This window comes from Rahnella sp. EDr1-12, from assembly GCF_049206505.1.
In the GTDB taxonomy this organism is placed as follows: domain Bacteria; phylum Pseudomonadota; class Gammaproteobacteria; order Enterobacterales; family Enterobacteriaceae; genus Rahnella; species Rahnella rivi.
On sequence record NZ_JBLZNY010000004.1, the window covers coordinates 1 to 57,455 of the forward strand.

Consider the following 57,455-nt stretch of genomic DNA (forward strand, 5'->3'; position numbering starts at 1 on the left):
GAACCGCCGTAGGTTTTAGCCAGAACGGTGGTGATTGCTGCAGTCAGGGTAGTTTTACCGTGGTCGACGTGGCCGATAGTACCAACGTTAACGTGCGGTTTGTTACGTTCAAATTTTTCTTTAGACACGGCTATATTCCTTACTCTTGTGCTCTCCCTTCATAGAGAGAGCACGGGATCATTGTGTTTAAAACTGTGGCTTATTTGCCACGAGCTTCAATAACGGCCAGGGCCACGTTATTCGGCGCATCATCATACTTCAGGAATTCCATGGAGTAAGATGCACGGCCTTTAGTCAGTGAACGCAGCTGAGTTGCATAACCGAACATTTCGGAAAGCGGAACTTCGGCATGAATCACAACGCCAGTAGCGTTAGAATCTTGGCCTTTCAGCATACCACGACGACGGCTAAGGTCACCGATGACGTCACCAGTGTTCTCTTCTGGAGTTTCTACTTCAACCTTCATGATCGGCTCAAGCAGAACTGGTTTCGCTTTCTTAAAGCCATCTTTGAAGGCAATAGAAGCGGCCAGTTTAAACGCCAGCTCAGAGGAGTCAACGTCGTGGTAAGAACCGAAGTGCAGACGCACACCGAGATCTACTACTGGGTAACCCGCCAGAGGACCTGATTTCAGCTGTTCCTGGATGCCTTTGTCAATCGCAGAGATGTATTCGCCAGGAATTACACCACCCTTGATTTCGTTGACAAACTCGTAGCCTTTCGGATTCGAGCCTGGCTCCAACGGATACATATCGATCACAACGTGACCGTACTGACCACGACCACCAGACTGCTTGGCGTGTTTACCTTCAACGTCAGTCACTTTGGAGCGAATCGCTTCACGGTAAGCAACCTGCGGCTTACCTACGTTCGCTTCAACGTTAAACTCACGACGCATACGGTCAACCAGGATATCCAGGTGAAGTTCACCCATACCTGCGATGATAGTCTGACCAGATTCTTCGTCAGTCCATACGCGGAATGATGGGTCTTCTTTCGCCAGACGGCCCAGAGCCAGACCCATTTTTTCCTGGTCAGCTTTGGTTTTTGGTTCTACCGCAACGGAGATTACCGGCTCAGGGAATTCCATGCGCTCCAGAATGATCACGTTATCCGGATCACACAAGGTATCACCAGTAGTCACGTCTTTCAGACCGATCGCTGCAGCGATATCGCCCGCACGAACTTCTTTGATTTCTTCACGCTTGTTAGCGTGCATCTGAACGATACGACCCAGACGTTCACGCTGTGATTTCACTGGGTTAAATACAGTGTCACCAGAGTTGACGAGACCGGAATAAACACGGAAGAACGTCAAGTTACCCACGAATGGGTCAGTAGCAATTTTGAACGCCAGAGCAGAGAACGGCTCAGCATCGTCAGAATGGCGAACTGCCGGAGTATCTTTACCGTCATCCAACATACCGTTGATAGCTTCAACGTCAGTTGGTGCTGGCAGATATTCAACAACAGCATCCAGCATTGCCTGTACGCCTTTGTTTTTAAACGCAGAACCACAGGTAACCAGGATAACTTCGTTGTTCAGAACGCGCTTACGCAGAGAAGCTTTGATCTCTTCTTCAGTCAGCTCTTCGCCACCAAAGAATTTCTCCATCAGCTCATCAGAACCTTCAGCAGCGGACTCAACCAGTTTCTGACGCCATTCTTCAGCCAGTTCTTGCATATCAGCTGGGATCTCTTCGTATTCGAAGGTCACGCCCTGATCCGCTTCGTTCCAGTTGATAGCTTTCATTTTCACCAGGTCAACAACACCGGTGAATTTCTCTTCCGCGCCGATTGCCAGTTGCAGAGGCACCGGAGTTGCGCCCAGACGTTTTTCAATCTGGTCAACAACTTTCAGGAAGTTAGCACCCATACGGTCCATTTTGTTAACGAACGCGATACGTGGAACTTTATATTTGTTTGCCTGACGCCATACGGTCTCAGACTGTGGCTGAACACCACCAACTGCACAGTAAACCATTACCGCGCCATCAAGAACACGCATGGAACGTTCAACTTCGATGGTGAAGTCAACGTGTCCTGGGGTGTCAATGATGTTGATGTGGTGTGGTTCAAACTGCTTAGCCATACCAGACCAGAAACAGGTTGTCGCAGCGGACGTGATGGTAATACCACGTTCCTGCTCCTGCTCCATCCAGTCCATGGTGGCTGCGCCGTCATGAACTTCACCGATTTTGTGGTTTACACCGGTGTAGAACAGAACACGTTCGGTAGTAGTTGTCTTACCGGCGTCGATGTGAGCACTGATACCAATGTTACGGTAGCGCTCAATGGGTGTTTTACGAGCCATTTGATTCCTCTATAACTAGGACGTTCAAGTTCGGTTAAGCCAAGCGGGTTGGCTTCTTGAAGCGCCCGCTTGGTTAGCATAACTACAGCGAAGTGATTACCAGCGGTAGTGGGCGAACGCCTTGTTGGCTTCAGCCATACGGTGAACGTCTTCACGTTTCTTAACTGCAGTACCTTTGTTCTCTGCAGCATCAGAAAGTTCGTTCGCCAGGCGGAGAGCCATGGATTTATCACCGCGTTTACGAGCAGCTTCAACGATCCAACGCATTGCCAGAGCATTACGACGAACCGGACGGACTTCTACTGGAACCTGATAAGTAGAACCACCTACACGGCGGGACTTAACTTCGACAGTCGGACGAACGTTGTCCAGTGCGACTTCGAAAGCTTCCAGGTGGCCTTTACCGCTACGTTGAGCCAGGGTCTCAAGAGCAGTGTAGACGATTGCTTCTGCAGTAGATTTTTTACCATCTACCATCAGAATGTTGACGAATTTTGCCAGCAGTTCGGATCCGAACTTAGGATCTGGCAGGATTTTACGTTGACCAATGACGCGACGACGTGGCATGGAAATACTCCGTTGTTAATTCAGGATTGTCCAAAACTCTAAGAGTTTATTTTGACAGTAATGTGAAAATGTTTGGCCTTACTTAACGGAGAACCATTAAGACTTCGGCTTTTTAACGCCGTATTTAGAACGAGATTGCTTACGATCCTTAACGCCTGAACAGTCCAGCGCGCCGCGGACGGTGTGATAACGCACACCTGGCAAGTCTTTTACACGACCGCCACGGATCAGGATCACGGAGTGTTCCTGAAGGTTATGACCTTCACCGCCGATGTAGGAGGTAACTTCAAAACCGTTAGTCAAACGCACACGGCATACTTTACGCAATGCGGAGTTTGGTTTTTTAGGAGTGGTGGTATATACACGGGTACATACGCCACGTTTCTGCGGGCAAGCTTCCAGCGCTGGAACGTTGCTTTTAGCAACCTTCGTAGAGCGTGGTTTGCGTACCAGCTGATTAATTGTTGCCATTAAAAAGCTCCTGGATTTTGGTTCATAAACTACTTTGTAAACGCGTGATAAATCGCCCCATAAAAAGCATTAGCTAATATGGGGACGCAGAATTTTAGAGCTGACCTTGGAGGGTGTCAAGAAATATACAGCACATCATAGATTCACCAAGCGGTTTGCTGGGCATGTTTCTCCGTCAGCGCGACGAAACCAGTATAGTCGATCAGGGTAATATTGTGTGATATTTGACCAACCAATCCTCTGGCGGCCAAATCCTCGCTTAGCACATAGACACTTTGTACATGCTGAAAAAGCAGCTCGCACGCCTCACTGCCTTCGAGGGAAGCCAGCACACCATCTTGCATCAACAGCAGGGCATCATCCTGAGTCACCAGTTTAACAAGCAGCGGGAAATCACAGTGTTGCGGGGAACGGGCAAGAGTAAAAAGCATCGGAATTCCTGATTCAGAAAGTCAGCACCACATCATATTCAGCCAGTTGGCGACGGATTTCGGCGACAGACAGCGGCGCAACATCCAGCACCCAATCCTGCGTAACAGACAATCCTCTTGCCTTTAAAGATGCCGAACAGACATAGCACTGATCGACGTCGTAAAGCGATAACACGCCAAATGTCGCGATATAATTGCGCGCTAATATTTTTTCGGGCTGCTGGCCTGGGATCAGCTGAAACACCCCATCCGCCATGAAAAAGACGCCAATGTCTTCGGTCAGGGCAGAGGTTGCCAGCAATGCATCAAGACCTTCACGACCGGCAGATGTACCGTGAGGTCCCTGCGTGAAAATAAACGCCACCTTCTTCATCGTTGTTTTCCGCTCAGACACATCAGAATTGCACCATACGATCGCAGGTCAGTGACGCTTCTGCGAGACTGCCCAATCCGGTGAGGTTGAAGCCGGGTTGCAGGTTGGTCTGACCATGCCCCTGATTATGCGCTTCCGTTTCATCGATCACTCCCCGGCGCAATGCCGCAGCAATGCACACATTGAGCGCTACCTGATGATCGGCCGCCATTCTTTGCCATGAACGAACCAAATCGAATTCATCGGAGGCCGGGGCAGAAAGCAAATTGCCGTTCAACACCCCATCCCGATAGAAAAACACGCTGTCGAGTTGATGACCGCTGGCGATCAAAGCCAGCGCAAACTGATAAGCGGCGCTGGCTTGTTGCGTTCCATAAGCCGGGCCGGTCACCAGGAGGCAATAACGCAGTTTCAACGCTCATTCCCCACCAGGTCACCGCTTTTAAACTGGCGGATATACAGGTAGACCGTGTGTTTGGAAATATTCAGCCGGTCAGCGACCTGATTGATAGCATCTTTAATATCAAAAATACCTTTTTCATAAAGATTCAGAACCACCTGACGGTTCTTCGCATTGTTAGACACATTACGGTCAGCGTTCACTTCTTCAATCGTGAATTCGAGCGTTTGTGCGACCAGATCGTCAACAGATGACGCGAAGTTAACCGAAGGTGCCACTTCCTGCGTTTCAGGCGGCATAAAGGTTTGAATGATTTGCGAGAAAGGTACGTCAAGATTCATGTTGATACACAACAGCCCCACCACGCGCTGTTCGCGATTGCGAATGGCGATAGTGACTGACTTCATCAACACACCGCTTTTTGCGCGGGTGAAATAGGCTTTGGAGACATTGCTGTCCGCCCCGGTCATGTCATGCAACATGCGCAGCGCCAGATCCGTAATAGGCGAACCAATCTTACGGCCTGTGTGTTCACCGTTGGCAATTCGCACGGCGGAACATTTCAGATCTTCCAGCGAGTGAAGAACAATTTCGCAATGCTCACCAATAAGCATCGCCAGTCCGTCCACGACGGCCTCGTAGGAAGACAAAATTTCGTGATCGACCTGGCTAAAAGGACGTTGGTCCAGCAAATCCAGTTCGCCGGTTTCGCCAGTTATAAGCGAATTAGACATTGAAGCTACCACCCTCTACATCGCGCCTTCTCATGGGAGCCAGGGCGCATTATTCATCATTCCAGGTTCGTTACTGTACCAAAACTACAGAAAAAACGGTCTGGCGAGTTTACGGATCTGTGACGTTATGCCCGACGGACAGAAGCGTCAAGTAATCATCATAGAGTAACCGCAGTAAAAAGAGGGATTGGTTGCGATAAAAGTTACCCGCGAAAAAAAACCGCCGCATTATGCGACGGTTCGTTGTAGCAACTGTGCTTTCGCTTAGTTTGCTTTTGGCGCTGCTTCAGCTTCAGCTGGTTTTTCAGCTGCTTTAGGATCTGCTTTCGGTGCAGCCTTCACGTCCAGCAGTTCAACGTCGAACACCAGAGTAGAATTCGCTGGGATCCCCGGAACGCCGGTTTTGCCGTAGGCCAGTTCCGGTGGAATGACCAGCTTGATTTTGCCGCCTTTCTTGATGTGTTTCAGGCCTTCGGTCCAGCCTGGGATCACGCCATCAAGACGGAAAGACAGTGGCTCGCCGCGGGTATAAGAGTTATCAAACTCTGTACCGTCGGTCAGGGTACCTTTGTAGTTCACGACAACGGTGTCGCTGTCTTTAGGTGCCGCGCCAGTACCTGGTTTTTCTACCTGATACATCAGGCCAGATTCCGTCTTCTTCACGCCTTTTTCTTTAGCGAAATCAGCACGGAATTTGTCACCTTTGTCGGAATTCGCTTTAGCATCCTGTTCCATCTTAGCTTGTGCAGAAGCTTTCACACGGCCTTCGAAGGTTTGCAGGGTTTTCTCGATTTCCTGATCTGACAATTTGCTCTTGTTCGCAAACGCATCCTGAACACCGGCGATCAACTGGTCTTTATCCAGTTTGATGCCCAGTTTTTCTTGTTCTTTCAGCGAGTTGTCCATGTAGCGACCCAGTGAAGCGCCCAGCGCGTAAGCCGCCTGCTCATCATCACTTTTAAACTTAGAGGCTTCTGCTGCAGGTGCAGCAGCTGGCGCGGTGGCAGCAGGTGTTGCCGCTGCGGCCGGTGCAGTTTCAGCAGCCATAACCTGAGTCGCGTTCAGGGCGATTGCCATGGTCGTTGCCAGCAGGGTGACTTTAAACAGTGATTTCATCCATTTCTCCAGGACCAGAAGTTTATGACCTCTGGTAATCATTACGAAAGTTCGGCGGTTACTATAACTGTCCGTCTCACGACAAAACAATCTCTATACACGCCATTAGCGTCTATTTCAGACCTTTTACGCATCAATTAGTTTCGCGAAACCGTTGAAAAACGAAGGTTGAGCGCCACAGTTGTCAGGTAATTCGCCGTATTTGCAGGTAGAATCGGCCACCTAATTGCAGGATGAGGTTCCGGTCAGTGCTCAATCTGATCAACTTGAGCCACACGATGAGGTAACAATGATGAACTCAAATACCGTTGAACAGCGTCTGGAAATGCTGGAAAACAAACTGGCTTTTCAGGAAGTCACCATCGAAGAGCTGAATATGATCGTGACGCAACACCAGCTGGAGATGAGCCGTTTACATGATCATCTGCGTCTGCTGACGGACAAACTGCGCGCCAGCCAGCCGTCAATGATTGCCGATCAGTCGGAAGAAACTCCGCCGCCACATTATTGATAACGTTCCCTGACCCAGTAAAAAGGCGCCCATCAGGCGCCTTTCTTATTTACCGCGACAGCGGGCGTGCGATCAATGACAACCGCAGCCGCCGTTGCCGCCGCAACCGCCTTTCTTCGCTTCATCATGGCCGTGATCGTGATCATGGCTGTGACCGTGGCCACCGCAGCAACCGTCACCATGTTCGTGATCGTGACCATGGTCGTGGCCGTGTTCGCCATGAACGTGACCATGCGCCAGTTCTTCTTCAGTCGCTTCACGGATAGCAACCACTTCAACGTGGAAGTTCAGATCCTGACCCGCCAGCATGTGGTTACCATCGACAACAACGTGGTCGCCGTCAACTTCAGTGATTTCGACAGGAACCGGGCCCTGATCGGTGTCAGCCAGGAAACGCATACCCACTTCCAGCTCTTCAACACCCATGAACACGTCTTTAGGAACGCGCTGAACCAGATTTTCATCGTAGTTGCCGTAAGCGTCATTCGCGCCAACGTGCACGTCGAATACGTCACCGATGGCATGGCCTTCCAGCGCCGTTTCCAGACCGGAGATCAGGGAGCCATGGCCGTGCAGATAATCCAACGGTGCGCTCACCGGAGATTCATCAACCAACACACCGTCTTCTGTACGTACCTGATATGCCACGCTGATGACCAGGTCTTTAGATACTTTCATGATAACTCCTACCGTTGGAAACTTAATTTGTTGTATGCGGACGTCTTAACAACGTACGCAACGTCAGTTAAGACTAATTCAGTGACGGTTACTTTTCGATGAGATCATCCTGAAAAGCGATACCGGATAAATTTGGCGAAGAGTGTAGCGGAAATCCGCGCCGCTGTACCCTACAGCATAAAAAAACGCGGCTATTAACGCTACTTTGGATCGAAAATACCGATCACCTGCTCTTCCGGACGCAGCTTCTTACTGACCTGCGCATCCGTCTGGCGCTGATGGTGGCCGCACGTCATGCATTCCACCACTTCAACCTGATCTTCCGTCCATAACGCCAGCGTATCCAGCGCCTTACATTTCGGACACACCGCGCCGGCGATAAAACGTTTACGGGTAGTAGCCATTGTTACTTCTCCTGAAATTAACGACATTGCGTCTGGTCAGTTTTCGCTCAAAAGGCGGCATTATTTTTAATCTGCCGGACTATTCATCATCGTCCCAGCCATCAAGCTGCCGGCGTTCGTTATGCATTTCGCTCTGGAAGATATCTTCCAGTTCGCGCCGCGCCTCTTTCACGCGGGAAATTTGCGCCACATCACCGCGGTTTTGTGGCACCAGCTCACGCAGCATACGCATATCGAGACGGCGAAAGTGCTGCTGAGCACGATACGCACTGTGCGGATGCATACCCAGCGTCACCAGCGCCTTCTTGCCCAGTTCCAGCGCACTGGAGAACGTCTCGCGGGAGAAGTTCGCTACGCCCGCCTGCAACAGCTCATGGGCTTCTACACGGCCCCGGGCGCGCGCCAGAATATTCAGATGAGGAAAGTGTTGCTGACACAAATGCACGATGGTCATTGTGTCTTCCGGCTCATCACAGGTAATGACGATCGATTTCGCTTTCTCCGCGCCGGATGCCCTCAGCAACTCAAGTTCGGTCGCATCGCCGTAATAGACTTTATACCCATAGGTGCGCATCAGCCCGACCGCACTGATATCACGCTCCAGTACGGTGATGCGCATCTTATTCGCCATCAGCAAACGCCCGATCACCTGCCCGAAACGTCCGAATCCGACGATAATTACCTGCGGCTCATCGTCCTGCACAAAGTGCTTTTCGTCGCTCTCTTCACCGTCGTTATAGCGACGCACCAGGATCCGGTCCACCCACTGCATCAGCAAAGGTGTAGTCATCATCGATAACGTCACCACCACCAGCAGCAATGAAAGCTGGGAAGAAGAAATGACTTTCTGCGCGCCGGCGGCCGAAAACAGCACGAAAGCAAACTCGCCTCCCTGGCTGAGCACAGCGGAGAATTGCAGCCGGACTGAAGTGCGTAACCCAAACACTCGGGAAAGCCCGTAGAGTACCGCACCTTTGACCGTCACCAGAATAATCACACCGGCCAGCACCAGCAGAATATGGGTGTACAGCACCCCCAGATTCAACGCCATGCCAACAGAAATAAAGAACAGCCCGAGCAGTAAACCCTTAAATGGCTCGATAGCGATTTCCAGTTCGTGCTGATATTCACTTTCTGCCAGTAAAATCCCGGCGATAAATGTCCCGAGCGCCATCGAAAAGCCCAGCGTATCCATAAACAACGCCGAACCCAGCACCACCAGCAACGCGGCGGCGGTAAACACCTCGCGCACGCCGGAGGCAACGATCAGCCGGAAGATGGGCCGCAGCAAATAGCGGCCACCAATCAGCATGCCGCCAAACGCCAGCACTTTAATACCGATCATTTCCCAGTTATTGCTGCCCTCGGACCCTCCCGCCAGAATCGGGATCAGCGCCAGTGCCGGGATTACCGCGATGTCCTGAAACAGCAGCACGGCAAAACCCAGCTGGCCGCCTTCGTTACGGGTCATGCCTTTATCGCGCATCAGCTGCAACGCCATGGCCGTTGATGACATCGCCAGCCCGATACCGCCGATCACCGCCGCCTGCCAGGAGAACTTCGTCAGATATAGCAGGCCGCCGAGCACCAGCGCAGTGAGGATCACCTGCCCAGCACCGACGCCAAATATTTGCCGCCGCAATGCCCACAGCTTTCCAGGGTTCAGCTCCAGCCCGATGATAAACATCAGAAAGACCACGCCGAGTTCAGAGAAGTGCAGAATTTCGTCGACGTCGCGAATAAAGCCCAGCCCCCAAGGGCCGATGGCGATCCCGGCCAGCAAATAGCCGAGCACCGCGCCAATACCTAAACGCTGCGCAACGGGAACGGCCACGACGGCGGCGAACAGAAACAGCAGGATCGCGGCGGGCAGATTTGAACCATCCATCAGGCGATCCCTCCCTGCGGCAGCGGAGATTTAAGCCATTCGCCGTAAGCTTCAGCATGGCTTTGCAGCACATCAGGTTTCTGACGACGCGCCCAGTAAATGATGACGGGCGTCATCCAGTGCATATGACACATCGCCGAGGTCAGCTCAAATGGCCGCATAATGTCGGACATCGGATAGCGGTTATACCCGCCCGCTTTATACGCCCCTTCGGGTTCGCCGGTGGTGACCACCGAACGCCAGTATTTTCCCCGCAGTTCATTGCCCCCTGCTCCGCTGGCAAAGCCTCTCGCCAGTACGCGATCCATCCATTCCTTCAGCAACGCCGGGCAGCTGTAGGTATAAAGAGGATGCTGGAAGACGATCACTTTATGCTCGCGCAGCAGTTGCTGTTCGCGGTGGATATCAATAAAGAAGTCGGGATAGTGGGCGTACAAATCGTGCACGGTGACATGTTCAAGTTGCTGCGCTTGTTGTAATAAAACGCGATTGGCGACCGAATCGGGTGATTCCGGGTGGGCGTACAGCAGCAAAACCTTTGGTGGCTGCGACATCAATACCTCCAAAGCGTCGTCAGGGTGCGGTTTTTCCGTTACCATGCTTCGCAAAGACAAAATGGGACGCGATACGTCTTGTTTAAATCATTTTCATGACAATTTAACATACTCTCAACACGGCGCTTTATGATTGTTTTCTCCTCCTTACAAATCCGACGCGGCACTAATGTGCTGCTGGACAACGCGTCTGCGACCATCAATCCTGGCCAAAAAGTCGGGCTGGTGGGCAAAAATGGCTGCGGTAAATCCACCCTTATTTCACTGCTAAAAGGTGAGATGAGCGCCGATGCAGGCAACCTGACATTTCCGTCCAGCTGGGCGCTGGCCTGGGTAAATCAGGAAACACCCGCTCTGGACGAGCCTGCGATAGAGTATGTTATCGACGGCGATCGCGAATTTCGTCAGTTAGAATCCGAATTACAGCAGGCCAATGAACGTGACGATGGCCATGCCATTGCCACGCTGCACGGCAAGCTGGATGCGATCAACGCCTGGACCATTCCGGCGCGTGCGGCCAGCCTGCTCAGCGGTTTAGGCTTTAGCCAGAATCAGCTTCAGCAGCCGGTCAAATCCTTCTCCGGTGGCTGGCGTATGCGCCTTAACCTGGCGCAGGCGCTGATTTGCCGCTCTGATTTACTGCTGCTCGACGAACCGACCAACCACCTGGATTTAGATGCGGTGATCTGGCTGGAAAAGTGGCTGAAAAGCTACACCGGCACGCTGGTGCTGATTTCCCATGACCGCGATTTCCTGGATCCGATTGTCGATAAAATTCTGCATATCGAGCAGCAAACGCTGAACGAATACACCGGCAACTACTCGTCTTTCGAACGTCAGCGTGCGACCAAACTGTCGCAACAGCAGGCATTGTTTGAAAGTCAGCAGGAAAAAGTGGCGCATCTGCAAAGTTATATCGATCGTTTCCGCGCCCAGGCGACCAAAGCCAAACAGGCGCAGAGCCGTATCAAAATGCTCGAACGCATGGAGCTGATTGCCCCGGCACACGTCGACAATCCTTTTCATTTTAGCTTCCGTTCGCCGGAAAGCTTACCCGATCCGTTGCTGCGGATGGAAAAAGTCAGCGCCGGTTATGGCGACACCACCATTCTGGATTCGATCAAGCTGAATCTGGTGCCGGGGTCGCGCATCGGCCTGCTGGGCCGTAACGGTGCCGGTAAATCCACGCTGATCAAACTGCTGGCGGGCACCATGGCACCGCTTCAGGGTGATATCGGGCTGTCTAAAGGCGTCAAACTCGGTTACTTCGCGCAGCATCAGCTCGAGTTCCTGCGCGCCGATGATTCGCCACTGCAACACCTGGTGCGCCTGGCAGCGAAAGAAACCGAGCAGCAACTGCGGGATTATCTCGGTGGTTTCGGCTTCCACGGCGACAAAGTGACGGATCCGACCGGGCGTTTCTCCGGCGGCGAAAAAGCCCGTCTGGTGCTGGCCCTGATCGTCTGGCAGCGTCCGAACCTGCTGCTGCTCGATGAACCGACCAACCACCTCGATCTGGATATGCGTCAGGCGCTGACCGAAGCGCTGATGGACTTTGAAGGCGCGATGGTGGTGGTGTCGCATGACCGTCACTTACTGCGTTCCACCACGGATGATTTGTATCTGGTTCACGGCGGTAAAGTCGAACAGTTCGACGGCGATCTGGAAGATTATCAGCAGTGGCTGGTGGATATTCAGCGTCAGGAAAATCAGCTGGATGCACCCTCGAAAGACGGTGGCGTAAACAGTGCGCAATCACGCAAAGACCAGAAGCGTCGCGAAGCCGATTTCCGCAACCAGACCCAGCCGCTGCGTAAGCAAATCACCAAACTCGAAACGCAGATGGAAAAACTGAGCACTGAACTGGCGGCGATTGAAGAACGTCTGGCCGATTCCGCGATGTACGACATCAGCCGTAAAGCCGATCTTACCGAATGTCTGCAACAACAGACCAAAGTGAAAGGCGCGCTGGAAGAAACCGAAATGACCTGGCTCGATGCCCAGGAACAGCTGGAAGAGTTATCAAAAGCCTTTGATGTAGAAGGCTGAGCTGACGGTTAAAAGCGGTCACACCGATAAAACGTGATTGTGCAGGAGCGACCAACGTGATGCAGCGATGCCGTCACCGCCCTGCACAACCTCGTATCACGCTTTGTAAAAAGGTTTATCGCCCAATATGGTCGCGCGATGCATGATCCGCCGCTGCGGCAAATAATCGGCATTCGCATAGTGCTGCGTCACGCGGTTATCCCATATCGCGATATCATTTTCCTGCCAGCGCCAGCGCACCTGAAATTCCGGTTTAGTGATATGGCTGAACAGGAACGTCAACACAGCCGCGCTCTCTTTTTCACTCAAGCCGATAATCCGCGTCGTAAAACCTTCATTGACGAACAACGCCTTTTTGCCGCTGACCGGGTGTGAACGGATCACCGGATGCAACAACGGCGGATTTTTCTCCTTGGCTTTCAGCCATTGCGCGTGTTCTTCCGCGGTTTTCCGGTACTTAAATTCCTGGAATGATTTGGTAAAGTCGTGCTCAGCCTGTAAACCACTCAGCAACTGCCGGAATGGCTCAGACAGCGCCTCATAGGCCGCAATACCACTGGCCCACAGCGTATCTCCGCCTGAAGAAGGCAACCTTTTCGCGGCTAAAATCGCCCCGGCTGGCGGTGTGTCGATGAAGGTCACGTCGGTATGCCAGTTGTCGTTGTCCGGCGGATTATCATCATGCGTATCCAGCACGATGATCTCTTCCACGTCCGGCGCGTGCGGATACACCGGGTGAATATGCAAATCACCGAAACGGGCGGCCAGCGCACGTTGCTCCAGCGGGGTAACCGGCTGATTACGCAAGAACAGCACCTGATGCTTTAACAGCGCGTGATAAAGCTGCTCGAACTGGGCGTCTGACAGCGGTTTACTCAGCACGACATTCTCAACCTGCGCGCCGATATACGGACCTAAAGGCGTGATCACCAAACGTTCGTTCATTGTTGTTCTCCATGCCACGGGGTCAGCCTGCGTTGCAAAGCGCGCAACCCGAGTTCAAGACTAAAAGCGATCAGTGCGATGACACTGATACCGGCAATCACCACATCGGTCGCCAGAAACTCACCGGCCGACTGCACCATAAATCCGAGGCCACGCGTGGCGGCAATCAGTTCTGCCGCGACCAGCGTTGACCAGCCGACGCCCAGTCCGATGCGGATACCCGTCAGGATTTCCGGCAGCGCACTCGGCAATATCACGTAACGCAAAACCTGAATTTTGCTGGCACCGAGTGCCTGAGCGGCGCGAACCCGCACCTGCGACACACTGCGCACACCGGCCAGTGCAGAGAGCGCCACCGGCGCAAAAATGGCCAGATAGATCAGCAGAATTTTCGAGGTTTCACCGATCCCAAACCAGATAACCATCAGCGGCAAATAGGCCAGCGGCGGCACCGGGCGATACAGTTCGATCAGCGGATCAAGAATGCCGCGTACGGTGTCATTGAGCCCCATGGCGATGCCGACCGGCACACCAATGATCACCGCAGCCAGCAGGGCGATAACGATGCGCGTCAGGCTCGCAGCCAGATGCTGCCACAGCGTGGCATCCATAAATCCCTGAGGACTGCCGATCACGTACAGCTGATGCAAAACCTGCTGCGGCGCGGGTAAAAACAGCGGGCTGATGAGGTGCAACGCCGTCACCGCCCACCAGACCAGCAGCAACACCAGCAGCGTGGCAATGCTCAGGCGCACATTGCGCGGCAGGCGAAATCGCCGCCGCGAAACGGCCACCGGTGAATCGGTTTTCAACGCGGAATCCAGGCTCATATCAGCACCTCGCGCTGCTGAAAGACTTTACTCAGCACGTATTCACGCTGAGCAATAAATGCAGGATCAGATTTGATTGCGCGGCAGTTTTCACCCCCGGCATAGCGCTGGCCGAAGTTGAGTTTCAGGCGTTCAACCACCTGCCCCGGCCCCGGCGACAACAGCAACAACTCGCTGGCCAGGAAAACGGCTTCTTCGATGTCGTGGGTGATCAGCAGGATCTGTTTGCCCGTATCGCGCCAGATGGTCAGCAGTAATTCCTGCATCTGTTCGCGGGTAAAAGCATCCAGCGCGCCGAAAGGTTCATCAAGCAAAAGCAGTTGTGGATCCGCCGCCAGCGCACGGGCGATACCCACCCGCTGGCGCATCCCGCCGGAAAGCTGCCAGATAAAATGCTTTTCGTAACCGCCCAGCCCCACTTTGCTTAACATGCGCTGCGCGATGTCCCGACGCTGAGTTTTCTTCACGCCAGCCAGTTCCAGACCAAATTCGACATTACTTTGAACGTCCCGCCACGGCAGCAAACCTTCGTGCTGAAATACCACGCCGCGGTCGGCACCCGGCCCGTTCACCGGCTTGCCGTCCAGCGTGATGCTCCCTGAAGAGGCAGACTGGAAACCGGCGATCAGATTGAGCAGCGTGGTTTTTCCGCAACCGGACGGCCCGAGCACCACCACCAGTTCGCCACTGGCGATCTGCAGTGAAATGTCTTTGAGTGCCGGTTTTCCCTGATATTCAGCCGATAAATGCGAGACATTTAACATAGGTTGCTCCTCAGGATTTCGGGCCGGACTGCACCGCTTTCACAAACTCGCTGGTCACGTAGTCGCTGTAATCATCGTCAGTCTGCTGAATTTTGCCCTGCTCCTTGAGGAAGGCCGCCGTATCTTTAATCGCTTTGTTCACCGGCTCACCGAGCTGGGTAATTTGCTCGCTGACCGGCAGATAGCGGTTGCCTTTCACCAGACCCGGGATCTGCTCATCCGGCACGCCGCTCAGACGCGATAAGGTGTCGAGATTCTTTTTATCCTGTAACCACTTTTCAGGTTGCTGCAAATAGTCGCCCTGCGCTTTCAGTGCGCTGCGGGCAAAGGCGGTCACGACGTCAGGATGTGCTTTGGCGAAATCTTTACGCACGACCCACACGTCCAGCGTGGGGGCGCCCCATTGACCCACTTGTGCCGAATCAGTCAGCACTTTGCCGGTTTTCTCAAGCTCGTTCACCGCCGGCGCCCAGACATAAGCCCCGTCAATGTCGCCACGCGCCCACGCCGCTGCGATAGCCGGTGGCTGTAAATTCACAATAGTGACCTGCTTCGGATCGATACCCCAATGCTTCAGCGCGGCCAGCAGGCTGTAGTGAGTGGTGGAAATAAACGGCACGGCGATGCGTTTACCGATCAGATCTTTCGGACCGTTAATGCTTTTCTTCACCACCAGCGCCTCGGAACTGCCGAGTTCAGACGCCAGCAAAAACACTTCGATCGGCAACTTCTGGCTCGCGGCAACGGCCAGCGGGCTGGATCCAATATTGCCGATCTGCACGTCACCGGAGGCCAGCGCGCGCAGCACGCTCGATCCGCTGTCGAATTTGCGCCAGTCCACCTTGGCACCGGATTCTTTGGCAAACGTATTTTCTGCCTGAGCGACCTTAGCCGGTTCCGCTGACGTCTGATAAGCCACGGTGACATCCGTCGCCTGCGCGCAGAACGCCGCCATACTCAGAGCGAGGGCCAGGCCACTTTTTTTCAATGCAGAGAGGGGAAACGTATTGAGATCGGTCATGGGGGTCAGCTCCGCGCAGGGCGTCATTGTGTGTGTTTGTCAGTTGTAGCGGAGGTGTAAAAATAGATAAAGTAATTAGAAATTATCTTTAATGCTTTTATGGAATATATAACACCAACAAAAAGGCCTCGTTGCGGAGGCCCTGGAAAACGCAGGAAAAAAAATCAGTGCCAGATTAACAGCACGCAGGCAGCGGTCAGGATACCCATCGCAATATTAAAGGTGTACCAGGCGCGACGACTGCGCAGCAGGCGACCAATCACCGTACCGAAACCCAGCCAGATCACCCCTGAAACCAGATTCACCAAAAACATTCCTAGGCTGATACCGGCAATCGAGTGATTGTAAGCCGCGCCCGCCAGACTGAAACTCGCTACCGCTCCCAGCCCCATCAGCCACGCTTTAGGGTTGAGGAATTGCAACAACCAGCCCTGATATAAGCGGATCGGCTTTGGCGGCGGTGCGCCGGTTTCCAGTTTTTCATACGCGGAAGTGGCAATCTTCCACGCCAGCCACAGCAAATACAGGCTACCGGCGATCTTCAGGAACAGATGTAACGCGGGATATACCGTGATCAATCCGCCGACGCCAAATGCCACCAGCAGCAAAATACTTTGCATACCGAGCATAATGCCGACCATCAGCCAGAGTGAGCGGAAGAACCCGAAGTTAGCGCCAGAGGTGGTTAACAACATATTATTCGGCCCCGGCGTGATGGCCGCGACCCATAAAAAACCGAGCATGGATAAAAATAAACTAAGTTCCATTTAATGGGTGCTCCTCACCCGGTGTCGTGCGATTCAGTTGTGCGATAAGATTGAAGCTATCAGTGTGATATTGATCGCACAAGAGCCTGTTGAGAGAAAATTATTCATCTTATGTATGAATCCTTTCGCCCTTTGCGCGGGGCCAGTAATCCGCATATCCAGACGCTGTTACCGCGGCTGGTCAGGCGGCACGCAAAACTTAAACCCTGCTGGCAAAGACTGGACACGCCCGACGGCGATTTTCTGGATCTGGCCTGGAGTGAAGATCCGCAACTGGCGCGCCACAAACCGCGTATGGTGCTGTTTCACGGGCTGGAAGGCAGCTTCTACAGCCCGTATGCGCACGGCTTATTACAGGCGTGGAAAGACCGGGGCTGGCTGGGTGTGGTGATGCATTTTCGCGGATGCAGCGGCGAGCCGAATAAACTTCAGCGAATTTATCATTCGGGTGAAACCGAAGACGCGCGCTTTTTCATTCACTGGCTAAATGAAACTTACGGTGAAATGCCCACCGGCGCCGTCGGCGTTTCTCTTGGCGGCAATATGCTGGCCTGTTATCTCGGTCAGGAAGGCGAAAACTGCACCCTCAGCGCCGCCGTGGTGGTGTCGGCGCCGCTGATGCTTGAGCCTTGCGCGTACCGGCTGGAGCGCGGTTCATCGCGGATTTATCAGCGCTATTTGCTCGGTCAGCTTAAAGGGAATGCGTCACGCAAACTGGCAAAATACCCCGGAACGCTGCCGGTCACCCTGACACAGCTGAAATCGATGCGACGCCTGCGCGAATTCGATGACGCGATCACGTCGAAAGCCCACGGTTTTGCCGACGCGCTGGATTATTACCGCCGGTGCAGCGGCCTGCCGTTACTGTTACAGGTACGAACGCCGCTGCTGATCATCCATGCCAAGGACGATCCGTTCATGACGCCGGAGGTGATCCCTAAAGCAGAGGATTTACCGGCCTGCGTGGAGTATCAGCTGACCGAACACGGCGGGCATGTCGGGTTTGTTTCCGGCAGTCTGCGCAATCCGCAGATGTGGCTGGAGCAGCGCATTCCCGCGTGGATCGCCCCCTATTTAGAGAAAGAAGAACCAACAAAGGATGTAACGTTGTGATTATTCCCTGGCAAGAACTGGACGCAGAAATCCTCACCAGCGTGGTGGAATCTTTTGTCTTGCGCGAAGGTACCGACTACGGCGAACAGGAACGCTCTCTCGAGCAAAAAGTGGATGACGTGAAACGTCAGCTGAAAAGCGGCGAAATAGTGCTGGTATGGTCCGAACTGCACGAAACGCTCAACATCATGCCGCGCGGCCAGTTTCGCGCCGGGCAGGAAGAAACACCGCAGGACTGGTGAGTAAAAAAACGTTCGCGTCATGGTTATTGTTAACCCCGGCCACTGACCGGGGTTAACCGTTAAATCAACGCCCCTCTACAATTTCACCGGCTTAATGTTCCAGATCTCATCTGCGTACTCCTGAATGGTACGGTCTGACGAGAAATAGCCCATATTGGCGATGTTGTGCAGCGTGCGGCGCGTCCACTCTTCCGGCAGTTTATACAGCTCATCGACTTTATCCTGCATATCGACATAACTGCGGTAATCCGCCAGTACCTGATAATGGTCGCCGAGATTCACCAGCGTATCGAACAGGTTGGTGTAGCGCTTTGGCTCGCCAGGACTGAACACGCCGGTGGCGATTTGCGTCAACACCTGATGCAGCTCCGCGTCCTGCTCAAAATACGTGTGCGGGTTATAACCCTGACGGCGTAACGTCTCGACCTGCTCGGTGGTGTTGCCGAAGATAAAGATATTCTCCTCGCCGACGTGTTCGAGCATTTCGACGTTTGCGCCGTCCAGCGTGCCGATGGTCAGCGCGCCGTTGAGAGCAAATTTCATATTACTGGTACCGGAAGCTTCGGTGCCTGCCAGCGAGATCTGCTCGGAGAGATCGGCTGCCGGAATGATCATCTGCGCCAGACTGACGCTGTAGTTAGGGATAAAGACGATCTTCAGCTTGTTCCCGATACGCGGATCGTTATTGATCACCGCCGCAACGTCGTTGATCAGCCGGATGATCTGTTTCGCCGCATAATAGGCCGAGGCCGCTTTACCGGCAAAAATCACCGTACGCGGCACCCATTCGGCGTCCGGCTCTTCCAGAATGCGGTTATAACGGGTGATGACGTGCAGCACGTTCATCAGCTGGCGTTTGTACTCATGAATACGTTTGATCTGCACATCGAACAGACTTTTTGGATCCACCACGATATTCAGTTTTTGCGCGATATACAGCGCGAGCCGTTTTTTGTTATCCAGCTTGGCCTTACGGATGGCCTGCAAGAAACTCAGGTAATCCAGATTCTGTTTCAGCTCAGAAAGCTGACTCAGGTCGGAACGCCAGGTGTGGCCTATCGCATCATCAATCACCGCCGAGAGCGGTTTATTGGCCAGCGCCAGCCAGCGACGCGGCGTCACCCCGTTGGTTTTATTACAGAAACGATCAGGATAGATATGCGCGAAATCCGCGAACAGCGACTGCACCATCAGATCGGAGTGCAGCGCCGAGACGCCGTTGACTTTATGACTCGCGATCACCGCCAGCCACGCCATGCGCACCTTGCGGCCATTACCTTCATCAATAATAGAAACGCGTGACAGCAGGCCGTCGTCGCCCGGTATTTGTGCCGCGACTTCTTTAAGGAAGTGATCGTTAATCTGGAAAATGATTTCCAGATGGCGCGGCAGGATCTTACCGATCATATCCACCGACCAGGTTTCCAGCGCTTCGGTCATCAGCGTGTGGTTGGTGTAGGAGAACACGCGGGAAACGGTGTCCCACGCTACCAGCCATTCAAATTTATGTTCGTCGATCAGTAACCGCATCAGCTCAGGGATAGACAGCACCGGGTGCGTGTCGTTGAGGTGAATGGCAATTTTATCGGCCAGATTATCGTAGGTATGGTGGGTGGTGTAGTGGCGGTTGAGGATATCCTGCACCGTCGCCGACACCAGGAAATACTCCTGACGCAAACGCAGTTCGCGGCCCGAATAGGTGGAATCATCCGGATAAAGCACGCGCGATACGTTCTCGGAATGGTTTTTATCTTCCACCGCCGCGAAATAGTCGCCCTGATTAAATTTACCCAGATTGATCTCGTTACTGGCCTGCGCGCCCCACAGCCGCAGCGTGTTGGTGGCGTCAGTGTCGTAACCGGGAATGACCTGATCGTAGGCGCAGGCGATGACCTCTTCGGTTTCCAGCCAGCGGGTTTTCACCCCTTCATGCTGAACGCGGCCACCGAAACGTACTTTATAACGGGTGTTGTAACGCTGAAACTCCCACGGATTCCCGTACTCCAGCCAGTAATCCGGTGACTCTTTTTGCTCGCCGTTAACGATGTTCTGCGCAAACATGCCGTATTCGTAACGAATGCCATATCCGCGCCCCGGCAGCGCCAGCGTCGCCAGCGAATCCAGGAAACAGGCGGCCAGACGCCCCAGGCCGCCGTTGCCTAATCCGGGGTCATTCTCTTCGCCGATCAGTTCTTCAAGATCAAAGCCCATTTCATCAAGCGCGCTTTTAAGATCGTCGTAAATACCCATCGCCAGCAGCGCATTGGAGAGCGTCCGTCCAATCAAAAACTCCATCGACAGGTAATACACCTGCCGGACATCCTGTGAGGTTTGCGCCCGGTTAGAGCGCAACCAGCGTTCAACCATACGGTCACGCACCGCAAATAAGGTGGCGTTCAGCCAGTCATGCTGCGTCGCGATAGACGGGTCTTTGCCAATAATAAACATCAGCTTATAGGCGATAGAATGCTTTAGCGCTTCGACACTGACTGTCGGTGAGTTGTAATTAAACGGTGAAGTCATAACGTTACATTCCCGATCAAGTTAGCTACGTTCAGGGGGTCAGGACAGAAGACGGTGATACAGCGTGAGATATTCCTGCGCTGCGACCTTCCAGCCAAAATCAATACCCATGGCGTGTTGTTGTACGTGTCGCCAATGTTTAGGACGGCTCCACAAAACAAATGCCCGGCGGATCGCACTTGCCAGCGATTTCCCCGTGGCTTCTTCGAACACAAAACCGCTGGCCGTTCCGTCAGCCAGATTTTCCAATGCACAATCCACCACGGTATCCGCTAACCCGCCGGTACGACGCACCAGCGGCAGGGTGCCGTATTTCAAACCATATAATTGCGTCAGACCGCAAGGCTCAAAGCGACTCGGCACCATAATGACATCCGCCCCGCCGATAATGCGGTGGGAAAAGGCTTCGTGGTAACCGAGCTGCACACCGACCTGCCCCGGATTGTCAGCGGCGGCGGCCAGAAATGCCTGTTGCAGCACCGCATCACCCGCTCCCAGCAGCGCCAGCTGACCGCCACGCTCGAGTAAATCCGGCAACGCTTCCAGCACCAGATCCAGCCCTTTCTGGCTGGTCAGGCGGCTGACGACTGCAAACACCAGCCGCGAGTCGTCAACGTCCAGCCCCATCGCCCGTTGCAAATAGGCTTTGTTAATGGCTTTGGAACGTAAATCATCGGCGTCATAACGCGCAGACAGCAGCACGTCATCACGTGGCTGCCAGATCGCTTCATCGACACCGTTAAGAATACCGGTCAGCCGCCCTTCCATTTCCCTCAGCTGCAACAAAGATTCCATGCCGTAGCCGAATTCCGGACGGGTGATTTCTTTGGCGTAGGTCGGGCTGACGGTGGTCACGTGATCGGAGAAATACAAACCGGCTTTCAGATAGGAAATCTGACCGTAGAACTCCAGTCCGTGCATCTGGAAAAATTCACGCGGGATGTATAACTCATCCACGTGGTGCGCGCCAAACAGCCCCTGGAACGCCAGATTATGCACGGTAAAGACCGTTTTCACCGGCGCATGGCGGGCGCGGATATACGCCGATGCCAGACCGGCGTGCCAGTCATGGGAATGCACAATATTTGGCTGCCAGTGGTGATCAAATCCCAACGCCAGTTCGCACGCCATCCAGCTTAACAATGCAAAGCGCAGATGATTATCGGCGTAAGCAAAGGAAGACTGATCGTGATACGGGCTGCCGGGACGATCGTACAAACCTGGCACATCAATCAGATAAATACCGACGCCGTCAAAATAACCCAGCGAAAGGGTGACGTACCCGGCAAAAGTATCCAGCGTACCGATTACCCGTGTTTCTCCGAGGCCTTTTTTGACATCGGGGAACGCCGGAATGAGCACGCGGACATCCGCTCCCTCAGCAATCTGCGCGGCAGGCAGTGCACCGGCGACGTCTGCAAGGCCACCCGTTTTTAACAGGGGGAACAGCTCGGAACAAACATGTAAAACCTGCATTCGCGCTCCTGATTATCCCGGTCATCCCGGCGATAACCGGGATGACGAAAAGTCATGCTTTCTAAGGTCTGTTTATAGTTTCGCCAACATTGCGCGCGTCACCAGCACAACGCCGCCTTCGGAACGGTAAAAGCGGCGGCTGTCTTCGTCGGCGTTTTCACCAATGACCATGCCTTCGGGGATCTGACAGGCGCGGTCAATCACACATTTGCGCAGACGGCATGAACGACCCACATTCACATCCGGCAAAATAATCGTTGAATCAATATTGCAGAAAGAATTGATCCTCACACGCGGGAACAGCACTGAATGCACCACCACCGAGCCCGACACAATGCATCCCCCGGCCACCAGCGAGTTCATGGTCATGCCGTGACTGCCCGAGCGGTCCTGCACAAATTTTGCCGGCGGCAGCGGTTCCATATGGGTGCGGATCGGCCAGTCGCGATCGTACATATCCAGTTCCGGCGTCACCGACGCCAGATCCAGATTAGCGCGCCAGTAAGCGTCGAGCGTGCCGACATCGCGCCAGTACGGAGGCAACTCTTCGTTCTGCGTAACGCACGACAGGCTGAACGGGTGCGCACGCGCCACCCCCTGAGCCGTCAGTTTCGGGATCAGATCTTTGCCGAAGTCATGGGTGGAACTTTCATCCGCCATATCTTCTTCGAGGATCCGAAACAGATAGTCCGCATTAAAAATGTAGATGCCCATGCTCGCCAGCGCCATATCAGGGTGCCCCGGCATCGGCGGTGGATTTTGCGGTTTCTCGACAAAGCTTTTGATCTGATAGTCTTCGCTGACGTCCATCACACCGAATTCACTGCCCTCGGCAATCGGCACCGCAAGGCAGGCGACGGTACATTCACCGCCCTTCTGCACGTGGTCGATCAGCATGCGCGAGTAGTCCATCTTGTAGATATGATCGCCCGCCAGGATCACCACAAACTCGGCGTTGTAGCGGCGAATAATATCCAGGTTCTGATAGACGGCATCGGCGGTGCCCTTGTACCAGTGTTCCGTGCTGTGACGCTGTTGCGCCGGAAGCAAATCCACAAACTCATTCATTTCTTCGTTAAGAAATGACCAGCCGCGCTGAATGTGCTGCACCAGCGTATGCGACTGATATTGCGTGATCACGCCGATACGCCGGATGCCCGAGTTGAGACAATTCGACAGAGCGAAATCGATGATGCGAAATTTACCGCCGAAGTGAACGGCGGGCTTTGCCCTGGTGGCCGTCAAATCTTTCAGTCGTGAACCACGTCCCCCGGCAAGAATCAACGCCACGGATTTCAGCGGCAGTTGTCGCGCCAGCATGACCGGGTCCCGGTTATCTAATGTCGCCATATCTGACTCCTTCGTTTTTATTGTGACCGGCTCTGTGGAGTGAAATCTTGTAGGACACAGAGGGTTTTCGCTGCTGCCCGCCATTGCGAGCCTTCCATGACGCGTCGGGGTTCCTCATCAAAAAGCATGCTGTTGAACGGTGCCACCGGCTGCCAGTTTCCCGGCGGCAGTTGCAGATCCACGTCGTGCAGGGAAGCATTCACGATTAACAGCCAGCGGCGGGAAAGAAGGATTTGCAGCCATTGCTGCGGCCCCTGCTCCCAGTCGCCGGGGGTCATCGGCTGCCCCTGTTGATTCAGCCATTGCACGTCGTCGCCGCCCTCCTGCCACCGGCGGTTTTGCGTCAGTGCCGGGATTTTCCGGCGCAGCGCAATCAGCGCGCAGACGTAGGCGGTCAGGCTTTCATCGGCATTTTCCCAGTCGAGCCAGGTCAGCGCGTTGTCCTGACAGTAGGCGTTGTTGTTGCCCGACTGGCTGTTGCCGTGCTCGTCACCGGCCAGCAACATCGGCGTGCCTTGTGACAAAAACAGCGACGCAAGCAGCGCACGCTGGCTGAGACGACGCTGCCGTAAGACTTCAGCAGACGCCTCCAGCCCTTCCTCGCCGTGGTTTTGGCTGAAGTTCTCGTTATGGCCGTCACGGTTTTCTTCACCGTTGGCCTGGTTGTGTTTCTGGTTAAAACTGACGACATCGCGCAACGTGAAACCGTCGTGCGCCGTCAGCATGTTGATGCTGGCGTAGGGTTCACGCTGCGCCGGGTCAAACTTGTCTGCTGACGCCGCCACGCGACCGGCAAACTGACCGATCGAGACATCGCCGTGCAGCCAGAACTGACGCATTTCATCGCGCCAGACGTCATTCCATTCCGCAAAGGGTGCCGGGAACTGTCCGAGCTGATAACCGCCGGTACCGATGTCCCAGGGTTCGGCGATAAGCTTGACCTGCGAAAGTACCGCATCCTGTTTAATGGCGTTGAACAGCGGCGAATGCGCGGTGAACGCCGGCATACGTCCGAGCAGCGTCGCCAGGTCAAACCGGAAACCATCAACGTGACATTCGCGCACCCAGTAGTGCAGGCAGTCGAGCGTCCAGGCGATCACTTCGTCGTCCACCAGCCGCAGCGCGTTGCCGCAGCCGGTCATGTTGTTGTCAGTGCCGTCTTCGTTCAGCCAGTACCAGCTGGCGTTGTCGATGCCGCGAAACGAGATAAACGGCCCGTCAATATCCAGCTCAGCACTGTGGTTGAACACCACATCGAGGATCACTTCGATCCCCGCCTTATGCAGTGCTTTCACCGCCGACTTAAACTCACTCAGCGCCGAGACACCGCCCAGACCGCTGGCATAACGCGGGTCTACGGCGCACGGCGCGAGCACGTTGTAACCCCAGTAATTGGTCAGCCCAAGACGTTGCAGGCGGGGTTCATCGGCGTGATGCTGTACCGGTAAAAGCTCAATGGCCGTTACCCCGAGATGTTGCAGATACTCGAGCATGACCGGATGCGCCAGCCCGGCATAGGTGCCGCGCAGTGCCGCCGGAATGCGCGGGTGCTGACGCGTCAGGCCGCGCACATGGGCTTCGTAAATCACCGTATCGCCCCACGGCGTGGCGGGCGGTTTATCCTCTTCCCAGTCAAAGTTTCCGGCAACGACAACGGATTTTGGCGCCACAACGGCGCTGTCGCGGTCGTCCGGCGCATCAATTCCGCCGGTGAACCGCGCGTTGTCGAGCAGCACGCCGTCAATGGCCCGTGCGCTGGGGTCGATCAGCACTTTTTTCGGGTTAAAACGATGGCCGTGTAGCGGATCAAAGGGCCCGTAAATCCGGTAACCGTAGCGCTGCCCGGCTTTGGCACCCGGCAAAAAGCCGTGCCAGAGATTGCCGGTGCGCGAAGTCAGCGGCAGATGCTGCTCGCTGCCCGTCTCATCAAACAGACATAACTCCACTTTTTCCGCATGCGCGGAGAACAGGCAAAAATTGACGCCGTTATCTCTGAGATGCGCACCAAAGGGCGCGGGCTGACCGGGCTCGAGCTGCTTCATTACGGCTCCCTTCGCAAATAAATCGTCGCCAGCGGCGGGATGGTGACGCTCAAAGAATGTTCGCGCTGATGCTGACTGATGTTTTCACTGTGAACATCGCCGGCATTGCCGACGTTGCTGCCGTGGTAGAAATGCGAATCGGTGTTCAGTATTTCGCGGTACACGCCCGGACGGCTGATGCCAATGCGGTAGTCATAGCGCGGCACCGGCGTGAAGTTGCTGATGACAATCACTTCACCGGCATTTTCATCGCGACGGGCAAACGCAAAGATCGAGTTCTCATGATCGTCAACCACCAGCCATTCAAAACCGCGAGGATTGAAATCCAGCTCATACAGCGGCGCATTGGCCTTGTAAGTCAGGTTCAGATCCCGCACCAGATGCTGTACGCCGCGGTGCCAGCCGTCAGGATTGTCCAGCAGATGCCAGTCGAGACTGGCGTTAAAGTTCCATTCGCGCCCCTGGGCAAATTCGCAGCCCATAAACAGCAGCTTTTTGCCGGGATGCGCCCACATAAAGCCGTAATAGGCGCGCAGGTTGGCAAATTTCTGCCACGCGTCGCCGGGCATTTTGTCGATCAGGGATTTTTTACCGTGAACAACTTCATCGTGCGACAGCGGCAGAATGAAATTCTCGCTGTAGGCGTAAAGCACGCCGAACGTCATGAGATTGTGGTGATATTTGCGGTGAACCGGATCGAGCTGCATGTACTTCAGCGAGTCGTTCATCCAGCCCATGTTCCATTTGTAATGGAACCCCAGCCCGTTGGCGTCCGGCGGCATAGTGACACCCGGATAATCCGTGGATTCTTCTGCCAGCGTCACGGCTCCGCCCAGTTCGCGGCCAATGGTCTGGTTGGTGTATTTCAGGAAGGCAATGGCTTCAAGATTCTCGCGCCCGCCGTAATGATTGGGGATCCATTCACCGGCTTTGCGGCTGTAATCGCGGTAGATCATGGAGGCCACGGCATCGACGCGCAGACCATCAATACCAAAACGCTCGATCCAGTAAAAACCATTTCCCGCCAGGTAGTTACGCACTTCATGGCGGCCATAGTTATAAATCAGCGTATTCCAGTCCTGATGATAGCCTTCACGCGGATCGGCGTATTCATACAGCGCGGTGCCGTCAAATTCCGCCAGACCATGGGAATCACTCGGGAAATGCCCCGGCACCCAGTCAAGAATGACGTTCAGCCCGGCGTTGTGGGCCGCCTCGACCAGCGCTTTGAAATCCATCGGCGTGCCGAAACGGCGGGTGGGCGCATACATGCCGAGCGGCTGATAGCCCCAGCTGCCATCGAACGGATGTTCGTTAACCGGCATCAGTTCGATATGCGTAAAACCCATCCATTTGGCGTAGGACACCAGTTGTTCCGCCAGCTCGCCGTAGCTCAGCCAGAAGTTATCGTCAGTGTGACGACGCCAGGATCCCAGATGCACTTCGTACACTGAGACTGGCTGATTCAGCGCATTGGCTTTCTTTCTGCTTTCCGAAAACGGCACGACATCCGGCAGTTTACGCACGCAGGAAGCGGTGTCCGGGCGCATCTGCGCCTCAAAAGCATAAGGGTCAGCGCGCAGGGTGACGTGCCCGCGACAGTCGATAATTTCGAATTTATACAGCTGGCCTTCGTGGACGGCCGGGATAAACAATTCCCAGATGCCGTTTTCGCGGCGCTGACGCATCGGATGACGGCGGCCATCCCAGAAATTGAATTCACCCACCACCGAAATACGCTGGGCGTTGGGTGCCCAGACGGCAAAACTGACGCCCGCAACGTTATCGAGCGTTTGCGGATGTGCGCCGAGCTTTTCGTAAGGACGCAGGTGCTTGCCTTCGGACAACAGCCAGATATCCAGCTCCTGCAACAGCGTGCCAAACCGGTAAGGGTCGTCAATCACCTGGGTGTTTTCGCCCCAGCGTACTTCCAGCTGATAGCGGAAAGCATTTTTACGGCGTGGCATCAGCCCGACAAAAAAACCGCGATCGTCGGTACGGCGCAGTTCAACAACTTTTTTACCTTTATCTGCATCAATCACCCAAACCTGATCGGCATCCGGAAGCAGCGCACGCACTTCCAGTCCGGCGGCCACGGTGTGCATTCCCAGCAGAGAAAAAGGATCAGCGTAGTGACCCGATATAATTTGATTAATGACGTGCTGATCGGGAAGTACAGACATGAATTTCGTCCTATGATTAATTAAATCAATAAATCCAATAAAATCATTCAGGTGCCAAATACGAAACGTAACCCCAGTTTGCTCCCCTTTTTATCGTGGCTTTGTGATCTCATCTGGTTTCAGTTTTGCCAAATAGTGCGCGATGACGCGTTTGCTCACACTTTCTAAATAAGTGTCTGTTTCAGCTTCTCAAAGAGGCAGAGCTCTTCTACTAAGCATAGACAAAGGTTGAATAAATCAGTGGGAAGAAACCGAGGAATTTTGCTCAAAATGAAATACAGAGAGATGCGCTGGCAAAATGCGGATAAACGGTGAAGTGGTTGATGACTGGAATAAAAACGGGACACCGTGCTGGCATCCCGTGGGTAAATCATAAAGATGAAAACAAGACAGTTTTCAACATACAGGCCTGTTAGAGCAAAATACGCAGCATACGGCGTAAAGGCTCTGCCGCGCCCCACAACAACTGGTCGCCGACGGTAAACGCAGACAGGTATTGCGGGCCCATATTCAGTTTACGCAGACGTCCAACCGGGGTGTTCATGGTGCCCGTGACCGCCGCAGGCGTCAGTTCACGCATCGACAGTTCACGGTCATTCGGGATCACGCGAACCCAGTCGTTGTGCGTCGCCAGCATTTGCTCAATCTCAGGGATCGAGACGTCTTTTTTCAGCTTCAGCGTGAATGCCTGGCTGTGGCAGCGCAACGCGCCGATACGGACACACAAGCCGTCCACCGGAATGATGCTTGAGGTGCCGAGAATTTTGTTGGTTTCTGCCTGACCTTTCCACTCTTCTTTGGTCTGGCCGTTATCCAGCTGTTTGTCGATCCACGGGATCAGACCGCCCGCCAGCGGAACACCGAAGTTATCGGTTGGCAGCGTGCCACTGCGGGTCAGCGCGGTGACTTTACGTTCGATATCCAGAATGGCAGAGGCCGGATTTTCCAGCTCTTTCGCCACGCTGTTGTGCAGCATGCCCATTTGGGTCAGCAGTTCACGCATGTGGCGCGCACCGCCGCCGGATGCCGCCTGATAAGTGGCAACCGAAGCCCACTCGATCAGGTCATTGGCAAACAGGCCGCCGAGAGACATCAGCATCAGGCTGACGGTACAGTTACCGCCCACAAAGGTTTTGATGCCTTTGTCGATGCCCTGGTGGATCACTGCGCTGTTCACCGGGTCGAGGATGATTATCGCGTCATCCTTCATTCTCAGAGAGGATGCTGCGTCGATCCAGTAGCCGGACCAACCGATTTCACGCAGCTTAGGATAGATTTCATTGGTATAATCGCCGCCCTGACAGGTGATAATAATGTCCAGCGCGCTCAGTGCATCCAGATCATAGGCATCCTGTAAGGTGCCACTCTGGCCCGTAAAGTCTGGAGCGGCCTGGCCATGCTGAGAGGTCGAAAAGAATACCGGACGGATAGCGTCGAAATCGCGTTCTTCAATCATGCGTTGCATGAGTACAGAACCGACCATCCCGCGCCAGCCAACGAAACCTACATTTTTCATAATATCTGTCCTGCCCTGAGGGTGATAACTGCTTAAAACGGCTTGAACGCGCGTTTGCACTAAGACAGTGCCTGTTTTCATGTACTCTGCCCCGTTAACGCGCGGGTCTACCACCTTACAAAATGCACCAGAAGTGGCAAGTGAATTTAATCAATAGTGCAGCGTTTAATAGCAGCACAACTTATAACAGGCGTTTTCAAAAGCCGAACTTTCATCTGAGGTAGTCATGACCGAAATGATTTCAGCAACAATTTTGCTGTTTCTGATTATGGATCCATTGGGCAATTTACCGATTTTCATGTCGGTGTTAAAACATCTCGACCCGAAACGCCGCCGCGTCGTACTGATCCGCGAAATGCTGATCGCCCTGCTGCTGATGCTGATTTTCCTGTTCGCCGGGGAAAAAATCCTGTCGTTCCTGAATTTGCGTACTGAAACCGTGTCGATTTCCGGCGGTATCATCCTGTTCCTGATCGCCATCAAAATGATTTTCCCTTCTGAAGAAAAAAGCAGCACGGGCCTGTCAGCCGGTGAAGAACCTTTCCTCGTCCCGATGGCTATCCCGCTGGTTGCCGGTCCGTCGATCCTTGCCACGCTGATGCTGCTTTCACACCAGTATCCGAACCAGATGAGCCACCTGACACTGGCCCTGTTTATTGCCTGGGGACTGTCAATGGCCATCCTCCTGCTGTCGAATTTGTTCCTGCGCCTGCTGGGTGATAAAGGCGTCAGCGCCCTCGAACGCCTGATGGGCCTGATTCTGGTCATGCTCTCCACGCAGATGTTCCTCGATGGCATCAGGGCGTATTTGAAGATTTAACGGACAGAAGAAACGAAAAGGCGAGCCAACTGGCTCGCCTTTTTTATGACGGTTTTTACCGTTACACCACCATCGAGAGCAGCAAACATCCGCCCAGGCCACACAGGGAAATGATGGTTTCCAGCACGGACCAGGATTTGAAGGTTTCGACGATGCTCAGGTTGAAATACTCCTTGAACAGCCAGAAACCCGGATCGTTAACGTGCGAGAAAATCACGCTGCCGGAACCGACGGCGATAACCATCAGTTCAGGGCTGACGCCGGTGGTAGCGATGAGCGGTGCGGCGATACCGCCAGCCGTGATTGCTGCCACCGTGGCAGACCCGAGCGCAATACGCAGAACCGCTGCAATTGACCAGGCCAGCAGGATAGGTGACAGCGTGCTGCCATCCATCATCGCAGCGATATATTTCTCAATACCACTGTCGACCAGCACCTGTTTGAACGCACCGCCACCGCCGATAATCAACAGCATCATCGCAATGATTTTGATGGAATCGCTGACGGTTTCCATCACATCTTCCATCTTGCGGCCACGATTCAGGCCGAAGGTGAAGATTGCGATCAGCACAGCAATCAGCGTCGCCATCACCGGGTCACCGAAGAACTCTGCGTAAGCCAGCACCGGATGCCCTTTCGGCAAAATCATTTCGCAAACTGCGCGAAACGCCATCAAAATCACCGGCACCAGAGAAGTCGCGACGCTGACGCCGAAGCTCGGCATTTCTTCTTCAGTAAACGTTTTCGGGTTGAAGAGGCCTTCCGGCACAGGTTTGTCGATGCCTTTCAGGAAGCGGGCGTACACCGGTCCGGCCAGAATCACCGTCGGCACGGCCAGCAGTGAACCGTACAACAGCGTTTTCCCCATATCGGCGTGGAAGATAGTCGCGATAGCCGTCGGCCCCGGGTGCGGAGGCAGGAAACCGTGGGTCACTGACAACGCTGCCGCCATCGGCACACCGACGTACAGCAGTGGCAGACGCGCCGCTGCCGCCACGGTGAAGACCAGTGGCAACATCAGAACGAAGCCCACTTCATAGAACAACGCAAAACCGACGATAAAACCGGTCAGTACGATCGCCCACTGAATGTGTTCACGGCCAAATTTTTCGATAAGCGTGGTGGCAATCCGTTGTGCGCCCCCGCAGTCGGCCAGCATTTTACCGAGCATGGCACCAAAGCCCATGATCAGCGCCAGACTGCCGAGCGTGCCGCCCACCCCGTTTTTAATGGAGGTGATGACTTTATCGACCGGCATGCCTTGCATGATACCCACAGCCAGCGCGACCAGAATCAGTGCGATGAAGCCGTTGAGCTTAAAGCGGATCATCAGTAACAACAGCAGTGCGACGCCCACCGCTACAATAACTAGTGGCATATTCTTCCCCTCATGCTGTCGCTCTGGCGCAGAAACCCAACGAGCGACGCATTGATTTTAATTTTCAACATGTTGTAGGAATTAACAGTGCAACGGGTACAGACCGCGACCGCTAAAACAGCAGTGCATTCCTTTGTGATATTAGTCACATCTCCATTTGTTACCGGTATCATGATACCGGTAACATGCTAATATTAGGACTCACTACGCAGTCAAAATTTTCATTTTGGGATAGAGATCATACTTATGGCAGGACAAAGCATCATTCTGATGGGCGTGTCAGGCAGCGGTAAATCCACCGTCGGCGCGGCACTGGCCCGTGAAATCAACGCGAAATTCATCGACGGTGATGATCTTCATCCCCGCGCCAACATTCAAAAAATGGCCAGCGGCACGCCACTGAACGACGACGATCGTGCGCCGTGGTTATTACGCTTAAATGACGCCGCCTACAGCCTGCGCCATAAAAACGAAACGGGCGTGATTGTCTGTTCCGCCCTGAAACGCCGCTATCGCGACGCGCTGCGTAAAGACAACGAAGGGATGGTATTCATCTACATGAAAGGCAGTTTCGACGTGATCGCCGACCGCCTGAAAGCCCGCGCCGGACACTTCATGCCGACTGATTTACTGAGAAGCCAGTTCGACGCGCTCGAAGAGCCGGGCGAAGACGAACCGGATGTCTTACGCGTCAATATTGATCATAAATTTGACGGCGTGGTCGACCGCTGCGTAGCAGCGTTGAAGACGGTAAAAAAGTAGTTTTCCGCATCCCGCTTGTTCAGAAATCCCCGGCCTGCACCGGGGTTTTCTTATTCCTTTCCCTGCTTTCTTCCTGAACTGCCCTCTTTTTCACAACGATCATACAGACCGGATTTTCACTGCTGAGGACATACCTCAGGCTTCGCCGTCAGGGCTGCCAGCGACTGTTCTAAATATGCCAACGGCGCGCGAACCGTATCGTAAAAATGATGATGTTGCCGCCGTTATCGGGCATTTGATGGATAAAGACGACCTGAGAAATCAGGGAAAAAATGCCGGTTGCAGGCGGCTGAAATAACCGGTCGTCGCCTGTCACTTCCCGAATAAATATGGTAACAATAGGCGTAATTATGCGCAGCGATGACGCCAGGTCTTCGATCACAGAAAGGGCCGCGTCGCGCCTGCCAGCATCACCTTTACGGAGAACAGCGCAATATGTCAGCCAAACACCCTGTTATTGCAGTCACCGGTTCGAGCGGTGCGGGCACCACCACCACCAGCGTGGCATTTCGTAAGATTTTCCAACAACTTGGCCTGCGCGCGGCTGAGCTCGAAGGCGACAGTTTCCATCATTTCACCCGCCCTGAAATGGACGCCGCCATCCGCAAGGCGCGCGATCTCGGGCGTCATATCAGCTATTTCGGGCCGGAAGCCAATGACTTCGGCTTACTGGAAAAAAGCTTCATTGAATACGGTAATACAGGCACCGGGCGTTCTCGTAAGTATCTGCATACTTATGACGAAGCCGTTCCCTTCAATCAGGTGCCGGGCACCTTTACGCCCTGGCAGGCGCTGCCGGAACCGACGGACATTTTATTTTATGAAGGTCTGCACGGCGGTGTGGTGGCGGACAAAATTGACGTCGCCGCGCAGGTTGATTTGCTGGTCGGCGTGGTGCCTATCGTCAACCTTGAGTGGATCCAGAAACTGGTGCGCGATACCGGCGAGCGCGGGCATTCCCGTGAGGCGGTGATGGATTCGGTCGTGCGCTCGATGGATGACTACATCAACTACATCACCCCGCAGTTTTCCCGCACCCACATTAACTTTCAGCGCGTGCCGACCATCGACACCTCCAACCCGTTTGCCGCAAAAGCCATCCCTTCACTGGATGAAAGTTTTGTGGTGATCCACTTCCAGGGGCTGGATGACATCGATTTCCCTTACCTGCTGGCGATGATCCAGGGCTCGTTTATCTCTCAGATTAAAACGCTGGTGGTGCCGGGTGGCAAAATGGGGCTGGCAATGGAGCTGATTATGGCGCCGCTGGTGCAGCGCCTGATGGAAGGTAAGAAAATCGAGTAAGCGGGCTCAGGCGTCGTTCATCAGTAAATGCTGAGGGGATAAATCAGATCTAGCCGTTATTGACCTTTAACTCGATTGTTTAGATTTTATTAAAATAACTTTTAGTCAAAATTTTATACAACAAAGGCCGGATTATTCCGGCCTTTGTTTATTTAAATCAATAACCCCCACCCCGTTACAGAGTTTTCAGACTGTACAAAAATTGACGCCAATTTGACATAGGGATAGTTTAATTCCACTGCGAGAGCAGCAGGTTAGCCAGCATATTTCGGGCTGGCTCTCTCTTTAAAATGGAGTTTAAAACAATGGCTATTCCAGCTTATCTATGGCTCAAAGACGACGGCGGCGCGGATATTCGCGGCTCTGTCGACGTTGCGGGCCGTGAAGGCAGTATCGAGATCCTCGGCCTGAATCACGGCGTCAGTATTCAAACCGATAACGCAACGGGAAAGGCTACAGCGACCCGCGAACACGCCCCTTATCTTTTCAGCAAAGAGATCGACGCTTCCAGCCCCTATCTATACAAGGCCGTGACCACAGGCCAGAAGTTGAAATCTGCTGAGGTTAAATTTTATCGCATTAATGACGCTGGTCAGGAAGTGGAATACTTCAGCGCAATGATGGAGGACGTAATGGTCGTAACGGTCGGGCCGATGATGTATGACGTCAAATCCCAGTACGGAGAAGCTAGAAATCATCTTGAAATGATTGAGCTTGTTTACGAAAAAATCACCTGGCGTTATGTGGATGGCAATATCATCCACTCAGACAGCTGGAACGACCGCGCAACGGCATAAGGGATTATTACCTATGACATGGAAATACGAGCAAAGCACAGGCAGGCTGTACTATGGCAGCGAACTGGTCGAGGCCGGATACTCCGGTAGCCTGACTAATAAAAACAACCCTGATCGCCAGCAGGTTAAAGGGATGGGGCCGCTCCCCCGTGGGACTTATCGCATCGCGGGCCATTCTCGTTCAAAAGGCCCCGCCACCATTATTCTGGAGCAGACTTCTGGGGATTCCTTTGGCCGCTCCGCCTTCCGTATTCATGGCGAACGCGTGAATAAGCCTGCGGGATACGCCTCGGAAGGTTGCATCATAATGTCCCCTGCGACACGCTGGCGGATAATTAGCGTAGGCGGGACGCTGGAGGTCGTCAGATGAGGCGGTTAATCCTGCTGATTTTGCTGTCAGTTATGGCGGCTAGCCCAATGGCTGCCACCATCAACTGGCCCGACGCTGTGGCGGGAATTGCTGCCGGAGAACAACCCTGGCTCGATAAAGCCCCTGAACTCGCCAAAGTTGCGAACGTGCAGCAGTCGCAAGCGCTCGAAGACGCGTTATCGTCTGCACTATCGAGTAACACTGAAGGCGCGCTGAAGGCTCTGGTCGTGCTGGATTCTCAGGACTGGCCTCATCTCGTTGGAACAGACCTTGTTTGCATGGGACCCATTAACAAACAATCGGCTGAGATAGAGACCTTTTATCAACGAACCCGGCTGGCCCTGCTGGAAACAGACAAAGGAGCAACCTGTCTGTGGATCCTTGAAGCGACATACGAAGAATGGAAAGCAGATAACGCCCGCAAGGTTAAGTAATATTACTTCCTGAAGTACAAAGCCCGGTCGGCTGTACGGGCTTTCCTCACGTTCTACCCCCCATTGATTTCCCGTGTTAATTATCCTTAGTCGCTGCCCCCCCTCAGCCGCTTTCGCACGTCTTCAGCTCGCACAACACCCCTACTTGTTAACGTGGCTTTCGCCACCCGACAAGGCCGAACGATGGTTTTTAAGTCGTTTATCAGTGGCGGGGTTTTAATGGCGCTACCCTCAATTCTGGCCAGTCCAGAGGATTTCGCCGCGCTACAGCGCGAAGGCAGGCTGGATTTTTGCCGCGCGGCGATTTTTAGATTTACTTCGTCATCATTGCCAGACGTATGACTGGTCGTGACTTATTCGACGTTAACCACTTCGAAACTGTGGGTGATCGAGGCGGCTTTGCCCAGCATCAGAGAAACGGAACAATATTTCTCAGCTGACAGGCTGACGGCGCGCTCCACAACCTTGTCAGTCAGGTCTTTACCGGTGACGATGAAGTGCAGATTGATGTGTGTGAACAAACGCGGTACTTCTTCGCGACGTTCTGACGTCAGTTTCACTTCACAGTCACGGACATCGCTGCGGCCTTTTTGCAAAATCGACACCACGTCGATCGCGCTACAGCCACCCGCGGACATCAGCAACATTTCCATCGGGCTCGGTGCTTTATCACCGGCATTCCCGTCCATTAAAACCTGATGACCCGACGCGGATTCACCTAAAAACGTCAGACCTTCCACCCATTTTACGCGTGCGTGCATTTGCTTATCTCCTGGCGTTCTTATTCATCAAATTTTCACCCCAGAGTACCCTTTCACCTAAAAACTGGCAACGTAACCCGATCGCCATCATGCTGAAGCGAGACAACACAAGACAGCATTGCAAACCTGTGTTACAAACAAAGCCGAAACATACTTTCCAGTAAATTGCGGTGACGGTTTTCGCGGTTTAAGAACAGAACCCAAGGTGATAACAGCAATTAACAGGCTGTTTCACTCCGACATCCGCTTGCAGCATTTCTGGTGAGTTACATGCTGATAGGGCGCATTAATATTCAGACGCCGTACAGGGAACTCTGAGCCCTGTGATTTTGGGCAGCGATAATAACAGAGGATAATAGCAAATGGTTCTCGGCAAGCCACAAACAGACCCGACACTTGAATGGTTCCTGTCTCACTGTCATATACATAAGTATCCTTCTAAAAGTACGCTGATTCACCAGGGTGAAAAAGCCGAAACGCTGTACTACATCGTGAAAGGGTCGGTTGCCGTCCTGATTAAAGATGAAGAAGGCAAAGAGATGATACTTTCCTACCTTAACCAAGGTGACTTCATCGGCGAGCTGGGACTCTTCGAAGAAGGTCAGGAACGCAGTGCCTGGGTACGTGCTAAAACTGCCTGCGAAGTGGCTGAAATTTCTTATAAAAAATTCCGCCAGCTGATTCAGGTTAACCCGGACATTTTGATGCGCCTCTCCGCGCAGATGGCAAACCGTCTGCAAATGACGTCAGAGAAAGTCGGTAACCTTGCTTTCCTCGACGTAACGGGCCGTATCGCTCAGACCTTATTGAATCTGGCCAAACAGCCAGATGCCATGACCCACCCGGACGGGATGCAGATTAAAATTACCCGCCAGGAAATCGGTCAGATCGTCGGTTGCTCCCGTGAAACCGTCGGCCGCATTCTCAAGATGCTGGAAGATCAGAGCCTGATCTCCGCACACGGTAAAACGATTGTCGTTTACGGCACACGTTAATCCCTCAAAAAAAGGCGCGACAGCTTACTGTCGCGCCTTTTTTATGGGCTAAGCTTCATCCATGACGCTATGGCGAAGGCTGTTTTATCATCCCGAAGTGAACTATGCACTGCGTCAGACGCTGGTGTTATGTCTGCCGGTCGGCCTCTGCTGGCTGTTTGGGAATCTGCAAATGGGCCTGTTGTTTTCCCTCTGCCCTGCCTGCTGTAACGTCGCCGGTCTTGATACTCCCCACAAACGCTTTTTCAAACGTCTCATTATTGGTGGCGCTCTGTTTGCGCTGGGCAGCATTCTGCTGCAAGTGATGCTGACCGGGTGGCACCTCCCGCTGCCGCTGATCATGCTGTCGCTGGCATTATTACTTGGCGTCACCGGCGAAATCAGCCCGCTCCATGCGCGTCTGTTGCCCGGTGCTTTAGTGGCGACCATCTTTACCCTGAGCATGGTGGGCGTCAGGCCGATGTGGCAGGCACCCGCGCTGTTTGCCGCAGGCACCGCCTGGTACGGCCTGTTTAACTGGGCGTGGTTTCGCATATCAAAAGAACAACCGATGCGCGAAACCCTCAGTCAGCTGTATTTGCAACTGGCGGATTATTTCGAAGCTAAATACAGCCTGCTGACGCAGCATACCGACCCTGAAACCGCGTTGCCGCCGCTGCTCAAGCGCCAGCAACAGGTCATCGATCTTATCGCCCTGCTTTATCAGCAGCTGCACATGCTGCCGCAGCACGGACATCATCATCACTACAAGCGGCTGTTTCAGCGTTTTCAGGTGGCGCTGGATTTGCAGGAGCACATTACCGTCAGCCTGCATCAGCCGGAAGAAGTGCAAAAGTTGGTGGAAGAGAGCCATGCGGAAGCGGTGATCCGCCGTAATGCTCAGGTGATTTCAGCCCGTCTGCGGGTGATTGCTGACGACATTCTTTACCACCGTCTTTCCGGGCGTTTTACCATGGCGAACGAACTGGCGGCGCTGGAGAAAATTGCCGCACGCAATCCGGATAATCCGGTCGGCCAGTTCTGTTATTACCATTTCAGCCGCATCGCACGCCTGCTGCGTACACAGAGGCCACTGTACCGGCGCGATCTGATGAATACTCAGCCGCGCCTGCCTTTCTGGCCCGCACTGAAAAGTTATTTGTCCTTTAAATCCATTGCCCTGCGCAATGCCGCACGTCTCGGCATTATTCTGGCGTTAGGCAGCAGCCTAGGGTTGTTCTTCAATCTGCCGAAACCTTACTGGATTTTGCTGACCATCATGCTGGTCAGTCAGAACGGTTATAACGCCACACGCGTGCGCATTCAGCACCGTGCGCTCGGCACGCTGGCGGGATTGCTGATCGCCGCTGCCCTGCTGAAACTGGAGCTGCCCGAGGGCGTCACGCTGCTGTGTATGCTGGTGATTACGCTGATATCGTACACGGTGTTGCGGAAAAACTACGGGCTGGCGATGGTCGGTATGACGGTGACGGCGGTGTATACGCTCCAGCTTCTGGCGATGAATGGCGTGCATTTTCTGGTGCCCCGGCTTATCGATACCCTGATCGGCTGCGCCCTCGCCTTCGGCGGTACGATCTGGCTGTGGCCTCAGTGGCAAAGCGGATTGCTGCGACAAAATGCCCATCAGGCGCTGGAAGCCGATCAGGAGGCGATCCGGTTGTTACTGCAGGATAATCCGGATACCGCCAAACTGGCTTACGCCCGAATGCAGGTCAATCAGGCCCACAACAAGCTGTTTACCTCGCTGAATCAGGCGATGCAGGAACCGGGGTTTAACTCGCATTATCTGACGGATATGCGTTTGTGGGTAACGCACAGCCAATTTGTGGTCGAGCATATTAACGCGATGACCATTCTCGCCCGCGAGCATTACATGCTGCCGGAGAAACTGGCGACGGAGTATTTACAGACCTGCGAAATCGCGCTGCAAAGCTGTCAGCAACGCTTGCTCTACGACGGGCCGGGCAGCGAGAACAATCTGTTCAATGCGCCTGAACTGCACCCGGATATGCCGCTGACCGAGATGGAACGCCACCTGCGACGCGTAATTTCCCATCTCAGCGTGATGCATACGATTTCGTCACTGGCGTGGAAGCAGAGGCCGCATCATGGGATCTGGCTGACGCGCAAGGCGTGAAGGGGAATGCCCTTTCAAACTCCCGTTTTTACTGGCTTGCAGCCTGCCTGTCTTTTAAAACAGACTGGCGCTATTTCGGTTTCTCGGTGTGGAGGCGCGCACTCGCCGCTGGTTAAAACCGACTGAGTACATTTCGGTGTTAACCAGCGATTTAGCAGGGCTCACCCCCCGCAAACTTTCCCCACCGCTTTCTCAAACCGCTGCATCCCTTCTTCAATATCCGCGAAGTCGATAACCAGCGATGGTGCAAACCGCATTACATTCGGTCCCGCGACCAGCATCATCAGGCCGAATTCAGCGGCGGCGGCGTGGAACTCGCCCGCGCGGTTTTTGAAGGCATCCGACAACTCGGCTCCAATCAGTAATCCCTGACCGCGGAATTCTTTGAAGATGTGATATTTCTGGTTGATGGCCTCCAGCGCGATGATGAATTTCTCGCGACGCTCGTCGATACCCGCCAGCACTTCCGGGGTGTTGATGATATCCAGTGCCGCTTCAGCCACGGCGCAGGCCAGCGGGTTACCGCCGTAAGTGGTGCCGTGTTTGCCCGGTTCCATCACGGAGGCCACGTCTTCGGTTGCCAGCATCGCTGAAACCGGGAAGCCGCCGCCCAGCGCTTTGGCGGTGGTCAGAATGTCCGGCGTCACACCGTAATGCATGTAGCTGAAGAGTTTGCCGCTGCGGCCCATGCCGCTTTGTACTTCGTCCAGCACCAGCAGCGCCTGATGTTTGTCGCACAACTCGCGCAGACCTTGCAGGAATTCCTGGGTGGCAGGCGTCACTCCGCCCTCGCCTTGTACCGGCTCAACCACAATGGCGCAGGTGTGATCGTCGATGACCGCTTTGACGGCGTCCAGATCGTTAAACGGCACGTGGACGATATCAGCCGGTTTCGGGCCAAAGCCGTCGGAGTATTTTGGCTGACCGCCCACAGACACGGTGAACAGCGTGCGGCCATGGAAGGCGTTATGGAAAGCGATGATCTTACTTTTGTACGGGCTGTGACGGTGCGAGGCGTAGTAGCGCGCCAGTTTAAAGGCCGCTTCGTTGGCTTCCGCGCCTGAGTTGGCGAAAAATACGCGGTCAGCAAAGGTGGCGTCGATCAGCTTCTGAGCCAGTCGCAACGCGGGTTCGTTGGTGAACACATTGCTCACGTGCCACAGCGTTTCGCCCTGCTCGTGTAATGCTTTCACCAGTGCAGGATGGCAATGCCCGAGCGCCGTCACGGCAATCCCCCCGGCGAAATCAACATACTCTTTGCCCTGCTGATCCCACACGCGGCTGCCTTTACCTTTCACCGGAATAAATTTAGCAGGTGAATAAATCGGCAAAATCACTTTGTCGAACGTGCTCCGGTCTACCGCTGATTTTTCTGCCATAACCCTTTCCCTCACTGCCGTTAACATGAAAATATAATCACAAAATATGCATAAAAAATCACAAACAGGCAAACGGTAATCGCACCTGATGGGTAAGTAATTTTTTCGGCAGAATTAACTGATTAGATTTTAAGGAAATTATTCAGAAGCTGGTGCCCCTGTTCGCTCAGAATGCTTTCCGGATGGAACTGAACGCCATGCAGCGGAAGGGTTTTGTGCATGATGCCCATGATTTCGTCGCGGGCGCCTTCACGTTCTGTCCACGCGGTGACATCAAAACAGTCTGGCAGCGTGTCGGGGGCAATCACCAGAGAGTGATAACGCGTGACGGTCAGCGGGTTATTCAGCCCGCTAAACACGCTGTTGCCGGTGTGGCGGATGGGTGACGTTTTGCCGTGAATCGCCTGACGGGCGCGCACGATGTTCGCACCGAATGCCTGTGCCATCGCCTGATGCCCAAGGCATACGCCCAGCACCGGCAAGCGCGTCGAGAAATGCGTAATGGCTTTCAGGGAAATCCCGGCCTGATCGGGCGTGCAGGGGCCGGGGGAAATCACCAGATGCGACGGCGAGAGCTGCTCAATATCGGCGAGGGTCAGCTGATCGTTACGCATCACTTTCACCTCTGCGCCCAGCTCGCAAAAATACTGATAGAGGTTGTAAGTAAAGGAGTCGTAGTTGTCGATCAGCAGCAGCATAGTGTTCCCGGTAAAGTCGAAAATTTACCGGGCAATTCTACGCATTTTTCCGTACAGGCTTCAGCACTTTCTGGGAATGTTTTACCGGCAGAAAGTCAGTGGTCATCGGCAATTTCGCTGATCACGGTGCTGAAAATCGCCACCAGATCAGATTCATCGCCAAACACGGCAGTTTTGTTGGCCTCTATCCACCGCTCCCTTCCAACATTCGCCCACTGAATGTCATAACCGGCATGGATAACCAGCTGCTCGGTGAAAATCCTCAGTGCGCGCCCGTTGCCGTCGCGGAAAGGATGCAGCAAGTTCAGTCCGGTGTAGTAATGCGCCAGCCGTTCGGCAAACTGATCAAGCGGCAGGCCGACGAGAAACTCTTCGTCTTCCAGTTCCTGCATCAGGGCATTGCCTTCCTTTTCGATGTAGCCAAAATGGCAAAACTGGGTGTCGTCTTTATAGATATCGATTTCGCGGAACTCGCCCGCCCACGGATAGATATCCTGAAACAGGGACAGATGGATGGCGCACAGGTGCGGCAGCCCCATTACCGAGGGGCCGAGGGGCATCACTGCCGCCCGCAACGCCGTGAAGGCCAGCTCAGCTTCCCGCAGGCGGTGCGCCTCGCGGATTTCCAGCCTGTTTTTCAATACGTTAATGCCGCGATAGTAGTAAGGGTCGGCACCGGCCACCAGTTTATCGTTCATAGTGCCCCCTCAGCTCGGCCAGACGCTGTGCAATCTGGTCGTTATCTAACGTGACGACCTCAACCTGCAGGCCATCCAGCGCGCTGCTGGCCTGAAAGTTTTGCCGCTGCCGTTCCCGAAAGAGTTTTTCCTGCTGTCTGAGCGTGGTTTTCTTCGCCATCGTTTCCTCCCTGGCACAGCCATTAGGGCGCATACCTTGTGGAGTTAAGTATAGACAGAGAAAAAAGGGCGCCACGTGCGGCGCCCTAAACTCAGATTATTCAACGGCGATCGGTTGATCGCTGACCTCCGTTTTCTGTTCGCCCTGCAACGTTTTCACCCGTTGCTCAAGCTGCTGAACGGCTTTGGCATCCGGCAGCAGTGAGTATTTCAGCTCAAACACCGTGCTCTGGCCCGGCTGCAACTGTTTAACGCGGCCTTGCTTACGTTCGATGGTCACCGGATAGGCGTAATTGGTGCCCGGTTCGATGCCGGTGACGTAACCTTGTTTCAGCGTGTCGGTGTTTTTCCACAGCGTCAGCAGTGGCAACTGATGGGTGTCGAACTCAATCGATGCGCCTTTATCACCCGCTTTGTTGACCACCCCGGCCACGGTTTTGCCCTGTGCATCCGCCAGCGGCACCATGTTAAACACCATTTCGTCGAAGCCTTTGGTCGGCCCGGCGTAGGTTTGCCAGTCGGTCAGCCCTTTTTTGGCGTAGTCATTGAACGGTGAAATGGACTTCAGCGGCGCGATAAAGCGGGCACCCTGTTCAAGGATCGGCTGACCAAAGTTGCTGTGATAGATGATCTGATAATCGTGCGGATAGTCAGAGGCGTTGGTCAGCGTGTCATGGATAGTCCAGGACTGACTGCCCGGCACGTAACGCAACTCTGTCCAGGTTTCGAGCCTGGCTTTCTTAAAGGTGTTCTCTTTCAGCAGGCCGCGTACGGTGATTTCAAACGGCGCTTTGTCGGCAATCTCAATTTCTACCTTCGACGCGGGCGTATTGCCTGCGCGGCCATGCAAGGTGTAAATCATACCGTCGGCAGTCACCGGATGGCCGGTCCATTCAAAGCCGCAGCGCACCATCATTTCGTTGAAACCTTCCAGCCAGCCCACACCGTTACGGCTTTCCAGATTGATATACGCCGGGTTCACCACTTCCTGAACCGGCGAATCCCAGCCTAAACGAATGTTATCGCCGGTGACGTGCAGTAAATCCATCCCGCGCGTCGGGCTGAGGGCGATTGTCAGCCCTTTACTGGCGATAGTGATGACTTTGGAGCCTTCCTGCTTGCCGCCATGCAGTACTTTTTGTTCGATGCTGAAATCCGCGCCGGCAAGATTCAGCTTTTTGCTGTCAGTCTTCCAGTTTCCCAGTTCCGTACCGGCTTCAGCATCCGTCAGCACAATAGTTTGTGCAGCAGCCTGCCACGAAAAAAGCCCCATCACGATCCCGGTTACGAGTAATTTTTTCACATTCACTCCTTTTTGCTGAATTGATTTAGCCCAAAAGCAATTCAGCCTACAAAGCCCGTCAGGTGAAAAACGTGACAGCCTTCACTTCGCCGGGTTTTTCATCAAAAACGGCCACAGTAACGTGCTTTGAACGACACATTAAGATGTCACAAAGGGAATGTTGCACTCAAAAATGCGAGGTCAGGCGGGAATTGAACAGGAGAAGCTGACGCGGTTCAGCTACTCCTGTTAAGTGAAGAGCGTTATTTTTTACGGCCACCCATAATGGAGCCGAGCACTCCGCGTAAAATCTGACGCCCCAGGTCGCGCGCAATACTTTTCGCCGCCACCTGCACCACGCCGTCGCGTTTGCCACCGCGCGGGCCGGTGCTGCCGAACAGCAGATCGTTCAGGCCGCCCATCAGCCCGCCGCCGGAAGCACCTTCCGCCGCAGTTTTGGTGGAGGCGGTTGATTGGGGCGTGGCGACGGTGCCAAAACCCTGTGCGGTGATTTTTTCGTAAGCGGATTCCCGGTCAATGCTGTCTTCGTAGCGGCCATACAGCGGCGACTGATTGATGGCTTTATTGCGTTCGTCATCGCCCAGCATGCCCATTTTAGATTCAGGCGCGATCACCATCGCCCGCTGCACCACCTCAGGACGCCCTTTTTCATCCAGGAATGACACCAGCGCTTCGCCCACGCCCAGTTCGGTAATTGCCGTTTCAGCATCAAACGCCGGATTGGCGCGCAGCGTTTGTGCCGCCGCCTTCACCGCTTTCTGGTCACGCGGCGTAAAGGCGCGCAGGGCATGCTGCACACGGTTGCCGAGCTGCCCGAGCACGCTGTCTGGAATATCCAGCGGATTCTGCGTGACGAAGTAAATCCCGACGCCTTTCGAGCGGATCAGACGCACCACCTGCTCGATTTTGGTCAGCAATGCCTGCGGCGCGTCATTGAACAGCAGATGCGCTTCATCAAAGAAAAACACCAGCTTCGGCTGTTCCGGATCGCCCACTTCAGGCAGATGTTCGAACAGCTCGGCCAGCAGCCACAACAGAAAAACCGAGTAGAGTTTCGGCTGATTAATCAGCTTCTCCGCCGCCAGCAGATTGATCACACCGTGGCCGTTTTTATCGGTTTTCATCAGGTCATTGATCTCCAGCATCGGCTCGCCGAAGAACTGGTTGGCGCCCTGACCTTCCAGCGTCAGCAGCCCGCGCTGGATAGCCCCGATGGACGCTGTGGAAATATTGCCGTACTGCGTCTGGAACTGTTTCGCGTTCTCGCCGGCAAACTGCACCATGGCACGCAAATCTTTCATGTCGAGCAGCAACAGGCCGTTGTCGTCGGCAATCTTAAACACCAGCTGCAATACGCCGCTCTGCACCTCATTAAGGTCCAACAAACGCGCCAGCAACAGCGGGCCGAGATCTGAAACCGTGGCGCGGATCGGATGGCCTTTTTCGCCAAAAATATCCCATGGAATAATGCTGCACGCCTGCGGCTGCCAGTCGGTCACGCCGATGTTATTCAGGCGCGCGGTGAGTTTTTCTGAAGGCACACCTGCGGCGCCAATCCCTGATAAATCCCCTTTCACATCGGCCAGAAAAACCGGAATGCCGATGCGCGAAAACTGCTCGGCCATGCGTTGCAGCGTGACGGTTTTACCGGTGCCGGTCGCGCCGGTAATCAGACCATGCCGGTTCGCCAGCGCAGGCAGGATCACCAGATCCTGTAACGGTTGACCTTCACTCATGGCTTTCGCAATCAGACGGGCTTCACTCATTTCATTATCCTTGACGTGGGCGCGGGGCGTTTATTAAAACCTATTCGTCAGCGGGATGGGCGTCAAGAAATGGACATGAAAAAGCCCCCGGATCCGGAGGCTTTATAGAAAGGAACAAAAGGGTCGGAAATAAAGCTTATGGCAGCACTTTCGCAGACAAGATCACGATAGGCGTTGTCGGGACGTTCTGGTAAGGGCCGACGTTGTCGGTTTTGACCTGAGACATCTTGTCTACAATATCCATCCCTTTGACGACTTTACCGAAAACGGCGTAACCGAAATCACGCTGGCCGTGATCGAGGAAGGCGTTGTCTGCCACGTTGATGAAGAACTGGCTGGTGGCGCTGTCTTTATCGGCGGTACGCGCCATCGCGACGGTGCCGCGCAGGTTACGCAGGCCGTTATCCGCTTCGTTCTTGATAGGTGCTTTGGCGGCTTTCTGCTGCATGTCCGCGGAGAAGCCGCCGCCCTGCACCATAAAACCTGGGATTACGCGATGGAATACGGTGTTGTTATAGAAACCGCTCTGGGCGTAATCAACAAAATTCTTCACAGAAACCGGTGCTTTCGCACTGTCGAGTTCCAGTTCGATATTCCCTGCTGAAGTCGTCAGCATTACGTGAGTTTCACCGGCAGCAAAAACTGGCGACACAGCAGTCAGGGATAGCAGCGCAGTTAAGGCCACTAAAGTACGTTTAAACATGACGGTTCCTTTCTCGTGAATACAAACAGCAGATCTTACTGATTCTAAAGAGCCTTTACGCTCAGCGCCAGACCTTTACCTTTATTTACGCTCAAGGCTAATTATTCAGTTATTTCAAAATATTACATAAGATTTTTCGCGCGTTTAACTGTTGAAATCTACGGGATAATCTTGCTCAAGATGAATGAGGGTTTGTGCAGGCTGAGTTTGCGCAATCACCACGCCCTGACGAACAGAGAACCGCACCGGCGTCTGGCGGCGCACGGCATCGAAACCACTCTCCGCCGCTAAAATCACCAGGCTGGCCGCATTGCCTGCCTTCAGGTCATAGCCTTGCAAATTCATGGTACGCGCGCTGTAGATGGTGATGAGCTTCAGGCCGTCGTCAATTTGCTGATAGCCCATCAGCTGGCAAACGTGCAGCCCCATATGCAGTACCTGCAACATATTGGCGGTGCCCAGCGGGTACCACGGGTCAAACACATCATCGTGGCCGAAACAGACGTTAATCCCCGCCTCCAGCATCTCTTTCACCCGCGTGATACCGCGCCGTTTAGGGTAAGTATCGAACCGGCCCTGCAGGTGGATATTCACCAGCGGATTGGCGACAAAGTTGATACCTGACATTTTCAGCAAACGGAACAGACGCGAGGTGTATGCGCCGTTGTAAGAGTGCATCGCGGTGGTGTGGCTGGCGGTCACGCGTTCGCCCATGTTTTCACGTAACGCCAGCGCGGCGACGGTTTCCACAAAGCGCGATTGTTCGTCGTCAATCTCATCGCAATGCACGTCGATAAGCTTGTTGTATTTTTTCGCCAGCGCGAAGGTTTTGTGCAGCGATTCCACGCCGTATTCGCGGGTGAATTCAAAGTGCGGAATAGCCCCGACGACGTCGGCCCCCAGCTTCAGCGCCTCTTCCAGCAGAGCTTCACCGTTCGGGTAGGACATAATGCCTTCCTGCGGAAAGGCCACGATTTGCAGCGTCACCCACGGCGCGACTTCGGCTTTCACCTCCAGCATGGCTTTGAGCGCGGTGAGCGTTGGATCGGACACGTCCACGTGCGTGCGCACATGCTGGATGCCGTTAGCGATCTGCCACTTCAGCGTCTGCCAGGCGCGTTGTTTGACGTCCTCATGCGAAAGCAGCGCCTTACGCTCTGCCCAGCGTTCAATCCCTTCAAACAGCGTACCAGACTGATTCCACGCGGGCTGACCGGCGGTTTGTGTGGTGTCGAGATGGATATGCGGCTCGATAAACGGCGGGATTGCCAGCCCCCCCTGCGCGTCCAGGATGTGGTCACCCTGTGCGTCACTGTCAGGCTGGGAAATAATCTGGCGAACAACGCCGTCTTCGATATCGATCTGCCACAGACCTTCGCGGTCAGGCATCCGGACATTTTTAATGGTACGCAAAGGGGTTTTCGTCACGCTCTACCTCGTGGTTTCAGAAAGTGTTTGAGGAAATGCAATAACAGAACAATAGCCCGAAACTGTTTATAAATCGAAAGGTTACATAAAAACCTAACAAAATCAGACAAATACTACCTAAGGAGTATATTGGGAGCGGCTTGATTTGCATCAATACCCCCTGTTACGCGCGCGTTATGTTTAGCCTTAGAAAATCAAAATTGAGGCAATTATGAGCAAAGTCAGACTCGCGATTATTGGTAACGGCATGGTCGGCCATCGCTTTATCGAAGACTTACTGGATAAAGCAGAGCCGGGCCAGTTCGAGATCACGGTATTTTGTGAAGAACCGCGCGTGGCCTATGACCGCGTCCATCTCTCCTCCTATTTCTCCCACCATACCGCCGAAGAGTTGTCACTGGTACGTGAAGGGTTCTACGAGAAGCATAACGTCAATGTGCTGATTGGCGAACGCGCCATCACGCTGAACCGCAAAGAGAAAGTGATCCACTCCAGCAGCGGCCGCACGGTGGTTTACGACAAACTGATTATCGCGACGGGCTCCTACCCGTGGGTGCCTCCGATCCTTGGTTCCGATGGCCAGGATTGCTTCGTTTACCGCACCATTGAAGATTTACACGCTATCGAATCCTGCGCCCGTCGCAGTAAACGCGGCGCCGTGGTCGGCGGCGGTTTGCTCGGCCTCGAAGCCGCCGGCGCCTTGAAAAACCTCGGCGTGGAAACCCACGTGGTCGAATTCGCCCCCGGCCTGATGGCTGAACAGCTCGATGTGATGGGCGGCAGTCAGCTGCGCCAGAAAATCGAAAGCATGGGCGTACGCGTCCACACCGCAAAAAATACCAAACAGATTGTTCAGGGTGGCACCGCCGCCCGTAAGACGATGGAGTTTGCCGACGGCACCTTCCTCGAAGTCGATTTTATCGTGTTCTCCACCGGTATCCGCCCGCAGGACAAACTGGCGCGCCAGTGCGATTTAGAGATCGCCCAGCGCGGTGGCATTGTGATTAACGACCAGTGCCAGACCAGCGATCCGGACGTGTACGCCATCGGCGAATGTGCGTCGTGGAATCAGCGGACTTTCGGCCTGGTGGCGCCGGGCTACAAAATGGCGCAAGTCACCGCCGACCATTTACTGGGTCGCGAAAACGCGTTCACCGGAGCAGACATGAGCGCCAAACTGAAACTGTTAGGCGTCGATGTGGCCGGTATTGGCGACGCTCACGCCCGCACGCCGGGGGCACGCAGTTATGTATACCTCGACGAGAACAAGGCGCTGTATAAGCGTCTGGTGGTCAGCGAAGACAATAAAACGCTGCTCGGCGCTGTGCTGGTGGGCGATACCAGCGATTATGGCAATCTGCTGCAACTGGTGCTGAACAACATTCCGCTGCCGGAAAACCCGGATGCGCTGATCCTGCCCGCCCACGCAGGCAGCGGCGGTGCGGTGATCGGCACCGATGCCCTGCCGGAAAGCGCGCAAATCTGCTCCTGCTTCGACGTCACGAAAGGCGACATCATCAAAGCGGTTCAGGGCGGCTGCCATACCGTAGCAGCACTGAAATCGGCCACCAAAGCCGGTACCGGCTGCGGCGGCTGTATTCCGCTGGTCACTCAGGTGCTGAATGCTGAACTGAGTAAGCAAGGCATCGAAGTGAATCATCACCTGTGCGAACACTTCGCGTATTCACGTCAGGAGCTGTATCACCTGATCCGCGTCGAAGGCATCCGTTCGTTCGATGATTTACTGAATAAATACGGCAAAGGCTACGGCTGCGAAGTCTGTAAACCGACCGTCGGCTCGCTGCTGGCTTCCTGCTGGAATGATTACGTGCTTAAAGCACAGCACACGCCGCTGCAGGACACCAACGACGTGTTCCTCGCCAACATGCAGAAAGACGGCACTTATTCCGTCATTCCTCGTTCGCCGGGCGGTGAAATCACACCACAAGGTTTGCAGGCAATTGGCGAAATCGCGGCGGAATACAATCTTTACACCAAAATCACCGGCTCGCAGCGCATCGGGATGTTCGGCGCGCAAAAAGACGATTTGCCAGCCATCTGGCAGAAACTGATTAACGCCGGGTTCGAAACCGGTCAGGCTTACGCCAAAGCATTGCGCATGGCGAAAACCTGCGTCGGCAGCACCTGGTGCCGTTACGGCGTCGGCGACAGCCTCGGTTTCGGCATCAGCCTGGAACACCGTTACAAAGGCATCCGTACGCCGCACAAGATGAAATTCGGCGTTTCCGGCTGTACCCGTGAATGTTCTGAAGCACAGGGCAAAGACGTCGGGATTATTGCGACGGAAAACGGCTGGAACCTGTATGTCTGCGGCAACGGCGGCATGAAACCGCGCCACGGTGATTTGCTGGCAGCCGATCTGGATAACGAGACTCTGCTGCGTTATCTCGACCGCTTCATGATGTTCTACATCCGCACCGCCGATAAACTGCAACGCACCTCGGTCTGGATGGACAACCTTGAAGGCGGAATTGTTTACCTGCGCAAAGTTATCATCGACAACAAACTGGGCCTGAACGATCAGCTGGAAGCCGAGCTGACACGCCTGCGTGATTCAGCCGTATGTGAATGGCAGGAAACGCTGAACGACCCGGCGGCGCAAACCCGCTTTAGCCACTTTATCAACAGCAGCCAGCGTGACCCGAACGTGCAGTTCGTCGGTGAACGTCAGCAACATCGTCCGGCGCGGCCTGACGAACGTATCCCGGTGAAACAACTCGCCGACGGGGAGGAAGTATTATGAGCCAGTGGTTAACGCTTTGTTCTGTTGAGCAGATCTTACCGGGTTGTGGCGTCTGCGCGCTCGCGGGCGATCAACAGGTTGCCCTGTTCCGCCCTTACGCTGACGAGCAGATCTTTGCCCTGTCGAACCTCGACCCGTTTGCGCAGGCCAGTGTGCTCTCACGCGGAATTATCGCGGAGCATCAGGGCGAGCTGTGGGTGGCAAGCCCGCTGAAAAAACAGCATTTTCGCCTGAGCGATGGCTTGTGCATGGAAGACGATCAGTATTCGATCCCGGCCTATGACGTGCGCGTGCGCGACGGGAATGTGGAAATCAATACCGCCCGTCTTCAGGCTGAGCGCTGTTAAACTCCGCACCGTCCACGCCGCCTCCGGGCGGCGTTTTTATCTGTTTCGCCACATCCGTTTGATAGAGAAGCGCCCATGGATTACCTGCCCCTCTTTTGTCAGTTAAAAAACAGAGCCTGTTTGCTGGTTGGTGCCGGTGACGTGGCAGAACGTAAAGCCCGCCTGCTGCTGGAAGCCGGTGCAAAACTGACGGTAAACGCCCTCACCTTTACACAGCAATTTCAGATCTGGGCTGATGAAGGCAAAGTCCGCCTGTTGCGCGGCGAATTCTCCCCGCTGCTGGTGGACGAAAAATGGCTGGTCGTGGCCGCTACCGATTCCGATTTGGTGAATCAGGAAGTCAGTGACGCCGCCGAACACCGTCGCGTGTTCTGTAACGTGGTGGATGCCCCGGAACGTGCCAGCGTGATCATGCCGTCGATTATCGACCGTTCGCCGCTGATGATTGCCGTCTCCTCCGGCGGTAATGCACCGGTGCTGGCGCGCCTGCTGCGTGAGCGTCTGGAGGCTATACTGCCGCTGCATCTGGGCAAACTGGCGCAGGTAGCGGGCGGATTACGCGCACGGGTCAAAAACCAGTTCAGCGAGATGTCCGAACGCCGCCGCTGGTGGGAAAAGTTGTTTAATCATCATCGTCTGGCGCAGTCTCTGGCTAACAACGATGAAGCACAAAGCGCGCAATTTATCGAAGAGCTGTTCAGCGAACCGGTAGATAAACACGGCGAAGTGGTTCTGGTGGGCGCCGGGCCAGGCGACGCCGGATTACTGACGCTCAAAGGCTTGCAGCAAATGCAGCTGGCCGACGTGGTGGTTTACGACCGGCTGGTTTCCGATGGCGTGCTGAATCTGGTGCGCCGTGACGCCGAGCGGATTTTCGTCGGCAAGCGTGCCGGACACCACTGCGTACCGCAGGAGCGTATCAATGAAATCCTGCTGGAACAGGCGCAGATGGGCAAACGCGTTGTCCGGCTAAAAGGTGGCGATCCGTTCATCTTTGGCCGTGGCGGCGAGGAACTGGAAGCACTGAAAGCCGCGGGAATCGCGTTTTCCGTGGTGCCGGGTATCACGGCGGCTTCCGGTTGTTCAGCCTACAGCGGCATTCCGCTGACTCACCGTGACCACGCGCAAAGCGTGCGGCTGATCACCGGCCATGCAAAGCAGGACGGCATTCTGGACTGGGCCTGCATGGCGCAAAGCCAGCAAACGCTGGTGTTTTATATGGGGCTGACGCAGGCCGGTGAAATACAGCGCCGTTTACTGGAAAATGGTCTGGCCGCAGAAACGCCCGTCGCGCTGGTGGAAAACGGCACCAGCCAGCAGCAGCGGGTCGTGACCGGCGTGCTGACTGAACTGGGCAATCTGGCAAAACAGGTGCAAAGCCCGAGCCTGATTATCGTCGGCAGCGTGGTAAGCCTGCGGGAAAAACTGAACTGGTTTGCCAGTAAAACGCAGAACTGACATGCCAGCGCAACGTTGCCTGTATCTTTCACCGATGTTGTAAGGTGTTGAAAGCAAAAAACCACGTCAGGAAGACGTGGTTTTTGTGTTCACAGCGAAGTCAGGGATTATGGCAGCGTAACAAAACCAATCGCTTCATAAGCTTTCTTCAGCGTCACGCTGGCGCGGGCGCGGGCTTTCTCAGCACCTTCTTTCATCACCTCTTGCAGGTAAGCTTCGTCGCTGCGGAAGCGGTTAAAACGCTCTTGCACGTCGGTCAGCATACCTGAAACAGCTTCGGCCACCGCACCTTTCAGATGACCATACATCTGACCTTCAAATTCAGCTTCCAGCTCTGGAATCGCTTTGCCGGTGACACCGGAAAGGATATCCAGCAGGTTTGAAACGCCCGGCTTATTTTTAATGTCGTAACGGATGACCGGTGGCTCTTCGGAATCCGTCATCGCGCTTTTGATTTTCTTGGTGACCGCTTTCGGATCTTCCAGCAGGCCAATCACGTTTTTACGGTTGTCATCCGACTTGGACATCTTCTTGGTCGGTTCCTGCAATGACATCACGCGCGCACCGGATTTCGGAATGAACGGCTCAGGCACGGTAAACACGTCACCGTAAATCGCGTTGAAACGGCTGGCGATATCGCGGCTCAGTTCCAGATGCTGTTTCTGGTCTTCACCGACCGGCACCTGATTGGTCTGGTACAGCAGAATATCGGCCGCCATCAGCACCGGATAATCGAACAGACCGGCGGTGATACTTTCGCTGTTGGACGTCTCGTAACGCGCTGATTTGTCTTTAAACTGCGTCATGCGACCCAGCTCACCGAAATAGGTGTAGCAGTTCAGCGCCCAGCTCAGTTGCGTATGTTCAGGAACATGAGACTGCACGAAGATCGTGCTTTTCTTCGGATCAATACCGACGGCCAGATACAGTGCCAGCGTGTCGAGCGTTGCTTTACGCAGCTTTTCCGCATCCTGGCGCACGGTGATCGCATGCAAATCGACGATGCAGTAAATGCATTCGTAATCGTCCTGCATTTTGACCCACTGACGCAGCGCACCCATGTAGTTGCCAATGGTCAATTCGCCGGAGGGCTGTGCGCCACTAAATACGATGGGTTTACTCATTTTATGCTTCCTGATCTTTTAAAGATGACAGCCCCAAGGTGGGCAGAAGGTCGGCGAAATTCTCCAGTACGCGATCGGGTTTGGTCAGCGCGATAGTTTCACCGTAGTTATAACCGTATGTCATGCCGACGCACGGACAGCCAGCGGCCTGTGCAGCATGAATATCATTGCGTGAATCACCGACAAACACCATTTCACTGGCACGCAGTCCGAGCAACGCCAGGGTCATATAGACCGGCGCCGGATGCGGTTTTTTTGCCACGACGTCATCGCCGCCAATCACGACGGTGAAATAACTGTCGATACCCAGCGATTGCAGCAAAGGCGCGATGAAAGGCGTCGGTTTATTGGTCACCAGCCCCATTGGCAGCCCCGCCGCGGCCAGTGCGGCCAGCGTCTCTTTGACCTGAGGGTATAAACGGCTGCCGCCTGCGGCGGTACCGGCATAATAGTGATCAAATTTATTACGCACATTCTGCAGAAATTCTGGCGACATATCGCCTTCGGCCCAGCGGACGGCGCGTTCAACCATGACGTCGGCACCGTTGCCAATCCAGGTGCTGAGGCGCGCAACGCCAGCGGCCGGTAAACCGACATCACGCAAAGCCAGATCCACGGCCTCGGCCAGACCCGGCGCGCTGTCGACCAGCGTGCCGTCTAAATCAAATGCCAGACCACGCGCAGCCAGAGTGTCAGTCATGGGAAACCTTCGCCAGCTCGCTGCGCATGTGGTCAATGACGGTGCCGTAATCTGGCTGATTGAAGATGGCTGAACCGGCGACAAACATGTCGGCGCCCGCAGCAGCAATCTCACGGATATTTTCCGCTTTCACGCCGCCATCCACTTCCAGTCGAATGTCGTAACCGCTCGCATCAATAATCTTGCGCACCTGACGCAGTTTATCCAGCGTGCCCGGAATAAAGGACTGACCGCCAAAGCCGGGGTTGACCGACATCAGCAGGATCACATCCAGTTTATCCATCACATAGTCGAGATAGCTCAGCGAGGTGGCCGGATTAAAGACCAGACCGGCTTTACAGCCGTGGCTTTTGATCAGTTGCAAAGTGCGGTCAACGTGCTCAGAGGCTTCCGGATGGAAAGTAATGTACGTCGCGCCCGCTTCAGCAAAATCAGGCACCAGACGATCCACCGGTTTTACCATCAGATGAACATCGATCGGTGCTGTGATGCCGTAATCGCGCAGTGCTTTGAGGATCGCAGGCCCCATCGTTAAATTCGGTACGTAGTGGTTATCCATTACATCGAAATGTACGACGTCTCCACCCGCAGCCAGTGCCTTTGCCGTGTCTTCACCCAGACGGGCAAAGTCGGCAGACAGAATCGACGGTGCAATCAAAAACTGTTTCATCCGCTTCTCCAAACGATAAGGTTACCTGTTGACTGCGGCGCAAACCGGCAATCAGCGATACAACGCTAAAAGTTCGTTCACTTTGCTGCGTTGAGCAACATTGCTGCTGATAGTACGACGCGCAGAGACGCGATGCAGTTCCGCTTCTGCGTACCATTCCAGCGTAAGTGGTGTTTCGTGGTTGGAGATCAGCACCGGTACCGCATTCTCATTCGAGAGCTGCTGCGCCAGGCGCGCCAGATTGCGCTGATCGTCCATGCTAAAGCTGTTGGTGTGATACGCCGTAAAATTCGCAGTAGCAGAAAGTGGCGCATAAGGTGGATCGCAATAAACCACCGAGCCAGACTCCGCTTTCAGCAACGTGTCCTGATAATGCTCGCACACGAAAACCGCATTTTTGGCTTTTTCAGCAAACCAGTGGAGTTCTTCTTCCGGAAAATACGGTTTTTTATAACGGCCAAAAGGCACATTAAACGCTCCGCTGAGGTTATAGCGACACAGGCCGTTGTAACAATGGCGGTTCAAATAGAGGAAAAGTACCGAACGACGATAAGGGTCGCTGCTGGCATTGAACTCAGCCCTCAGGACGTAAAAACGATCTGAATCATTATACTCAGGCGTGAAAAGCACACGGGCATCACGCACAAATTCGTCTGTGCGGAGTTTCACAATGTTATAGAGGTTGATCAGGTCGCTGTTGATATCCGCCAGAATGTAGGCGTCATACTCAGTATTCAAAAATACCGAGCCCGCGCCAACAAAAGGCTCAATCAGACAATCTCCCGCCGGAAGATGACGTTTAATGTCATCAATCAGCGGGTATTTGCCGCCAGCCCACTTCAAAAACGCGCGGTTCTTCTTCATGCCGTCAGTTAGCTACTTATACAATTCACAGCCGCGGATTGTACCCTGTTTTTAGACAGCAAATCGCGTTGAGATCAGATTCATTTTTTCAGGTCTTGCTGTACCTGATGTACAGGTTTAACCCACGGTTTTTTCGCCTGAACTTCCGCAGGCAGACTGGCAATAGCACGCTTGGCTTCTGCAGAAGACGCATAGTTACCACTGACCAATACATACCACGGCTTCCCGTCACGGGCAGTCTGATAGACCAGATAGTTTTTCAAACCTGATTGTTTGGCAAAAGCGTTCAGCGAAGTAGCCTGAGAGGCACCGCTTAACTGCAGCGTGAAGTGTGAACCAGGTGCAGACTTAATGGCTGATGCGCTGCCTGAAGCCACTGCTGGCGCAGACGCGGCAGGCGTTGACGCTGTCTGGGATTTGGCCGGGTGCGATGCCGTCGCCGCAGGTTTACGCTCAATCGGTTTCGCGGTATGGGTGGTCTGCGGGGTACGGACAGTTTGCGCCGGACGGGTATGCGTAGCTGAAGGTTGTGAAACGGCCGGCGTCTGAGTACGCGCCGAACCATTGACTGTCGCCGCGGCGGTCGGCAGAGAGGTCAGAGATTGTGCAGCACCATTGGTTGCTGAACCCTGAACCATACTGCCCTGCGCAACACCATCTACCTGATTCTGCTGGGAAGACAATGCATCGCCCATATCACCCGGCAGATCCACACGTTCTTTCTGACCATTATCAGGCAGAGGCTGTGCTTCAGTTGGGGTGGAGGACACTGGCGGTAAACCAATATTCTGCGGCTGCTGGCCATTTGCGGCCTGAGCGGTGTTGTTTTGCGCCTGCGCGGAGGGCTGAGCCGGGGCTGCAGCGTCGTTGCCCGCAAGATTAATGTCTTTCGGACCGTTGTTCTGCTGGGTAGCCTGGTTCGATGTCGGTGACTTCATGGCAGAGCCGATACCTACGATCAGCAACACCAGCACCACAATACCGATGCCAATCATGACGTACTGACGGGAAACAGCGACCTTTGGTATGGAAGGAGACGGTTTGCGCGCGCGCGGTGGGCGGCGATCGCTGGTGTCTGGCTTGAGATCGTCTTCCGGTGTTAAATCATCCATCTAAAACCTCCAACCCGGCTAAAAGCCTGAAACAGGCCTCACGCGGAGCAACTATCCTGACTAATAAATATAACGCTTGCTGGGCATTGGTAAAATCGGTCGTTATCTGGCCAAAAAAGTGGCCACAGGTTTAACGGCAATCTTCAATCGAAGCCAGCACCATTTCATGCGATACGCCGGAGCGTACTTCAGACTGTCCAATTGCTTTCGGTAAAACCAGACGCAGTTCGCCAGCCAGTACTTTCTTATCACGCATCATGTGCGGCAAATAGGCGTCGGCTTTCATGACCTGTGGCCCGGTGACCGGTAAACCGGCGCGGGTCAGCAAGGTTTTCACCCGGGCGATATCACCCAGACCGAATTGACCGAGGCGATGGGCGGTATAACACGCCATCATCATGCCTGCGGACACGGCTTCACCGTGCAGCCAGTTGCCATAACCCATTTCAGCTTCAATAGCATGGCCATAAGTATGGCCCAGATTCAGCAAGGCGCGCAGTCCGTTTTCACGTTCATCGGCAGCGACAACCTCCGCTTTCAGCTCGCAGCAACGTCGGATGCAGTAAGCCAGCGCGTTCATATCCAGCGCCAGCAGAGCGTCCATGTTGTCTTCAAGCCAGACAAAGAAGTCGGCATCCAAAATAATGCCGTATTTGATCACTTCCGCCAGCCCCGATGACATTTCACGGGCAGGTAAAGTGCGCAGACAGTCGAGATCAACCACCACCGACGCAGGCTGATAAAACGCGCCGATCATGTTTTTTCCGAGGGGATGGTTTACCGCCGTTTTACCGCCAACGGAGGAATCGACCTGAGAAAGCAACGTGGTAGGCACCTGAACAAAGCGTACACCGCGTTGATAACTGGCTGCAGCGAAGCCGGTTAAATCACCGACTACGCCGCCGCCAAGGGCGACAAGTGTGGTATCACGTCCGTGCGGCTTTTGGAGCAGCGCGGAGAACACGTCATTGAGAACAGTCAGGGATTTGTATTGTTCACCATCAGGCAAAATCACCTGATCAACACGAACGCCTGCCTGCTCCAGCACTGAACGAATGCCGTCCAGATAGAGAGGAGCGAGGGTTTCATTGGTCACTATCATGACCTGATCGCCTGCCTTTACCGGCATAAAAGAAGCCGGATCGTGGAACAATCCGGCAGCAATCGTAATGGGGTAGCTACGCTCCCCTAACGTTACGGTAATCCTCTCCATGTCGCGCTCTGTAACCTTCTTTAACTGACACCCTCAGGCAATGATAGA

General features: G+C 54.2%; 56 protein-coding genes. 15 read left to right on the forward strand and 41 right to left on the reverse strand.

The window, feature by feature from the left end; translation table 11 throughout:
* The 9 genes from ACO0U8_RS16715 to fkpA form a co-directional block, all read right to left on the reverse strand.
* Positions 1–128 (reverse strand): GTP-binding protein (locus ACO0U8_RS16715; protein WP_421671396.1); only part of this gene is annotated, 128 nt, incomplete at its 3' end.
* A 71-nt stretch (positions 129–199) separates the two neighbouring features.
* The gene (gene fusA / locus ACO0U8_RS16720; RefSeq protein ID WP_056775179.1) at positions 200–2,314 is read right to left on the reverse strand and encodes an elongation factor G; all 2,115 of its coding nucleotides are present in this window, start codon (positions 2,312–2,314) and stop codon (positions 200–202) included.
* 96 nt (positions 2,315–2,410) lie between these two features.
* Positions 2,411–2,881: a 30S ribosomal protein S7 gene (rpsG, locus tag ACO0U8_RS16725; RefSeq protein WP_005969574.1), complete on the reverse strand. Its 471-nt coding sequence runs from the start codon at positions 2,879–2,881 to the stop codon at positions 2,411–2,413.
* A gap of 96 nt (positions 2,882–2,977) precedes the next feature.
* Complete coding sequence (gene rpsL / locus ACO0U8_RS16730; protein ID WP_013573668.1) at positions 2,978–3,352, reverse strand: 30S ribosomal protein S12; 375 nt, start codon at positions 3,350–3,352, stop codon at positions 2,978–2,980.
* Between the two features lie 143 nt (positions 3,353–3,495).
* Positions 3,496–3,783 (reverse strand): sulfurtransferase complex subunit TusB, encoded by a 288-nt coding sequence (gene tusB, locus ACO0U8_RS16735; protein WP_056775182.1) that lies wholly within the window; start codon positions 3,781–3,783, stop codon positions 3,496–3,498.
* Between the two features lie 13 nt (positions 3,784–3,796).
* Positions 3,797–4,156: a sulfurtransferase complex subunit TusC gene (gene tusC / locus ACO0U8_RS16740; RefSeq protein WP_056775186.1), complete on the reverse strand. Its 360-nt coding sequence runs from the start codon at positions 4,154–4,156 to the stop codon at positions 3,797–3,799.
* A gap of 22 nt (positions 4,157–4,178) precedes the next feature.
* Positions 4,179–4,571 (reverse strand): sulfurtransferase complex subunit TusD, encoded by a 393-nt coding sequence (gene tusD, locus ACO0U8_RS16745; protein WP_082465728.1) that lies wholly within the window; start codon positions 4,569–4,571, stop codon positions 4,179–4,181.
* Complete coding sequence (locus tag ACO0U8_RS16750; RefSeq protein WP_056775190.1) at positions 4,568–5,290, reverse strand: helix-turn-helix transcriptional regulator; 723 nt, start codon at positions 5,288–5,290, stop codon at positions 4,568–4,570. Before ACO0U8_RS16750 ends, tusD begins: the two co-directional genes overlap by 4 nt.
* 264 nt (positions 5,291–5,554) lie before the next feature.
* Positions 5,555–6,406: an FKBP-type peptidyl-prolyl cis-trans isomerase gene (fkpA, locus tag ACO0U8_RS16755; RefSeq protein ID WP_056775194.1), complete on the reverse strand. Its 852-nt coding sequence runs from the start codon at positions 6,404–6,406 to the stop codon at positions 5,555–5,557.
* Between the two features lie 292 nt (positions 6,407–6,698).
* Here fkpA and ACO0U8_RS16760 point away from each other — a divergent pair, with 292 nt between their 5' ends.
* The gene (locus ACO0U8_RS16760; RefSeq protein ID WP_056775197.1) at positions 6,699–6,917 is read left to right on the forward strand and encodes a protein SlyX; all 219 of its coding nucleotides are present in this window, start codon (positions 6,699–6,701) and stop codon (positions 6,915–6,917) included.
* A 72-nt stretch (positions 6,918–6,989) separates the two neighbouring features.
* Here ACO0U8_RS16760 and slyD read toward each other — a convergent pair whose 3' ends face one another.
* The 4 genes from slyD to kefG form a co-directional block, all read right to left on the reverse strand.
* Complete coding sequence (gene slyD / locus ACO0U8_RS16765) at positions 6,990–7,595, reverse strand: peptidylprolyl isomerase (protein WP_056775200.1); 606 nt, start codon at positions 7,593–7,595, stop codon at positions 6,990–6,992.
* 200 nt (positions 7,596–7,795) lie between these two features.
* Positions 7,796–7,999 (reverse strand): YheV family putative zinc ribbon protein, encoded by a 204-nt coding sequence (locus ACO0U8_RS16770; RefSeq protein ID WP_056775203.1) that lies wholly within the window; start codon positions 7,997–7,999, stop codon positions 7,796–7,798.
* Between the two features lie 79 nt (positions 8,000–8,078).
* Positions 8,079–9,887 (reverse strand): glutathione-regulated potassium-efflux system protein KefB, encoded by a 1,809-nt coding sequence (gene kefB / locus ACO0U8_RS16775; protein WP_217202931.1) that lies wholly within the window; start codon positions 9,885–9,887, stop codon positions 8,079–8,081.
* Positions 9,887–10,441: a glutathione-regulated potassium-efflux system ancillary protein KefG gene (gene kefG / locus ACO0U8_RS16780; RefSeq protein ID WP_056775210.1), complete on the reverse strand. Its 555-nt coding sequence runs from the start codon at positions 10,439–10,441 to the stop codon at positions 9,887–9,889. The genes kefB and kefG overlap by 1 nt, the downstream gene beginning before the upstream one ends.
* Before the next feature lie 129 nt (positions 10,442–10,570).
* Between kefG and ACO0U8_RS16785 the strand changes: the two genes are divergently transcribed.
* Complete coding sequence (locus ACO0U8_RS16785) at positions 10,571–12,490, forward strand: ABC transporter ATP-binding protein (RefSeq protein ID WP_217202932.1); 1,920 nt, start codon at positions 10,571–10,573, stop codon at positions 12,488–12,490.
* Positions 12,491–12,586: 96 nt separating this feature from the next.
* Here the strand turns inward: ACO0U8_RS16785 and tauD are convergent, their stop codons facing one another.
* The 5 genes from tauD to ACO0U8_RS16810 all read right to left on the reverse strand — a co-directional run bounded on the left by tauD (position 12,587) and on the right by ACO0U8_RS16810 (position 16,817).
* Entirely contained in the window at positions 12,587–13,435 is an 849-nt protein-coding gene (gene tauD / locus ACO0U8_RS16790; RefSeq protein ID WP_056775219.1) for a taurine dioxygenase, read from the reverse strand.
* Positions 13,432–14,265 (reverse strand): taurine ABC transporter permease TauC, encoded by an 834-nt coding sequence (tauC, locus tag ACO0U8_RS16795; protein ID WP_056775221.1) that lies wholly within the window; start codon positions 14,263–14,265, stop codon positions 13,432–13,434. The genes tauD and tauC overlap by 4 nt, the downstream gene beginning before the upstream one ends.
* Positions 14,262–15,029 (reverse strand): taurine ABC transporter ATP-binding subunit, encoded by a 768-nt coding sequence (tauB, locus tag ACO0U8_RS16800; protein ID WP_421671289.1) that lies wholly within the window; start codon positions 15,027–15,029, stop codon positions 14,262–14,264. The genes tauC and tauB overlap by 4 nt, the downstream gene beginning before the upstream one ends.
* A gap of 10 nt (positions 15,030–15,039) precedes the next feature.
* A complete protein-coding gene (gene tauA / locus ACO0U8_RS16805) occupies positions 15,040–16,050 on the reverse strand; it encodes a taurine ABC transporter substrate-binding protein (protein ID WP_183849681.1) in 1,011 nt (336 codons plus the stop codon).
* 164 nt (positions 16,051–16,214) lie between these two features.
* Positions 16,215–16,817 (reverse strand): LysE family translocator, encoded by a 603-nt coding sequence (locus tag ACO0U8_RS16810; protein WP_056775230.1) that lies wholly within the window; start codon positions 16,815–16,817, stop codon positions 16,215–16,217.
* A 111-nt stretch (positions 16,818–16,928) separates the two neighbouring features.
* Between ACO0U8_RS16810 and ACO0U8_RS16815 the strand changes: the two genes are divergently transcribed.
* Positions 16,929–17,930, forward strand: a complete 1,002-nt coding sequence (locus tag ACO0U8_RS16815) for a hydrolase (protein WP_056775233.1) — start codon at positions 16,929–16,931, stop codon at positions 17,928–17,930.
* Positions 17,927–18,172, forward strand: coding sequence for a YheU family protein (locus ACO0U8_RS16820; RefSeq protein ID WP_056775236.1), 246 nt, complete (start codon positions 17,927–17,929; stop codon positions 18,170–18,172). The genes ACO0U8_RS16815 and ACO0U8_RS16820 overlap by 4 nt, the downstream gene beginning before the upstream one ends.
* 75 nt (positions 18,173–18,247) lie before the next feature.
* Here the strand turns inward: ACO0U8_RS16820 and glgP are convergent, their stop codons facing one another.
* The 6 genes from glgP to asd form a co-directional block, all read right to left on the reverse strand.
* Positions 18,248–20,695, reverse strand: a complete 2,448-nt coding sequence (gene glgP, locus ACO0U8_RS16825; RefSeq protein WP_056775239.1) for a glycogen phosphorylase — start codon at positions 20,693–20,695, stop codon at positions 18,248–18,250.
* Between the two features lie 39 nt (positions 20,696–20,734).
* Positions 20,735–22,171: a glycogen synthase GlgA gene (gene glgA, locus ACO0U8_RS16830; RefSeq protein WP_056775242.1), complete on the reverse strand. Its 1,437-nt coding sequence runs from the start codon at positions 22,169–22,171 to the stop codon at positions 20,735–20,737.
* A 72-nt stretch (positions 22,172–22,243) separates the two neighbouring features.
* A complete protein-coding gene (gene glgC / locus ACO0U8_RS16835) occupies positions 22,244–23,521 on the reverse strand; it encodes a glucose-1-phosphate adenylyltransferase (protein ID WP_122097320.1) in 1,278 nt (425 codons plus the stop codon).
* Positions 23,522–23,538: 17 nt separating this feature from the next.
* Positions 23,539–25,563 carry a glycogen debranching protein GlgX gene (gene glgX, locus ACO0U8_RS16840; protein WP_421671290.1) on the reverse strand — a complete coding sequence of 675 codons (2,025 nt, stop codon included), beginning with the start codon at positions 25,561–25,563 and terminating at the stop codon, positions 23,539–23,541.
* The gene (gene glgB / locus ACO0U8_RS16845) at positions 25,563–27,746 is read right to left on the reverse strand and encodes a 1,4-alpha-glucan branching enzyme (protein WP_414070372.1); all 2,184 of its coding nucleotides are present in this window, start codon (positions 27,744–27,746) and stop codon (positions 25,563–25,565) included. Before glgB ends, glgX begins: the two co-directional genes overlap by 1 nt.
* 412 nt (positions 27,747–28,158) lie before the next feature.
* Entirely contained in the window at positions 28,159–29,262 is a 1,104-nt protein-coding gene (asd, locus tag ACO0U8_RS16850; protein WP_056775255.1) for an aspartate-semialdehyde dehydrogenase, read from the reverse strand.
* 226 nt (positions 29,263–29,488) lie between these two features.
* On the opposite strand from asd, the gene ACO0U8_RS16855 reads away from it, so the two are divergent.
* Positions 29,489–30,082 (forward strand): YhgN family NAAT transporter, encoded by a 594-nt coding sequence (locus ACO0U8_RS16855; RefSeq protein ID WP_056775258.1) that lies wholly within the window; start codon positions 29,489–29,491, stop codon positions 30,080–30,082.
* Between the two features lie 61 nt (positions 30,083–30,143).
* Here ACO0U8_RS16855 and gntT read toward each other — a convergent pair whose 3' ends face one another.
* Positions 30,144–31,460 (reverse strand): gluconate transporter, encoded by a 1,317-nt coding sequence (gntT, locus tag ACO0U8_RS16860; RefSeq protein WP_056775264.1) that lies wholly within the window; start codon positions 31,458–31,460, stop codon positions 30,144–30,146.
* Between the two features lie 246 nt (positions 31,461–31,706).
* Here gntT and ACO0U8_RS16865 point away from each other — a divergent pair, with 246 nt between their 5' ends.
* On the forward strand, positions 31,707–32,222 hold the full coding sequence (locus ACO0U8_RS16865; RefSeq protein WP_056775267.1) for a gluconokinase: 516 nt from the start codon (positions 31,707–31,709) through the stop codon (positions 32,220–32,222).
* A gap of 169 nt (positions 32,223–32,391) precedes the next feature.
* On the opposite strand, the gene ACO0U8_RS16870 is transcribed toward ACO0U8_RS16865, so the two are convergent.
* Positions 32,392–32,604 carry a hypothetical protein gene (locus tag ACO0U8_RS16870; protein ID WP_421671291.1) on the reverse strand — a complete coding sequence of 71 codons (213 nt, stop codon included), beginning with the start codon at positions 32,602–32,604 and terminating at the stop codon, positions 32,392–32,394.
* 53 nt (positions 32,605–32,657) lie between these two features.
* Here ACO0U8_RS16870 and ACO0U8_RS16875 point away from each other — a divergent pair, with 53 nt between their 5' ends.
* The 4 genes from ACO0U8_RS16875 (at position 32,658) to ACO0U8_RS16890 (ending at position 35,128) form a co-directional block, all read left to right on the forward strand.
* Positions 32,658–33,527, forward strand: a complete 870-nt coding sequence (locus ACO0U8_RS16875; protein ID WP_421671292.1) for a phosphoribulokinase — start codon at positions 32,658–32,660, stop codon at positions 33,525–33,527.
* Between the two features lie 305 nt (positions 33,528–33,832).
* Positions 33,833–34,324 (forward strand): Hcp family type VI secretion system effector, encoded by a 492-nt coding sequence (locus ACO0U8_RS16880; protein WP_122097587.1) that lies wholly within the window; start codon positions 33,833–33,835, stop codon positions 34,322–34,324.
* 13 nt (positions 34,325–34,337) lie between these two features.
* The gene (locus tag ACO0U8_RS16885) at positions 34,338–34,694 is read left to right on the forward strand and encodes a tlde1 domain-containing protein (protein WP_421671293.1); all 357 of its coding nucleotides are present in this window, start codon (positions 34,338–34,340) and stop codon (positions 34,692–34,694) included.
* 47 nt (positions 34,695–34,741) lie between these two features.
* The gene (locus ACO0U8_RS16890) at positions 34,742–35,128 is read left to right on the forward strand and encodes a hypothetical protein (protein ID WP_240993999.1); all 387 of its coding nucleotides are present in this window, start codon (positions 34,742–34,744) and stop codon (positions 35,126–35,128) included.
* A 353-nt stretch (positions 35,129–35,481) separates the two neighbouring features.
* On the opposite strand, the gene ACO0U8_RS16895 is transcribed toward ACO0U8_RS16890, so the two are convergent.
* Positions 35,482–35,889, reverse strand: coding sequence for an OsmC family protein (locus ACO0U8_RS16895; RefSeq protein ID WP_421671294.1), 408 nt, complete (start codon positions 35,887–35,889; stop codon positions 35,482–35,484).
* Positions 35,890–36,251: 362 nt separating this feature from the next.
* Here ACO0U8_RS16895 and crp point away from each other — a divergent pair, with 362 nt between their 5' ends.
* Together crp and ACO0U8_RS16905 are read left to right on the forward strand one after the other, a co-directional pair.
* Entirely contained in the window at positions 36,252–36,884 is a 633-nt protein-coding gene (gene crp / locus ACO0U8_RS16900; RefSeq protein WP_056775291.1) for a cAMP-activated global transcriptional regulator CRP, read from the forward strand.
* 61 nt (positions 36,885–36,945) lie between these two features.
* Positions 36,946–39,021 (forward strand): YccS/YhfK family putative transporter, encoded by a 2,076-nt coding sequence (locus tag ACO0U8_RS16905; RefSeq protein ID WP_217202940.1) that lies wholly within the window; start codon positions 36,946–36,948, stop codon positions 39,019–39,021.
* A gap of 161 nt (positions 39,022–39,182) precedes the next feature.
* Here the strand turns inward: ACO0U8_RS16905 and argD are convergent, their stop codons facing one another.
* The 8 genes from argD to ACO0U8_RS16945 form a co-directional block, all read right to left on the reverse strand.
* Positions 39,183–40,400 carry a bifunctional acetylornithine/succinyldiaminopimelate transaminase gene (gene argD, locus ACO0U8_RS16910; protein WP_217202941.1) on the reverse strand — a complete coding sequence of 406 codons (1,218 nt, stop codon included), beginning with the start codon at positions 40,398–40,400 and terminating at the stop codon, positions 39,183–39,185.
* A gap of 122 nt (positions 40,401–40,522) precedes the next feature.
* Complete coding sequence (locus tag ACO0U8_RS16915) at positions 40,523–41,098, reverse strand: aminodeoxychorismate synthase component II (RefSeq protein ID WP_136374712.1); 576 nt, start codon at positions 41,096–41,098, stop codon at positions 40,523–40,525.
* A gap of 95 nt (positions 41,099–41,193) precedes the next feature.
* A complete protein-coding gene (locus tag ACO0U8_RS16920) occupies positions 41,194–41,796 on the reverse strand; it encodes a putative adenosine monophosphate-protein transferase Fic (protein ID WP_122097311.1) in 603 nt (200 codons plus the stop codon).
* Positions 41,786–41,956, reverse strand: coding sequence for a YhfG family protein (locus tag ACO0U8_RS16925; RefSeq protein ID WP_072158094.1), 171 nt, complete (start codon positions 41,954–41,956; stop codon positions 41,786–41,788). Before ACO0U8_RS16925 ends, ACO0U8_RS16920 begins: the two co-directional genes overlap by 11 nt.
* 96 nt (positions 41,957–42,052) lie before the next feature.
* A complete protein-coding gene (locus ACO0U8_RS16930) occupies positions 42,053–43,258 on the reverse strand; it encodes an aldose 1-epimerase family protein (protein WP_421671295.1) in 1,206 nt (401 codons plus the stop codon).
* A 242-nt stretch (positions 43,259–43,500) separates the two neighbouring features.
* Positions 43,501–45,024 carry a helicase HerA-like domain-containing protein gene (locus ACO0U8_RS16935; protein ID WP_421671296.1) on the reverse strand — a complete coding sequence of 508 codons (1,524 nt, stop codon included), beginning with the start codon at positions 45,022–45,024 and terminating at the stop codon, positions 43,501–43,503.
* 136 nt (positions 45,025–45,160) lie between these two features.
* Entirely contained in the window at positions 45,161–45,727 is a 567-nt protein-coding gene (ppiA, locus tag ACO0U8_RS16940) for a peptidylprolyl isomerase A (protein WP_421671297.1), read from the reverse strand.
* 144 nt (positions 45,728–45,871) lie between these two features.
* On the reverse strand, positions 45,872–47,155 hold the full coding sequence (locus ACO0U8_RS16945) for a cytosine deaminase (protein ID WP_421671298.1): 1,284 nt from the start codon (positions 47,153–47,155) through the stop codon (positions 45,872–45,874).
* A gap of 211 nt (positions 47,156–47,366) precedes the next feature.
* Here ACO0U8_RS16945 and nirB point away from each other — a divergent pair, with 211 nt between their 5' ends.
* The 3 genes from nirB (at position 47,367) to cysG (ending at position 51,724) form a co-directional block, all read left to right on the forward strand.
* A complete protein-coding gene (nirB, locus tag ACO0U8_RS16950; protein WP_056775326.1) occupies positions 47,367–49,919 on the forward strand; it encodes a nitrite reductase large subunit NirB in 2,553 nt (850 codons plus the stop codon).
* Positions 49,916–50,266, forward strand: a complete 351-nt coding sequence (gene nirD / locus ACO0U8_RS16955) for a nitrite reductase small subunit NirD (protein ID WP_056775329.1) — start codon at positions 49,916–49,918, stop codon at positions 50,264–50,266. Before nirB ends, nirD begins: the two co-directional genes overlap by 4 nt.
* Before the next feature lie 75 nt (positions 50,267–50,341).
* Entirely contained in the window at positions 50,342–51,724 is a 1,383-nt protein-coding gene (gene cysG, locus ACO0U8_RS16960) for a siroheme synthase CysG (RefSeq protein WP_421671299.1), read from the forward strand.
* Between the two features lie 107 nt (positions 51,725–51,831).
* Here the strand turns inward: cysG and trpS are convergent, their stop codons facing one another.
* The 6 genes from trpS to aroB all read right to left on the reverse strand — a co-directional run bounded on the left by trpS (position 51,832) and on the right by aroB (position 57,407).
* Positions 51,832–52,848, reverse strand: a complete 1,017-nt coding sequence (gene trpS, locus ACO0U8_RS16965) for a tryptophan--tRNA ligase (RefSeq protein ID WP_056775333.1) — start codon at positions 52,846–52,848, stop codon at positions 51,832–51,834.
* Between the two features lies 1 nt (position 52,849).
* A complete protein-coding gene (locus tag ACO0U8_RS16970) occupies positions 52,850–53,548 on the reverse strand; it encodes a phosphoglycolate phosphatase (protein ID WP_122097304.1) in 699 nt (232 codons plus the stop codon).
* Positions 53,541–54,218: a ribulose-phosphate 3-epimerase gene (gene rpe / locus ACO0U8_RS16975; protein ID WP_122097303.1), complete on the reverse strand. Its 678-nt coding sequence runs from the start codon at positions 54,216–54,218 to the stop codon at positions 53,541–53,543. The genes ACO0U8_RS16970 and rpe overlap by 8 nt, the downstream gene beginning before the upstream one ends.
* Before the next feature lie 51 nt (positions 54,219–54,269).
* Positions 54,270–55,082 (reverse strand): adenine-specific DNA-methyltransferase, encoded by an 813-nt coding sequence (gene dam, locus ACO0U8_RS16980; RefSeq protein WP_056775343.1) that lies wholly within the window; start codon positions 55,080–55,082, stop codon positions 54,270–54,272.
* An 80-nt stretch (positions 55,083–55,162) separates the two neighbouring features.
* A complete protein-coding gene (locus ACO0U8_RS16985) occupies positions 55,163–56,194 on the reverse strand; it encodes an SPOR domain-containing protein (RefSeq protein ID WP_421671300.1) in 1,032 nt (343 codons plus the stop codon).
* A 130-nt stretch (positions 56,195–56,324) separates the two neighbouring features.
* Positions 56,325–57,407, reverse strand: coding sequence for a 3-dehydroquinate synthase (gene aroB, locus ACO0U8_RS16990; protein ID WP_056775347.1), 1,083 nt, complete (start codon positions 57,405–57,407; stop codon positions 56,325–56,327).
* Positions 57,408–57,455 lie beyond the last annotated feature (48 nt).

Coding starts and splice junctions, on each gene's coding strand:
- fusA (WP_056775179.1), bottom strand. CDS start 2,314: ATGGCTCGTAAAACACCCATTGAGCGCTACCGTAACATTGGTATCAGT.
- rpsG (WP_005969574.1), bottom strand. CDS start 2,881: ATGCCACGTCGTCGCGTCATTGGTCAACGTAAAATCCTGCCAGATCCT.
- rpsL (WP_013573668.1), bottom strand. CDS start 3,352: ATGGCAACAATTAATCAGCTGGTACGCAAACCACGCTCTACGAAGGTT.
- tusB (WP_056775182.1), bottom strand. CDS start 3,783: ATGCTTTTTACTCTTGCCCGTTCCCCGCAACACTGTGATTTCCCGCTG.
- tusC (WP_056775186.1), bottom strand. CDS start 4,156: ATGAAGAAGGTGGCGTTTATTTTCACGCAGGGACCTCACGGTACATCT.
- ACO0U8_RS16750 (WP_056775190.1), bottom strand. CDS start 5,290: ATGTCTAATTCGCTTATAACTGGCGAAACCGGCGAACTGGATTTGCTG.
- fkpA (WP_056775194.1), bottom strand. CDS start 6,406: ATGAAATCACTGTTTAAAGTCACCCTGCTGGCAACGACCATGGCAATC.
- ACO0U8_RS16760 (WP_056775197.1), top strand. CDS start 6,699: ATGAACTCAAATACCGTTGAACAGCGTCTGGAAATGCTGGAAAACAAA.
- slyD (WP_056775200.1), bottom strand. CDS start 7,595: ATGAAAGTATCTAAAGACCTGGTCATCAGCGTGGCATATCAGGTACGT.
- ACO0U8_RS16770 (WP_056775203.1), bottom strand. CDS start 7,999: ATGGCTACTACCCGTAAACGTTTTATCGCCGGCGCGGTGTGTCCGAAA.
- kefB (WP_217202931.1), bottom strand. CDS start 9,887: ATGGATGGTTCAAATCTGCCCGCCGCGATCCTGCTGTTTCTGTTCGCC.
- kefG (WP_056775210.1), bottom strand. CDS start 10,441: ATGTCGCAGCCACCAAAGGTTTTGCTGCTGTACGCCCACCCGGAATCA.
- ACO0U8_RS16785 (WP_217202932.1), top strand. CDS start 10,571: ATGATTGTTTTCTCCTCCTTACAAATCCGACGCGGCACTAATGTGCTG.
- tauD (WP_056775219.1), bottom strand. CDS start 13,435: ATGAACGAACGTTTGGTGATCACGCCTTTAGGTCCGTATATCGGCGCG.
- tauC (WP_056775221.1), bottom strand. CDS start 14,265: ATGAGCCTGGATTCCGCGTTGAAAACCGATTCACCGGTGGCCGTTTCG.
- tauB (WP_421671289.1), bottom strand. CDS start 15,029: ATGTTAAATGTCTCGCATTTATCGGCTGAATATCAGGGAAAACCGGCA.
- tauA (WP_183849681.1), bottom strand. CDS start 16,050: ATGACCGATCTCAATACGTTTCCCCTCTCTGCATTGAAAAAAAGTGGC.
- ACO0U8_RS16810 (WP_056775230.1), bottom strand. CDS start 16,817: ATGGAACTTAGTTTATTTTTATCCATGCTCGGTTTTTTATGGGTCGCG.
- ACO0U8_RS16815 (WP_056775233.1), top strand. CDS start 16,929: ATGTATGAATCCTTTCGCCCTTTGCGCGGGGCCAGTAATCCGCATATC.
- glgP (WP_056775239.1), bottom strand. CDS start 20,695: ATGACTTCACCGTTTAATTACAACTCACCGACAGTCAGTGTCGAAGCG.
- glgA (WP_056775242.1), bottom strand. CDS start 22,171: ATGCAGGTTTTACATGTTTGTTCCGAGCTGTTCCCCCTGTTAAAAACG.
- glgC (WP_122097320.1), bottom strand. CDS start 23,521: ATGGCGACATTAGATAACCGGGACCCGGTCATGCTGGCGCGACAACTG.
- glgX (WP_421671290.1), bottom strand. CDS start 25,563: ATGAAGCAGCTCGAGCCCGGTCAGCCCGCGCCCTTTGGTGCGCATCTC.
- glgB (WP_414070372.1), bottom strand. CDS start 27,746: ATGTCTGTACTTCCCGATCAGCACGTCATTAATCAAATTATATCGGGT.
- asd (WP_056775255.1), bottom strand. CDS start 29,262: ATGAAAAATGTAGGTTTCGTTGGCTGGCGCGGGATGGTCGGTTCTGTA.
- ACO0U8_RS16855 (WP_056775258.1), top strand. CDS start 29,489: ATGACCGAAATGATTTCAGCAACAATTTTGCTGTTTCTGATTATGGAT.
- gntT (WP_056775264.1), bottom strand. CDS start 31,460: ATGCCACTAGTTATTGTAGCGGTGGGCGTCGCACTGCTGTTGTTACTG.
- ACO0U8_RS16865 (WP_056775267.1), top strand. CDS start 31,707: ATGGCAGGACAAAGCATCATTCTGATGGGCGTGTCAGGCAGCGGTAAA.
- ACO0U8_RS16875 (WP_421671292.1), top strand. CDS start 32,658: ATGTCAGCCAAACACCCTGTTATTGCAGTCACCGGTTCGAGCGGTGCG.
- ACO0U8_RS16880 (WP_122097587.1), top strand. CDS start 33,833: ATGGCTATTCCAGCTTATCTATGGCTCAAAGACGACGGCGGCGCGGAT.
- ACO0U8_RS16885 (WP_421671293.1), top strand. CDS start 34,338: ATGACATGGAAATACGAGCAAAGCACAGGCAGGCTGTACTATGGCAGC.
- ACO0U8_RS16890 (WP_240993999.1), top strand. CDS start 34,742: ATGGCTGCCACCATCAACTGGCCCGACGCTGTGGCGGGAATTGCTGCC.
- ACO0U8_RS16895 (WP_421671294.1), bottom strand. CDS start 35,889: ATGCACGCACGCGTAAAATGGGTGGAAGGTCTGACGTTTTTAGGTGAA.
- crp (WP_056775291.1), top strand. CDS start 36,252: ATGGTTCTCGGCAAGCCACAAACAGACCCGACACTTGAATGGTTCCTG.
- ACO0U8_RS16905 (WP_217202940.1), top strand. CDS start 36,946: ATGACGCTATGGCGAAGGCTGTTTTATCATCCCGAAGTGAACTATGCA.
- argD (WP_217202941.1), bottom strand. CDS start 40,400: ATGGCAGAAAAATCAGCGGTAGACCGGAGCACGTTCGACAAAGTGATT.
- ACO0U8_RS16915 (WP_136374712.1), bottom strand. CDS start 41,098: ATGCTGCTGCTGATCGACAACTACGACTCCTTTACTTACAACCTCTAT.
- ACO0U8_RS16920 (WP_122097311.1), bottom strand. CDS start 41,796: ATGAACGATAAACTGGTGGCCGGTGCCGACCCTTACTACTATCGCGGC.
- ACO0U8_RS16925 (WP_072158094.1), bottom strand. CDS start 41,956: ATGGCGAAGAAAACCACGCTCAGACAGCAGGAAAAACTCTTTCGGGAA.
- ACO0U8_RS16935 (WP_421671296.1), bottom strand. CDS start 45,024: ATGAGTGAAGCCCGTCTGATTGCGAAAGCCATGAGTGAAGGTCAACCG.
- ppiA (WP_421671297.1), bottom strand. CDS start 45,727: ATGTTTAAACGTACTTTAGTGGCCTTAACTGCGCTGCTATCCCTGACT.
- nirB (WP_056775326.1), top strand. CDS start 47,367: ATGAGCAAAGTCAGACTCGCGATTATTGGTAACGGCATGGTCGGCCAT.
- nirD (WP_056775329.1), top strand. CDS start 49,916: ATGAGCCAGTGGTTAACGCTTTGTTCTGTTGAGCAGATCTTACCGGGT.
- cysG (WP_421671299.1), top strand. CDS start 50,342: ATGGATTACCTGCCCCTCTTTTGTCAGTTAAAAAACAGAGCCTGTTTG.
- trpS (WP_056775333.1), bottom strand. CDS start 52,848: ATGAGTAAACCCATCGTATTTAGTGGCGCACAGCCCTCCGGCGAATTG.
- ACO0U8_RS16970 (WP_122097304.1), bottom strand. CDS start 53,548: ATGACTGACACTCTGGCTGCGCGTGGTCTGGCATTTGATTTAGACGGC.
- rpe (WP_122097303.1), bottom strand. CDS start 54,218: ATGAAACAGTTTTTGATTGCACCGTCGATTCTGTCTGCCGACTTTGCC.
- dam (WP_056775343.1), bottom strand. CDS start 55,082: ATGAAGAAGAACCGCGCGTTTTTGAAGTGGGCTGGCGGCAAATACCCG.
- ACO0U8_RS16985 (WP_421671300.1), bottom strand. CDS start 56,194: ATGGATGATTTAACACCGGAAGACGATCTCAAGCCAGACACCAGCGAT.
- aroB (WP_056775347.1), bottom strand. CDS start 57,407: ATGGAGAGGATTACCGTAACGTTAGGGGAGCGTAGCTACCCCATTACG.